We start from the raw sequence: 54,062 nt of genomic DNA on the forward strand, positions 1-54,062 counted from the left end.
CCCCCCGCCCCCACCCCCCTACCGGGTCGGGGTCGTGATGCGGTGCACGGACTCGACCACCGCTGCGCGGTGCGCGGCGAGGCGGGGTGCGGGCCAGGCGGGGCCGGCTGCGCCGGCCGCCGGGCCGCCCACTGCGGCGAACCAAGCCTGCGACAGTGCGATGACCAGCGTCAGGACGTCCTCGGGGGTGAAGTCCGCGGCGATGCGGCCGGCCTCCTGCGCCCGCCGCACCGACGCGATCTTGCTCTCGTAGGACTCGGCCTCCGTGCTCGTGGACCCGGGGCGCTCCAACTGCTTCCAGAGCACCAGCCGCATCAGCTCGGGCCGCTCCACGAGGTGGTCGAAGACGGCGCCGGCGTAGCCGGGCAGGTCGTCGGCGTCGAAGGGGACGGATTCCGAGCCGGTCTCCAGGGCCCGCTGGAGGACGGCGTCGAAGAGCTGCTCCTTGTTGCCGTAGTAGACGTAGATCAGCCGCTTGTTCGCCTGGGCGGCCTCCGCGATGCGGTCGACGCGCGCGCCGGCGATGCCGTACGTCGCGAACTCGGAGAAGGCCGCGTCGAGCAGGCGGGCCTTGGTCGCGTGGGAATCCCGTGCCATGACCGGCAGCCTAGCAAGTAACTATCCAGTTATTGACAAACTGCCCGGACGCGCCGCAAGCTCTATCTATCCGGTTAGTTACTTGACGAGGAGCACACCATGGAGAAGCGCGCACTGGGCCGCCAGGGGCTGGAGGTCGGGGTCGAGGGCCTCGGGCTGATGGGCATGAGCGCCCACTACGGCGCCACCGACGACACCGAATCCCTCGCCACGATCGACCGCGCCCTGGAGCTCGGCGTCACGCTGCTCGACACCGCCGAGGGTTACGGGCCGTTCCGCAACGAGCAGCTGCTCGGCAGGGCCCTGGCCGGCCGCCGCGAGGCGGCCGTGGTGGCCACGAAGACCGGGATCGAGTTCACCGACGAGGGAGCCTTGCTGGGGCACAACGGATCCCCGGAGTACATCCGCCGGTCCGCCGACCGCTCCCTGCGCCACCTGGGCACCGACCACATCGACCTCTACTACCTGCACCGGGTCGACCCGGCCGTGCCGATCGAGGAGAGTGTGGGCGCGCTGGCCGAGCTGGTCGAGGCCGGCAAGGTCCGCCACATCGGCCTGTGCGAGGTCTCCCCCGCCACGATTGCGCGCGCCCACGCGGTGCACCCGCTGGCCGCCGTACAGACCGAGTACAGCCTGTTCGAGCGCGGCATCGAGCACGACGGCGTGCTGGACACGCTCCGCGAGCTGGGGATCGGGCTGGTCGCCTACTCCCCGCTCGGCCGCGGCTTCCTCTCCGGCGCCATCACCAGCCCCGACGACTTCGCCGCGGACGACTTCCGCCGCACCGACCCCCGGTTCCAGGGCGAGAACTTCCGCCGGAATCTGGCCGTGGTGGACCAGGTGCGCCGGCTGGCCGCCGAGAAGGGCGTGACCCCCTCGCAGCTCGCCCTGGCATGGACCCTGCAGCAGGGTGCGGTGCCCATCCCCGGCACCAAGCGCCGCCGCTACCTGGAGGAGAACGTGGCCGCCACCTCCGTGGCGATCACTCCTGCCGAACTGGCGGCGATCGACGCAGTGGCCCCGCACGGCGTGGCCTCGGGCGACCGCTACGCACCGGAGCTGATGGCCTCCCTGAACGGCTGACGGCGGGGCTCACAGCGTGACGTGTTCGACCCGGGTTCGGTCGAGGAGTCCGGCCAGGGACAGGTCGCTGCCGTAGCGGGAGTGCTCGGCCCGCCGTGGGGCGTCTCGGAGACGGTGGTGCCGTGCGTGTGCACCCGGAGGATGCCGGTGTGCCTGCGACATCAGGCGCTGAGCACCCTCGTGCCGGCCCTGTGCAAGGGTCTGGGCATCCGGAGGATGTTGGACGATCCCCGCGTGGACCTTTGCGGCGGCCCGCTCTCCTTCTGGCGGACCGTCGCCCCCACCCCGGGTGTCGAGCCGGCGTTCCCGGACGTGTGACCGGCCGCGCCGCCGCGCGGAGAGTCACCGGTGTCGGGGGAGCGGTGCGGCGGGGTCGGCGGGGTCGGGGGTGAGGGCCGCGGCGGCCGCGAACAGGCGGGCGCAGCGCTGCGTCATGGCCTCCGGGGACTGTTCGGGGTGCTTGACCCACCAGCGGACGAGCGTCGCGACCAGGTCACGCCAGACGTACTTGAGCGCGTCGGCGTCGAGCGGGTCGGCGGATCCGGTCGCGCGCAGCAGTTCGGCAGTGCCGTCGGCGGCGAGGGCGTCGATGGCGGACCAGTACTCCGCCGCCCGGCGGGCGGCCGCGCCGTCGGCGGGCAGGGAGCTGTCGTACAGCACGAACCACGTCTCCCGCCGGCCCTCCAGCGCGGCGAAGATGCTCCCGAGCACCCGCAGGGGGGTGCGGGCGGTGGTGCCGTCCTCGCCGATCGCCGTGCGGACGGTGTCCAGCAGGCGGTCCCCGACGGGGATCAGGCAGGCGAGGTACAGGTCCTCCTTGGTACCGAAGTACTGGTGGAGCAGGGTCTTCGTGACGCCGACGCGTTCGGCGATGGCGGGGAGGGAGGCCGCCGCGTAGCCGCGGGTGCCGAACTCCTCCGTGGCGGCGGCCAGGATCTGCTGCCGGCGGTGGTGCCGCGGGACGCCCTTGGTGCCGGCTTTCGAGCGGGGGGTTGCCATGGCCGGATATTATCAGTAAGTAATTTACCGCAAGGTAAGTTTGTGTTCCGCGATCTCTGGAGCGCCCCCATGCCCAGCACGACGCCGCAGCCGTCCCCCGCCCCGCGCGCCCGTTCGTGGTGGGGGTGGGGGTGGGAGGACGCGCATCCCGACGACGCGGAGTGCGCCGCGATGGGCGCCCTGGTACCCGGTACCCTCGCCCACCCCCTCCCCGTGCCGCGCGTCCGCGACCTGGGCATCGGGCGGCCGGCGGTGGAGCCTCCGGCGAGCCTGGCGCACCTGGTCTGCGCCGGGCCGGAGGATCGCGCCGCCCACGCCATGGGCAAGGCGTACCGGGACGTCGTCCGCGCACTGCGGGGGCGACCGGGCCGCATCCCCGACCTGGTGGCCCGTCCGACCGGCGAGCGGGAGGTGGCCGATCTGCTGGACTGGGCCGGTGAGCGGCAGGTCGCCGTCGTCCCGTACGGCGGCGGTTCCTCGGTCACGGGCGGCGTGGAGTACCGGGGGGACGCGCATCGTGCCGTGCTGTCCCTGGACCTGACCTCCATGGGCCGGGTCCTGGAGGTCGACACCGTCGGCCGGGCGGCGCGCATCCAGGCCGGCGCCCTCGGCCCGGGCCTGGAGGACCAGCTGCGGCCGCACGGGCTGACCCTGCGGCACTTCCCGCAGAGCTTCGAGTTCTCCACGCTGGGCGGCTGGCTCGCCACCCGGGCCGGCGGCCACTACGCCACCGGCCGCACGCACATCGACGACTTCGTCCAGTCCCTGCGCGTGGTCGCGCCGGTCGGGACCAGCGCTTCCTGGCGGCTGCCCGCGTCCGGCGCCGGACCCTCGCCCGACCGGCTGTTCCTCGGGTCCGAAGGGGCACTCGGGGTGATCACCGAGGCGTGGGTGCGGCTGCAGGAGCGTCCCCGCCACAAGGCGTCCGCCTCGCTCGCCTTCACCGGTTTCCACGACGCGCTGGAGGCAGTGCGTGCCCTCGCGCAGTCGGACCTCTTCCCCGCCAACTGCCGGCTTCTGGACGCCGGTGAGGCCGCGCTGGCGGGCGCCTCGCACGACGGCTCCGCCGTGCTCGTCCTCGGATTCGAGTCCGCGGACGGGCCGGTCACCGGCCGGCTCGGCCGGGCCGTGGAGCTGGCCCGCTCCCACGGCGGCCGGTACGACGGCGTGGACGGCCGCGGCGGTGCGGACGGCGGGGGCGCCGACGCGGCCGTCGGCGCCTGGCGCTCGGCCTTCCTGCGGATGCCCTACCTGCGCGACGGCCTGGTCCGGATGGGAGCCGTCGCCGAGACCTTCGAGACGGCGGCCACGTGGGACCGGATCCCCGGCCTGGTCGAAGCGGTCCGCGAGGAGGTCGGGGAGGCCGCCCGCAAGGGCTCCGGCCACCCGGCGACCGTCAACTGCCGCCTCACCCACGTCTATCCGGACGGGGCGGCGCCCTACTTCACCGTCCTCGCCGCCGGCCGGCCCGGGGACGAGGTGGCCTTCTGGGACGACCTCAAGGCCGTGGCGGGCGATGTCCTCCACCGTTACGGGGCGACGATCACCCACCACCACGCCGTCGGCCGCGACCACCGACCGGGCTACGACCGCCAGCGCCCCGACCCCTTCGCCCTCGCGCTGCGTGCCGCGAAGGACGCGCTGGACCCGCACGGCATCCTCAACCCGGGCGTGCTCGTCGACTGAGCGGCGGCGGCCTGCGCGGGCCGGGAAGTGACCGGGGCGGGCGGCGTACGGTACGAAGGCTTCTGTGAAGGAACAGATCCAGCCCTCGACCGTGCGCGTGTTCATAGCGCTCGCCCCGCCCGACGAGGCCAAGGAGGAGCTTGCGCGGGCGCTGCGGCCGGCCTACGCGGCGTACCCGGGCCTGCGGTGGAACCGCATCGAGGACTGGCACATCACCCTGGCGTTCCTCGGCGAGCTTCCGGTCGGCACCGTCCCGCTCCTGCGGCCGCCGCTCGCGGACCTGGCCGCGACCCGCCGGCCTCTGGAACTCGCCCTGCGCGGCGGCGGACACTTCGACGAGCGGGTGCTGTGGAGCGGCGTCGACGGCGATCTCGCAGGCCTGCACCTGCTGGCCTGCGAGGTGCGGGCCGTCGTCAAGGAGTGCGGTGTCCCCTTCGAGGACCGTCCGCTGCGCCCGCACCTCACGCTGGCCCGGACCCGCCGCAGCGACCCCGCATGTGTGGTGGAGGCGGCGGCCGGGCTCGCGGACTTCTCCGGCCGCCGCTGGTCGACCGCCCGCCTGCACCTGGTGGGCAGCAACATCGGCCGCGGCCCGGGCCCGATCCACTACCGCGACATCGAGGCCTGGAGCTTCCGCCCGGGGCCGTCCGCCGCTCACGATCGACCGTGACCTCCTTCTCGTCACCGAACCGGTCCCCGACTAGCCGTGGTCATGAGCCGCCGTTGCGGGGCCGGCGCCGCTGCTGCCGTACCGACCCGGGCCTTCGGCGCCGGCCCCCGTCGCACACCACCCGCGGCGGCACCATCCCCTGCGAGGGTGACCTGACCCTGTTCGGGCAGGTTTCGGCACCGTGGACCCCGTCCACGACGGCCGACCCCCGCGGTGCGCACATCCGTTCAGCGTCTGCCCCCGCACGGGCCGTGACGGGAACGGTCCGGAGCCGTTCTTGGAGCCGGCCCTCCCCGCCGAGTTGTGAGGTGTACGTGCCACCCACCCGCTCCCCCGTCCGCGATGCCCTCGCCGCCTACCTCGAACGCCACCCCGCCGAACGCGACGCGCTCGACGCCCTCCTGGCCGCCCTCGACACGGGCGCCGATCCCGCAGGCCCTGCACCCCTGCCCGGGCCTATCACGTGCAGCGCGGTCGTGGTGGACCGGCACCGCCGCGTCCTGCACGTCCGCCCGGAGGAGGGCGGCGGGGCCCGCGTCCCGGGCGCACGCGTCGCGGCGGCAGACCCCACGCTCCTGGCCGCCGCACTGCGCGGGCTCCACCAGGAGACGGGGATCCCGCCTGCCGCGCTCTGCCACACCGCCGAGTACCTGGACGTCCCCGTCGACATCGGCGTCCACGCCGTCGGGGCGGACCCGGCCGCGGGCGAACCCGCCCTCCTGGGCTACGACTTCCGCATGGTCCTCCACCTGGCCGACGACGCCTCCGCAGCGGCCGCGCGCCCCGGCGACGTCCCCGGTACCGCCTGGCTCCCCTTCGAGGAGCTCGCCTCCCCAGCCCTCCGGGCCAAACTCACGGCGTCCGCCCTCGACGGCCGCGCCCGGCCGGTGAACGCCTCGGCGTTGATCCACGACGGGGACGGCCGCTACCTGCTCCACCTCAGGGACGATCTGCCGGACATCTGGGAACCGGGGGCCTGGGCGCTGCTCGGGGGCGGCCGTGAGCCGCAGGACGCCTCGCTGGAGGACACCGTCCGCCGGGAACTCCGGGAGGAGGCAGGGCTCGAACCGGTCGTCCTTGAACCGTATGCCGTGGAGCACGTCATCGGGACGGACGGCACCACCGTGCCGGTCCAGGTCTTCACCACCCGCTGGGAAGGCGATCCCGCCGCCCTCGTCCTGACGGAGGGAGTCATGGTGGCCTGGCACGCGCCCCGGACCGTCTCCCGCCTGCGCATGAGTCCGTCGCCCCGGGCACTGATCCTCAGGCATGCGAAGGAGTACGCGCCGGTGGCAGGGGGCCGGGGTGGCAGGGGGGCCGTGCCGCATGTGGTCGGCGTGCACCTGTACCTGGAGCGCGGGGGGAGGGTTCTGCTCGGGCTGCGCCATCCGGACTGCGCCTACGCCGGAGCCGCCCACCACTTCCTCGCCGGGCACTGCGAGCAGGAGTCCGCCGTGGACTGCCTGGTCAGGGAGGCGCGGGAGGAGGCCGGGCTCGTCATCGAGCCTGCCGACGTCGAGCTCGTCCACCTCGTGCACGTCGTGGACCGGCCCGGCGGGCAGCCGCGCATGCAGCTGGTCTTCCGGGCCCGGAGATGGGTCGGCGAACCGCGGCTGCTGGAGCCCGACCGCTGTGTGGCGTGGGACTGGTGGCCGCTCGACGCCCTGCCGGAGCCGATCGTCCCCTACACCCGTGCCGCCATCGAGGGCATCGGTGCCGGACGCCTCTACACCGAACTGGGCTGGAGCCGGCCCGGGAGCGCCGGGTGAGCGCCCAGCGGCGGCACACGGTGCCGGTCGACGTCCACCTCCTGCTGCGCCGTGACGGCGCCCGCGGCCCCGAGGTACTGCTGTCGCGGCGGGCCGGCCCGGTGTACGCGAGCGGCATGTGGCACCTGCCGTCCGGTCACCCGGAGGCGGACGAGGACTTCGTCCGGGCCGTGATCCGGGAGGCCCGCGAGGAGACCGGGATCATCATCGATGCCGCGGACGTCCGGGCGGTGGTCACCGTGCACCACCGCCCCCCGACGGGCTCGTCTTCGCGGCTGGGCGTCTTCTTCGAGGTGCGCGGGTGGTCCGGCCGGCCGGGCGGCCAGGACAACCTGAGGCGGACGGTGCGGCGGTTGGACGCCGGCTACCACGTGGTGGTCGAGGACATCCTGAAACTGTCCGGAACGAACAGCCAATATCTGTGAGGAAACAGGCATAAGGCCGCCGAACCGTGGTAGACGCTGCTACAGACCGGTTCGCCCGAACCAGGAGGTAGTCATGATCGTTCTGGGCGTCATCCTGCTGATCATCGGCTTTGTCACAGGGATCTCGATCCTGTGGACCATAGGCGTGATCCTCGTCGTCATCGGCCTGGTGCTGTGGCTGCTGGGAGCGGTCGGGCACGCCGTGGGCGGCCGCAAGCACTACTACTGACGCCGGACCTTCTGGCGCCCCCGGCGGCCCCCGGTCGCGCGTCCCTCCTGATCAGGGGCGGAAGCGCAGCGGATGGTCCGCCGGGACCTCCACGACGGCGATCCGTACGCCGTCCGGGTCCGCGACCCACATCTCGATCAGCCCCCACGGTTCGCGCTCCGGAGGCCGCAGTACCTCGGCGCCGCGGCTGTGCAGCTCCTCGTACGCCGCGTGCACGTCGGCGACTTGGAGCCACAGCCGCATACCCGGCGCGGGCGGTGCGTCGGCCCGTCCCGACACCTCCAGGAAGCCGCCGCCCAGGAAGTACACCGTGCCGCGCTCGGGGCCCGTTCCGAACTCGCGGTACACCGCGAGGCCGAGGATCCCGCCGTAGAAGGCGCGTGAGCGCTCGGGGTCCGTGGGTCGCAGCAGGATCCTGCTGCCCAGTACGTGCACCATGCCCCCACCCTCTCGCACGGGGCGCCACCGTGCACGCACATGCTTGCCACTGCGCGCCTCCGGTCCTTGCCGGGCCCGACGCCGTGCGCCCGGCGCCGGCCTCATTCCTGCTGCTCGGAGCGTCCGCGCCACCGGGTCCACACCCGCAGGCGGCCGGTGTGCCGCGTACGGGTGTGCTTGTCCAGCTCCTCCAGCAGGCGCTGGGAACGCTTCTCCACGCCCAGCTCGTCGAGGACCCTGTCGATCTCGCTCAGCAGCGCGCCGCGCAACTGCCAGTGCTCGGGGTCCTCCTGGGCGGCGGCCAGCAACAGGTCCGCGAGCCGGTCGCGGTGACCGCGGGCGACGGCCAGCTCTCCGGTCAGGCGGGCCTCGGCCTCCTCCGCGTTGGCACTCACCTGTGCCGTGATCAGCTGGGCGAAGCTCTCCACGGCGATCGCGGTGTGGCGCAGGACCTCGCGCAGCGCGGCCGCGGTCTCGGGTTCGAAGAGCGGGCCGTCACGCCGGGCCTTGGCCAGGTCCGTCAACGTCCGGCAGGCCACCCGGAGCACCACGGCGCAGATCTCCAAGGTGTCCAGGCCCGTCCGCAGCACCAGCCGGAACAGCAGCCCCTCCTTGACGCGGGGATTGAGCCGGATGCTGTCCTCGGCCTGCCGCAGGGCGGTGTCGACCTGCGCGATGTCGTTGTCGAGGCGGCGTGCCTCGTGCAGCCGGGCGGCGGCCTGCTCCACCCGGCCGGGGCCGAGGGACTCCTCGCCGAGGTGGTCGAGCAGGCGGCTCATGCGCTGGGCGAGATCGGTGATCGCGGCGCCCGCCGGGCCGATCCACAAGGGCGGCGCCAGCAGGAGGTTGACCAGCAGCCCGACCACCGCGCCGATGACGGTCTCCAGCACCCGGTCCCAGGCGGTGTTCGCCACCTGGGTGACGCCGAGGACCAGCATGGCGCTGATCGCGACCTCGGGCACGAACTCGTCGACGCGCACCAGATGGCCCACCACCAGGGAGGCAAGGATCAGCAGTCCCAGGCTCCACCAGGTCAGGCCCACCAAGGCGCTGAAGCCGATGGCGATGAGGACGCCGACGACCACCGAGTTGACCCGGCGGATACTGGTGGTCAACGTGGAGTAGAGCGTGACCTGGACGACGAGCAGCGCCGTGAGTGGCGCGGTCAGCGGGTTCGGCTCGCTGCTCAGGCGCAGCGCGACGACGTAGCTGATCACGGCCGCGGCGGTGGAGCGGAGCGCCTGGACGGCGACCGGCTCGCGGCGGCGCCGTACGACACGGGTGGCGAAGCTGCTGATCGTTTCCGACATGACTGGGCATCTTCCCAGCCTGTGCGGGATGACGCGTACCGGAACACACGGGTCCGCTCGTGTCGCGTGGGGCCCGCGGGGTAGACGGTGGAAGTCCGAAAGTCGAAGTGCGAAGTCCGCGTCGATCGGATCTACGAGGGAGCAACAGCCATGAAGGGTACGGAGGACAGGCGTCAGGAGCCGGTCGGCGGCCGCGAGGAGCACGCGCAGGAGCACCCCGGTCCCGACCCGGTGCACCCCGAGGCCAGCAAGCCGGTCGCCGGCAAGACTCCGGAGGAGCTGCGCAGGCGGCAGGAGCAGAAGATGTCCCACCCGCAGGACCGGGACGCCGACTGACGGCGCCGACCGGCGGCCGGCCGCACCGTTCAGGGGCCTTCGTCGTAGGTGCCGGCCTCGACCTCCAGGGCCAGTTCCTGGAGGACCTCGATCGAGGAGATGTCCGACCGTCCGCTGTCGTGGGCGATGGCCAGGCTGGTGAAGGCCAGGCTGAAACCGGACACCATCGTGTGCAGGGCCGGGCCGAGCGCCTCGGCCACCAGGGTCGCCACCTGCTGCGGCGACGCGTCGGCGGGCACGCTGATCGACGGCAGCATCTCGTTCAGGAGCTGCGTGGCCACTCCGGCCGTACCGGCCGGGGTGTCCGCGTCCTCACCCGCCTCGGCGGCCCGGCGGATGTCCTGGGCCTCGGTGAGGATGCCGATCACTCGCCTGAGTACGTCTGCGCGTTCCATCCTGCGGAGCCTAGTCCGCCCCCGGCGGGTGCGGACGGGTGCGGGTGCGCGCGCCGCGGACCGCCCGCACCATGACCGTGAGTGCCGCGACCGTGTGCGCGGCGAGCGGGAACCAGCCTCAAGGGAGACCGCCATGTCCTCGGACCACCCAGCGCCCGACCCGACCGGGTGCCGCCTGCTGCTGGTACGCCACGCAAAGGCGGTACCGAAGGGGGACCCGGCCGACGACTTCGAGCGCGCCCTGGGCGAGCGCGGCAAGGCCGACGCGCCCCGGACGGGACGCTGGCTGGCGGAGCAGGGCCACGCGCCTGAGCTGACGGTGTGCTCGCCCTCGCGCAGGACCCGGCAGACCTGGCAGCTGATGGTGCCCGCCCTGCCGGATCCGCCCGACGCGGTCTACGACGAACGGCTCTACAACGCGGCGCCGAGCGCACTGGTCACCGTACTGGCGGAGCGCGCAGCGGGCCTCGGCTGCGTGGCGCTGGTCGGCCACAACAGCGGCATCCACGAGCTGGCCACGGCCCTGTGCGGAGCGGGGCCCGCGGAACTCCTGGAGCAGCTGCGGGACGGTTTCCCCACGTCGGGGGTCGTGGTGGTGGACCTGCCGGGCGGCTGGGCGGACCTGGCCCCCGGAAGGGGGCGCCTGGTCGCCATGTGGTCACCGCCGCACTGACGCCCGAGCCGATCGGCCGCGGCGGTCGGCGCGGGGCGGCTGTCATGCGTCGGGGTCCTCGGCGGGCGGCAGCTCGTCGACGACGTGGACCGCGGCCTCCTCGGCCGAGGCCGCGCCCCCGTCGATGCCGACGTCACGGGCCAATATCGACAGGTGGCGCTGCGCGGCCGAGTCGTCCACCGCGGCCAGCCGGCCCGCCCGGTCCGGGCCGCCGAGCAGGGCGTCGCCGGCCTCGTCCGATCCCTCGTCCTCCTCCGACACCTCCGGCTGTTCGCGGGCGAGACGCTGTTCGAGCGTCTCGCCGCTGTGCGCCTCCGCGGCGGTGGTGCCCCGGTCGTCGACCGCCAGCGGGCGGTCGACGGGCACGTACGCGGTGTCGAGGGTGTCGTCGAGGCCCGGCTCGTCCAGGGTGTTCTCCAGGTCCGGTTGCGCCTCGGCGGACTCGTCGGTCTCCTGCGGCTGGTAGACGTCGTCGCCATAAGAATCGTCGGCGCTGCTCATCGGGGGTCTCCGTTCGGTGGGGGTCGGCGGTCGGCACGGCGCCGACCGGGCGCTGCTCTCCTTGGTGCGCTCAGCCGGGCACGGAGGCGTCCAGGGGGAAGGAGCGGCTGGAGTCGGTCGTGTCGAGCAGCCGCAGCAGCTGGTGGCTGGGCGCCGCCAGGCGCAGGACGTGGCCCGTCAGGGCGGCCGTCCGCCGGGCGTCCAGAAGGATGTTGAGACCCGTGGAGTCGCAGAAGGAGGAGTTCCGCAGGTCGACGACGACCTCGGCACCCCTCGCGGCCCACGACAGGGCGGCGGCCAGCGTCTCGCGCAGTGCGCCCGCGTGGTCCAGGTCCATGTCGCCCCGCACCGGCACCACGTACGGGTCGGGGTGCTCGAGACCGGTGGCGGCCTCCGGTACGGGCGCGTGCTCGGCAACCATGACGTACCTCCTCGTACGAGGAGCACCTGCCCGGCGCGGCACCTCATAACCGTCCTCCCGGCCGGGGGACCGCGCTGCGGCACCGGGCGCATACTGGGCGCATGGCGAGCCCGACCACGGCCGTCCGCAGGATCAGGCGGCAAGCCGGCGAAGCGGTGTTCCTGCGCGTCGCCGGGCCCGACGGCGCCCGCAACCGGGAGCGGATCCACCTGGCCCCCGGGCCCCGGTGGTTCGCCCCGGACCGGCCGGTCAGACGGGTGCACGGCGACGCCTCCATGTTCGTCGGGGGCCTTGCCGCACTGCTGCTGCAGTCCTTGCACCCCGTGGCGATGGCCGCCGTCGCGGCGCACTCCGGGTACCGCGGCGACCCCTGGGGGCGCCTGCAGCGCACCAGCACCTTCCTGGCGGTCACCACCTTCGGCGCGAGCGCCGACGCCGACGCGGCGGTGGCGCGCGTCCGCGCGGTGCACGCCCGCATCCGGGGCCGGACGGGCGACGGCGTCCCCTACCGGGCCGACGATCCGGAGCTGCTGTCCTGGGTGCACCTCGCCGAGGCGTACTGCTTCCTGCGCGCCCACCAGCGGTACGGAAGGCATCCGCTGGATCCGGCGGGCTGTGATGCGTACCTGGCCGACACGGCGCGGGTGGCCCGGGCCCTGGGCGTGGAGCGGCCGCCGGAGAACGTGCGGGAACTGGCGGCGGGGATGGCCCGGTACAGGCCCTGCCTGCGGGTGACGGACGCGTCGAGGGACACGGCCCGTTTCCTGCTGACCGATCCGCCGCTGCCCGGGCCCGCGCGCCTGCCGTACGCGCTGCTGGCGGCGGCGGCCGTCGACCTGTTGCCGCCGTGGGCACGGGCGGCCGTCACCACGGGGTCGGGATGCGCGGCCGGGCGGCTACCGGCTCCGGCCGCCCGCGCGGGAGGCCGGGCGGTGACCTGGGCGATCCGCTGGGCCCTGCCCCCGGCTCCGCCGGCGGCGACCGCAAGATCGGCGCCGGCCGGCGGGGTGGGACACTGAGGGCATCCGCCCGCGCCCCGAGCCCGAGCCCGACCCCGACCCCGACCCCGACCCCGACCCCGACCGGAGAAGTGAACGACCGATGACGCACCGGTTCCAGGAAGGCCAGCGGGTCCGTCTGGCGGCAGACCTCCGGCTGGCCGGACGGGTCGTCCCGGCCGAGGGCTCCGGGTCGGAAGAGGACGCCGCCGTCGGCACGCTGTCGCTCGCATCGGACACTCCGGGCACCGTCGAGCGGGTGGACGCGCCCCGGGAGCGCGAGCAGAGTCCCGCGGTGCGCGAGTACGTACGGCTGAAGGGGCTGTTGGACGACTTCGGCCACCAGATGCCCCCGGCGAGCAGGCAGCAGCTCGTGGAGCAGATCGCCTCCCTGGAACCGGAGTGGACCGCCCACCGCGCACACGGGCCGCGGGTGACGGTCCGGGTCCGCCTCGACAACGGGTTCGTCCTCGACGACGCTCGCGCGGACCTCTTCCGCCACGCCTGAGGCGGCGAAGGGCGGCCCGCCCGGATTGCCCGGGCCCGCATCCCCGTGCGGGACCCGCTCGGGTTGCACGGCAGTTGGCTGCCTACGCAGGGGTGAACGCGGCCGTACCACCGCTCCCAGTGACGTTTCTGTGGTGAACCGGCTACGCCGTCGGGGTGAGTAAAGCCTTCATCCGCGAAAGTTCTGCACTTCGCCAAGGAAGGATCTGCTTCAGGTAAAGAGCCCTGGTGGCGCGGCTCTTTGCCCTCCCTGTGCCGATGCGCTCCTCGGAGGAACCGAACCATGACTTACGGGAACAAGCTGCGGGAACAGATCGCCAAGCCGGGCACCACGCCGCTCATCGGGGTGTACGACATGTACTCGGCCTCGGTGGCGGCCGGGCACTACGACGGGATGTTCGTGTCCGGCTTCGGGTTCGCCGCCTCCTACTACGGACTGCCCGACATCGGATTCATCGCCTGGCCCGACATGGTGGCCTTCGTCCAGCGACTGCGCGGCGCCTTCCCCCGCCACCACCTGCTCGTCGACATCGACGACGGGTACGTGGACCCCGAAGTGGCCTGCCACGTCGTGGAGGGGCTGGAGCGGATGGGCGCCTCCGGCGTCATCCTGGAGGACCAGAAGCGCCCCCGGCGGTGCGGGCACGCCGACGGCAAGCAGGTGCTCCCGCTGCAGGAGTACCTGGAGAAGCTGGAGATGGTCCTGGCGACCCGCAAGGACCTGGTGGTCGTCGCACGGACCGACGCCACGGAGGAGGACGACATCATCCGCCGGGCGCAGGCCCTGGCGGCGACGGACGCGGACGTCGTACTCGTCGACGGGGTGCGCAGCGTGGAGTGGATCCGGCGGATCCGGGAGGCCGTGGGCGGCAAGCCGCTGCTGTTCAACCAGATCGCCGGCGGCAAGTCGCCGCGGCTCTCGCTGACCGAGCTGACCGACCTCGGCGTCGATCTGGCCATCTACAGCACCCCCTGCCTGTTCGCCGCGCACAAGGCGATGGACACCGCCCTCGCCGAACTGCGGCTGGCCGACGGGCGGCTGCCCGCGGCCGACGGGGGCGAGGAGGTCGGGGTCGGCGAGTCCACGCGGCTGCTGACGAAGAACATCTCGCGCCACCACCCCGTACCGGTGGCCCGAGAGAGCGTGACGGTGTGACGGGCGCACGCTTGCGGGCCGCGGCCGCGCTCGCGGTGGCCCTCGTCGGCGGGGGCGCGACGCCGGCCGCCGCAGGGGGCAGCCTGATCACCGTGATCGACAACTCGCACTCCGACTCGGTGGTCGAGATCGACCGGGCGGCCAACCTCCAGAGCGGCAGCGGAACGGCGGGCAGCGACCACGACGGCGGCGCCGTCGAGGTGCTGGCCATGCTCCTCGGGGCGGCGCGGGCGGGCGACGAGGACGACTGAGGAGCCGACGGGCCCGTGACGCCGAACGGCCGGTCCCGCCGAGGCGGGGCCGGCCGTTTGCGCGGTCGCGGTGCGCGCCCGGCCGCGCTCGCACGCCGGTGCGCGTGCCGTGGGTGCCGTGGCTGCCGTGGCTGCCGTGGCTGCCGTGGGAGATCCGTCCGTACCGGTGGTGCCCGGCCGCCCTCAGTCCTCGCCGGGCAGGTCCAGCTCCGCGACCACGTCGCCGAGATCGTCGGTCAGGTCGTCCGAGAGCTCGTCGACGGGGCCGTCGGCGGGTGCGGACGCCGCGGCGGGTGCGGCGGCCGCACCGACGGCGGCCGCGGCGGCATGGGCGGTGGCGGCGGCCGAGAGGGCGCAGCCCGCGAGGGCGAGGACAAGGGCGGCGGTTCGTACGTTCAGTCGCATGCCCTGGGAACGGTCCTGGCCGGCGGGGGGTCACCCGGTATGACCCGGGTGGATGCGGCCGGCGGTGGCATGCACCGCGGAACGGGCCGTGCCACGCTGGTCACAGCACTCGGGGACGGCAGCCGCGACGAACGGAGCGCGCTGTGAACCGTCGGCACTCCACCGCCCCACTGCGCCGCGGCCTCACCGCCGCCTGCGCCGCACTCCTGTTCGCCGCACTGGCCCCGGGTACCGCGACCGGTGCGGACCCGGCGCCGCCCCCGTCCCCCTCCCCCTCGGCGTCCGGCACCGGTGGCGCCGACGGCCTCGACCCGCGCATCGCGGAGATCATGCGCAAGCCCGAGTACCGCAACGCCCAGTGGGGCCTGCTGCAGACCGGGCCGGACGGCGGCCCCGCGGAGCACAGCATGTTCCCCGACCAGTTCTTCGTCCCGGGGTCGACCGCCAAACTGGTCAGCGTCTCCGGCCCGTGGCACACCCTCGGCTCCGAACACCGCTTCGTGACCCCGGTGTACGCGGTCGGCGAGCGCAGTGGCTCGACCCTGACGGGCGACCTCGACCTCGTCGCCCAGGGCGACCTCACCATGGGCGGCAGGACGCGGCCCGACGGCACGGTGGCGTACACGGACCTCGACCACACCTACGCCGACGTCTTCACCGGAGCCACCCTCACCCCGGAGAACCCCCTCGCCGGGATCGACGAACTCGCCCGGCAGGTACGCGCCTCCGGCATCACCCGTGTCGAGGGGGACGTCATCGTCGACAGCCGGCTGTTCGCCCCCGACCCGGGACTCGACCCGACGCCGACCCCGATGATCATCAATGACAACCTGATCGATCTCGTGACCAGCCCCGGGGATAGGGCGGGCGCCGCCGCCCGGCTCGACTGGCGGCCCCGGGTCGCCCCGTACCAGGTCAGCTCCACGGTGAAGACCGTCGCGGCCGGGGAGCCGACCGCCGTCACCGTGACGGCCACCGACGGCGGCACCCGCATCCGGCTCTCGGGCACCATCGCGGCGGACGCCCCGCCGCTGCTGCGCACCGCCCCGATCGCGGACCCGGCGGCGTTCGGGCGGGCCGCGCTGATGCAGGCCCTCGACCGCGCCGGGGTGGAGGTCACCGCGGATCCGGCCGGACCCAATCCGGTCGCCCGACTGCCCCGCGACTACGACGGCCGGCCCCGGGTCGCGGCGTACACGTCCCCACCCTACGCCCAGTACGCCAAGCTGATCCTCAAGGTCAGCCACAACCTCGGCGCCAACCTGGGCATCTGCCTGATGGCCGTCTCGACCGGCAGCCGCCAGTGCGCGGACGGCTTCCCCGTGCTCGCGGACTTCCTGGACGAGGCGGGCGTGGACCGCGGACAACTGCAGCTGGCGGACGGCCGGGGCGGCAACCCGGCCGACCGGGCCACGCCCGCGGCTCTGGTGCAGATGCTGGCGTACTGGCAGAAGACCCCCGACGCCCGGCTCTTCCGCGAGGCGCTGCCCATCCTCGGCGTCGACGGGCTGCTGGCCGAGAACTGCCGCGACTGCCCGGCGCGCGGAAAGGTGTTCGCCAAGACCGGAGCGGCGGTCGGCCCGGACGACCTCAACGACCGCCTGGCCGTCGGGGCCATCACCATCGCGGGATACCTGGACCGCGGCGGCGGCCGATTCGACCCCTTCTACGCAGGTGTCAACGGCGCCTCCACCCCCGGTCCGGACACGCAGGACGTGGTGTCCATCGCCAACGACCTCGCCATGATCGCCGCCTATCTCCAAGAGGCACCGCCCCCGTCCTGAGGGGGCCCGTGCGGGGTCGCACGCAGGGCATCTCCTGCCCGTGGGGCGGGGCGGCTACGGGCGGGCGGCCGTGACCAGGTGGTAGTCCAGGATCCGCTGCTCCCAGGCGGTCATGAAGTTGCGCGGCCAGGTGCCCGGGGCCCACTGGCGGGCGAGCCAGCGGTCCCATCCCGGCCACACCTGCGGGCCGATCGAGTCGGCGCGCACGTCGTCGAAGCCGGCTCCGGCGAAGGCCTGCGTGAGCCGGGAGACCGGCCGGGCGATGTCGAGTCCGCTCGCGAACGTCTCCAGGAGCCCCGCGAGCCGCTCCTGCGGCGCGGGCACCCCGTCGACGCTGAAGAAGCCGGCCACGGCGACCCGCCCGCCGGGGCGCAGCACCCGGGCGGCCTCCCGGGCGAAGGCCTGCAGGTCCGGAAAGTGCTGGACCGCCTCGACGCTGTAGAGGCAGTCGAACCCGGCGTCGCCGAGCGGCAGGTCCTCGGCCGCTCCGAGGACGAAGCGCAGCCGGGGCGGCCGTGCGGCGAGGAGCGGGGCGTTCGCTGCGCGGGCCCGCCTCAGCTGGTGGGGGTGGATGTCGACGCCGGTGACCGAGGCGGGCCCGTACTCGTCCAGGGCGAGGGCGCACCCGAGCCCGAGGCCGCAGCCGATCTCGACGGCGCGGCCGCCGCCGGGGGCGACCGCGTCGAGCACGCGGCGGTAGAGGTCCTGCTCGCTCCGGATCCGGTCGTCCTGAGTCAGCGGCCGTTCGAGGTCGACGCACGCCCAGTAGCCGAAGTTGATGAACCCTCCGGCGAACACGGGTACGGCGCTGAGATCGGCCGGCCCGTACGTCTCCCACACCTCGGGCCGCACGGCGGGAGCGGGAAGCACGGCCGGAGCGGGCCGCTCCGCAGGGTCCTGCGCCACCACGCCACCGCCTCCTCGCACCGGGGCGCCGCGCCCCGTCGGCCACCAGTGTGGCCCGTGAAACCCCGTCAGGACAGAGGGCGCCTCCGGCCGTAGGCTGACGGCATGGATCATGCCGCAGCCGCTGCCGGGGCCGCCGCTTCGCCCGCCGACGCCGCGGCGGGGGCCGCCGCCCGGCTGAAGGAGCGGCTGTACGCGACGATCACCATGATCTCCGTGGTGATCGGCCTGGCCGCTTCCGAGTACGCCGACGCGGCCGGGACGGCGGCCACGGTGGTGACGGCCGCCGTCGGACTGTGGCTGGCGACGCTCGTCGCGGACCAGCAGGCCCACCGCGTCGTCCACGGCCGGCTCGCCACCGGGGCGGAGCTGCGGCACATGCTGTGGGTCGGCAGCCCCCTGCTGCTGTCCGCCGTCGGCCCGCTGATCCTGATCGCCTCCTCCGCCCTGGGGGTGATGGACCTGCGGACCGCCCTGTACGCCTCGGCCGGGGTGAGCGTGGCCGGCCTGTTCTGCTGGGGCTGGTACGGGGGCGTCCGCATGGGCAGCGGAGCGGCCGTCGCCGTGCTGGCCGGCGCCCTCGACGCGGTGATCGGCCTGGCCGTGGCGCTGGTGAAGGCCGCTGCAGGGCACTGAACCGGCGCCGGGACGGACGGTTCGCCATCCACCGAAGTTTTCGGGCATCCTGGACGGATGAACGACGTGCTTCCCGGGCCGCCCGCGGACGCCCCGGCCCCCGCGGCCCGGCTGGCGGCCTTCGCCGCCGCCCTGGCCGACGAGACACGGGCCTCGATCTGCATGACCCTGCTGGAGGGGCGCGCCTGGACCGCCGGCGAGCTGGCCCGGATCACGGGGGTGGCGCCCTCCACCGTCTCCGGGCACCTGGCCCGGCTGCTCGACGCAGGCATCTGTGCGACGGAACGGCAGGGCCGTCACAGCTACGTGCGCGTCGCCGACGCCGCGACGGCCCGCCTGTTGGACGAACTCGCCTCGTACGCGGTCCCGGACCGGGACGCCGCGCACGCCGTCCCGGTGGTCGCCGCACCGGATCCGCTGGCACGTGCCCGGACCTGCTACGACCACTTCGCCGGCCGGCTGGGCATGGCGGTGACCGACGCGATGGACCGGCGCGGCCTGCTGCGCACGGACGGCGTCTTCGAACTGACGGAAGCCGGCCGCCTCTGGTGCGCCGAGGCCGGCATCCCCCTTGCCGGCGAGGGCCGCAGGCGGGCGGCGAGTTCCTGCCTGGACTGGACGGAGCGGCGCCGACACCTGGGCGGCCTGGCGGGAGCGCGGCTGTGCGCACGGTCGCTGGCGCAGGGCTGGGTGGTGCGACCGCCGGGCGGCGGGCGCGCGCTGGAGGTCACCGCAGCCGGCGAACGCGCGCTCGGCGACCTGTTGGGGGTGACGCGCGCGGACTGGGCGTAGGGCGTGTCTTTCGGATCGATGCCGGGCTCGCGGGCCGCCCGTGATCCGACAGCGCGTACTGGCACCGATGATATTTCGGTCGACGCCGAAATGTTGGAGTCGTAGAGTGGCGGCATGACGTTCCGCTCCCGTCCGATCCCTCCCGGCGTCCTCACCGTCGCCGCCGTCACCTTCACGGTGTGCGCCTGGGCCTCCGCCTTCGTCTCCATCCGCAGCGCGGGCGCCGCCTACTCCCCCGGCGCTCTGGCCCTCGGCCGGTTGCTGGCCGCCTCGCTGGTGCTCGGCGTCCTGCTCCTCGTCCGCCGCCAGGGGCTGCCGCCCCGCGGGGCGTGGGGCGGGATCCTGGTCTCGGGCGTGGTGTGGTTCTGCGGCTACACGGTCGCATTGAACTGGGGTGAGCGGCTGGTCGACGCCGGCACGGCGTCCCTGCTCGTGAACACCGGGCCCATCCTCATGGCCCTGCTCGCGGCCCGCCTGCTCGGGGAGGCGTTGCCGCCGCGCCTGCTCGCCGGCATGGCGGTCTCCTTCGCCGGGGCGGTGGTCGTGGGCCTGTCGATGTCGTCGGGCGACGGCGGCTCCGCCTCGCTCCTCGGAGTCCTCCTGTGCCTGCTCGCGGCGGTGGCGTACGCGACCGGCGTCATCGCGCAGAAGCCCGCCCTGTCCTACGGGACGCCCCTGCAGATCACCGCGTACAGCTGCATGACGGGCGCCGCGGTCTGTCTGCCCTTCACGGGCCGGCTGCTCGACGAACTGCCCCGGGCACCCCTCTCCGCGACCTTGAACATGGTCTACCTGGGCGTGGTCCCCACCGCCCTCGCCTTCACCACCTGGACCTACGCTCTGGCCCGCATGGCCGCCGGCCGGCTGGGCGCCACGACGTATGCCGTCCCGGCCGTCGTCGTCCTGCTGAGCTGGGCGCTGCTGGGCGAGGTACCGGCCTGGCTGACACTGCTCGGTGGGGCGCTGTGTCTCGCCGGTGTGGCGGTCTCCCGGTACGCGCCGCGCGGCCCCCGGCCGCCGCGCTCCCTCCGCGCTCCCGCCGACGGCACCCCGCTCGCTCCCACGAAGGGCACCCGCGCATGAGGATCCTCACGGTCGGCGCCGGCGCCGTCGGCGGCTTCTTCGGTGCCCGCCTCGCCGAGGCGGGCCAGGACGTCTCCTTCCTGGTGCGGCCGGCCCGCGCCGAGGCCCTGCGGGCCCGCGGCCTGCGGGTGGACGGCCAGGGGGAGCGCCTGCGCCTCACGCCGCGGCTGGTCACCGCCGGCGCGCCGGGCGGCCCCTACGACCTGGTCCTGCTCTCCGTGAAGGCGACCGCCCTGCAGTCGGCACTGGCCGACATCGGGCCGGCCGTCGGCCCGGGCACCGCCGTCGTACCGCTGCTGAACGGCATGGCACAGCTCGACGCGCTCGTCGCGCGCCTCGGGGCCGGGGCGGTCCTCGGCGGGGTGGCGAAAGTGGTCACCACGCTGAACGAGGAGGGCGACATCCTCCGCATGGCCCCGCCGGCGGTCATCCTGACCGGCGAGATCGACGGCCGTCCCTCGGCCCGGGTGGACGCGATCCGCACCGTCCTGACCGGGGCGGGCATCGACTCGCCGGAGACCGGGGACATCGTCGCCGCCATGTGGCACAAGTGGGTCTTCATCTCCACGCTGGTCGCCTTCACCTGCCTGATGCGCGGCACCGTCGGGGAGGTGAACGCGGTGACGGGCGGGCCTGCCCTCGCAGCCCGCCTGCTCGCCGAGGCGGCGGCGGTGTCCGGGGCGGCCGGGCACCCGGTGCCCGAGGCCGAACGGGCCTTCACCACGGCGACGCTCACGGCCCCCGGGTCACCCCTGACGCCGTCCCTGTACCGCGACCTGGTGGCCGGAGTGCCGACGGAGGCCGACCACGTGCTGACCGACCTCACCGTCCGCGCCCGCGCGCTGGGGGTGGCCACTCCCCTGCTGGACCTGGCGGCCCTCCATCTGCGCGTGCACGAGCACCGCCTGGCGGCGGGCCGTCCCTGACGCCGGCCGGTACGACTGGCGGGCCTCCTCACCCGGATGCCCCCGAGCGGTGGGCGTCCGGGCCGCCGGGCCGTTGACTGGGAGGCCCGAGGACTCTGTGGAGGCGTGGTGGCGACGGTCGCGTGGATGCGTGGTGCGGCAGGCGTGGTACTGGCGGCGGTGGCGCTCGGCACCGCGGGCTGTTCGGGCGGCGACGGCGACCCGTCCGGCGCCGTCTCCAGTGCCGCGTCCGCGGTGAAGTCGGCCGGCGAGGCCGTTTCGTCGGCCGCTTCGGAGGCGGCGAAGTCCGCCGAGTCCGCGGCCGCCGTCGCCAAGGACAAGCTCGCGGACGTCAAGAACGGGGTGGACGCCAAGGGCCAGGTGACACTGGGCGCCGTGGCCGCCGACGCGGACGGGTACACGACGGTCCCGGTGAAAGTGGCGAACACCGACGAAGCCGCGAAGTCCTTCGCGGTGCAGGTGGAGTTCAAGGACGAGAGCGGCAACGTCGTCGACACGGTGGTCGTGACGGTCTCCGACGTCCCGGGCAAGGGCACCGGGCAGGGCACGGCCCGCAGCACCCACAAGCTGTCCGGCACGGTGTCGGCGCAGACCGCCACGGCCCTGCGCTACTGAGCCCCGCGGGCACCCCGCTCCGGCGGGGCCCGCCCGCGGCGGCCGCGCACCCGCAGCCGCACGCCGGTCGCGGCCGGCGCCGCCGGCGCCGAGCGGCGTCCATCGGGAGGTATAACGGCGCACCGCGCGCTAACCTCCCGGGCATGATTGACATGGACATGCTGCGATTGCCGTTCCGCGGCCGCCCGGGCGGTGCGCTCCGGAAGGGCCGCGCCCGTCGCACCGTCGTGGGCCTCCTCCTGCTGGCGCTCCTGAGTACGGCCTTCACCACCGCGACGGCCACCGGCCCGGCTGCCGCGGCCGCCACGAGCACTGCCGCCCCGGCCGCGGCTGCCGCGGCGTCCGCCCGCTGGGGCGACCGCCGCCTCGACGACGTCTCCTTCCTCACCACCCACAACGCTTTCACCAACTACGAGGACTCCCGGTGGAGTTCCGTCAACCAGTCGGAATCGGTGCGCTCCCAGCTCGACGGCGGTGTCCGCGGCCTGAGCCTGGACACGCACTGGTACGAGCGCAGCACCTGGCTGTGCGTGATCAGCTTCGGCAGCGACTGCTACCCCAGCGACGTGTACCTGTGCCACGGCGACTGCAAGGCCTTCGCCGGCGCCACGTACGCCCTGCCCCGCCAGTCCTTGCACGGCACCCTGCAGACCGTGGTGGACTTCCTCGCCGCCCACCCCCAGGAGGTCGTGACCGTCTTCCTGGAGGACTATGTGAGCGCCGACCGGCTGAGCCGGTCCCTGGACCGGGTCGGGGGGCTGCGGGAGATGCTGATCCGGCCCGACGAGTGGGGCGTGCGGCAGAACGGCTGGCCGAAGGTGGCCGACCTCGTCACCTCCGGCAAGCGGCTGCTGATCTTCTCCGACCGGTCCGACCGGGAGCACCTGGGCGTCATGTACGACAGGTCCTGGACGGTGAGCAACTACTGGAGCCTCGGGGACCTCGGCAACGACACGGCGTGCGTGAGCCGTTGGCCCGACGTGCCCCTGGACCGCCAGGAGCCCGGCTTCCGCCGCCTGTTCACGATGAGCCACCACCGCAACGTGCCGACCGTCCTGACGGCGGCCCTGGACAACGGCGCCAAGCTGCGCAACCGCATCGCCGAGCAGTGCAGGCCCGCGGCCGGGGGCCGCGACCCGAACTTCGTCTCGGTCGACTTCCACCGCCTGTCGGACAGCAGCGGACACACCCCGGCCTCGGTCGTCGCCGAGCTCGACGCGAGCCCGTAGGGACGCCCCGCGGGCCCGCCGGGGATGCGCCCTACCACGGCGGGCTGCCATGCGGGGGCCGGCAGTGTGCACCGCCCGCCGGAGGCGGTGCACGTCACGGGATGAAGGGACCCGGCCCGGCAACCCCGCGGGGGCGCGCCGCGTCCTTGAGTACAGGACCCGCCGGCAGCAACGCCGTGCGCACCGCTGAGAGGACATGTGATGAGCGAGAAGGCCCGGCGGTTGTTCGACGCCCTCGACCTCGACCAGGACGGCACCCTGACGCGTGCCGAGGTCATCGGCGCCCTGCGCTCCAAAGGGCCGACGCTCGCGGCGCAGGGGGCGATCCCGTTCTGGGGCGTCGGCGACACCGAGGACTCCTCGGCACTGTTCGACGCCGCCGACCAGAACGGCGACCGCGTGCTCAGCTTCGAGGAGTTCGCGGCCGTGGTCGACCGCCGCTTCGGCTGGTAGCCGTCCCACCGTGCGGCAGCAGGCGGGCGGCGCGAGAATGGCAGGGGCGGCGGGGCGCCCGCGCGGACGGCTACGGCCCCGGCCGGCCCGCGGCACGGCCCACCCGGACGGGGCGGACGAGTCAGGTGATCGCACATGTGCCGGTGGCTGGCGTATTCGGGAACCCCCGTGCTGCTCGACACCATCCTGTACAAACCCGCCCACTCGCTGATCGACCAGAGCCTGCACTCGAAGCTGGGTGTGGAGACGACCAACGGCGACGGTTTCGGCATCGGCTGGTATCCCGACGGCGGCAGCGGGGACGGGACGCCCGCCCTCATGCGGGACGTCGGTCCCGCGTGGAACAATCGCAACCTGCGGGAGCTCTCGGACCACGTCACCTCCGGCGTGTTCTTCGCCCACATCCGGGCGTCGACGGGCACGGCGGTGCAGCAGACGAACTGTCACCCCTTCCGCCACGGGCGGTGGATGTGGATGCACAACGGTGCGATCGCCGGTTTCCACGCGATGCGCCGCGACCTCGCCCTGCTCGTCGATCCCGCCCTGTACGGGGAGATCGAGGGCACCACGGACTCCGAGGTGATGTTCTACCTGGCGCTCACCTTCGGCCTGGAGGAGGACCCGCCGAGCGCCGTCGCGAGGATGGTGGGGGTGGTGGAGCGCGTCGGCCGCGAGCACGGCGTGGAGTACCCGATGCAGATGACGGTGGCCGTCACCGACGGGGCGAGCGTGTGGGCCTTCCGGTACTCCAGCGCGGGTGCTTCCCGGTCGCTCTTCTACAGCAGCCGGGTGGACACGCTGCGCAGGCTCCACCCCGACATCCGCTTCCTGAAGGACGTGTCGGACGAGACCCGCCTGGTGGTGTCGGAGCCCCTCGGCGATCTGCCCGGCGCGTGGAACGAGGTGCCGGAGAGCAGCTACGGCATCGTGCAGCCCGGTGCGGACGGCCTGTACCCCTTCACCCCGCTTGCGGCCTGACGTCGGTACGGACCTCCGCGCGGGGCGACGGCACGGCGCTGGAGGTGGCCACGCGGGGCAGGGCGTACGGGTGCTTCTCGGCGAGCCAGCCGACGAGCTGCTCGCGGACCTCGCAGCGGGCGGTCCACAGCCGGTCGGGGTCCTGGGCGGTGACGATGGCCCGGACCACGATGGTGGTCGGGGTGGTGTCGGTGACGGACAGGTCCCAGCCGCGCCCGTCCCACGCCTCGCAGGCGTCCAGGATCTCCTTCAGCTTCTCGCGCATGAGGGAGACCGGGGCGGTGTGGTCGCAGTGGAGGAAGACCGTGCCGGTCATCTGGATGCCGCCGCGCGACCAGTTCTCGAAGGGCCGCGAGGTGAAGTAGGAGACGGGCATGGTGATCCGGCGCTCGTCCCACGTCCGCACGGCGATCAGAGTGAGCGTGACCTCCTCGACCACGCCCCACTCCCCGTCGACGACGACCGTGTCGCCGATGCGCACCATGTCGCCGAAGGCGATCTGGAAACCGGCGAAGACGTTGCCGAGGGTGGACTGGGCGGCGACACCGGCGACGATGCCGATGATGCCGGCCGAGGCCAGTACGGAGGTGCCGACGGCCCGGAAGGCGGGGAAGGTCAGCAGCATCGCGGCGGCCGCGACCACGGCGACGACGGCGGTGACGATCCTGCGGATGAGCGTCACCTGGGTGCGGACCCGGCGCACGCGCGAGGGGTCGCGGGTGCCGTGGGCGTAGCGGGCGTAGGAGGATTCCACGATGGCGGAGGCGACGCCGACGACGCACCATGCACCCGCGCCGATGAGCACGAGCGTCAGGGTCCGGCCCACGGCGGCCTCGTGGTCGCGCAGCGGCTGCCAGGCGATCTCCTGGTACGCGCCGCGCAGCATGGCGGTGAAGAGCAGCACGCGCACCGACGGCCCGCAGCGGCGCAGCATGTTCCACAGTGGTGTCTCGGGGTGGCGGGCGTCGGCCCGCCGCAGCAGCAGATCGGTGAGGCGGCCCACCACGAGGGTGAGCACGACGGAGCCGCCCAGGACGGCGAGCAGTCGGATGAAGCTGTTCATGACTCCCCGGTGTCAGGTCTCGGGAACGGGTCGGGCGGCCGGGCGCTGACGGGCGCCCGGCCCCCTGAGGTCCTCGGACCGCGGTCAGTCGTGCAGCATCTCCTCGCGCAGGGTCTCCAGCGTGCGGTTGAGCAGGCGCGAGACGTGCATCTGGGAGAGACCGACCTCCTCGCCGATCTGCGCCTGGGTCATCTCCTGCCCGAAGCGCAGCTGCAGGATGCGGGTGCTGCGTTCGTCGAGGCGTGCGAGCAGGGGCGCCAGGGCGTGCCGGTCCTCGACGGCTTCCAGGGCGGGGTCGAGGCCGCCCACGGTCTCGGCCAGGGAGCGCGTGGCCTGGCCGCCCGCGGCGGCGCCGCTGCCGCCGGTCTCGGACTGGGGGGCGTCGAGGGACTGGGTGGAGTACGCGTTGGAGGCGACCAGGCCCTCGCGGACCTCGTCCTCGGTGAGGCCCAGGTGGGCGGCGAGTTCCGCGGGGGTGGGCGCGTGGTCGGTCTCGGAGGTCAGCTCCTCCGTGGCCTTCGCGAGGAGCAGGCGCTGCTCCTGCAGTCGGCGCGGGACCCGCACGGCCCACGTGGTGTCGCGGAAGTGACGCTTGATCTCACCGGTGATGTAGGGCACGGCGAGGGTGGTGAACTGGGTGTTGCGGTCGGGGTCGTAGCGGTCGATGGCCTTGATCAGCCCGATGATGCCGACCTGGACGATGTCCTCGTTCTCGGGGCCGCCGGGACGGTCGCGGAACGGGCGGGCCACGAAGTTCACCAGTGAGATGTTCATCTCGATGAGCGTGCTGCGCACGTACTGGTACTCACGGGTGCCCTCTTCGAGGCTCCGCAGCCGCTCGAAGAACACCCGGGTCAGCTCCCGGGCGTCGCAGGTCGACAGCTCCCGCGGGCAGGGCACCTCGGGCAGCCCGCCGAGTGCGGGGGCCGCCGCGGCACCACCGGCGGGGGTGGCGGCCGCCGTGGGGGGCGTCGTCGAGGTAGGGGCCTCGGTCGTGGCCGTGATGGTCATCGTCTTCGCTCCTTGGGCACAGGTGCTTGCGGCGCGGTGCGCGATTGCTCGTGCGCTCGGTTGCTCGGTCGCTGCGGAAGTCCCCTTCCGCACCCCTGCACCCTGCCGGGGCCTCGGGACACACGTCAAGTTATACCGGAAAGACTTTTCTGGATTTGCTTTTCGCGAGTAGCCGCTCAAGAATGTCGGGGTGGAGAACGAGCAGAGGGGTTCCCGCCGGAACCATTGGACCTTCCTGACGAACCACGCCCGGGTCCTGATCGCCATCGCGCGCGACCCGGGAGCCAGGCTGCGGGACATCGCGGCGGGCTGCGACCTCACCGAGCGCACCGTGCAGGCCATCGTCACGGACCTGGAGACGGACGGGTACCTCACCCGGACCCGGGACGGCCGGCGCAACCGCTACGCGATCGCCCCCGGCGCGCGCTTCCGCCATCCCGCCGAGGCCGGCCGTGAGATCGCGGGCCTCCTCGTCTACCTCGCGGGCACGCCGACGGCACCGCCCGTTCCCGAGTCCGCGGCGGGCCTGGCCGACGACAGGGCCGACCACCGGGTCGACGACAGGGCCCTTCCCCTGGGGTGACCTGCCCGGCTGCAGTGACCCTTGTCACTGCGGTGCACGGGGCAGCGGGATCCGCCACGGGGCCGCCCTCCGGCCGCCGTCGCGGGCGCTCGCCACACCGCCGTGCCGCACGGCCTCACGGTCGGGCGCCGACGCCGTCGCGCACCGGTCAGCGGTCGGCGAGCAGGCCCTCGAAGAACGCCCAGTCCAGGCGCTCCGCCTCGGCGCCGGCGGGGACCGCCGCCCAGGTCCGCTCCAGCCACGACGCGAGCGCCGCCCGATCCAGGGCGAACAGGGCGTACGGAGGCACCGCCCCCAGCCGCAGGAGCACCTGTCCCTCACGGCCCGGCCCGGCGGACGGCCTGACGCGCACCTCGCCGGTCCCGGCCAGGGTGCGCAGGCCCCGGTCGAGGAGGTCGCGGCCGATCACCCACGTCACGTCGCGACCCCCTGGGGGGTGGAAGGTCACCTCGACGCACAGCGGGTCGCGGGACGACCAGCGGAACGTGGCCCGGAGGGGGAACCGCAGCCGGCTGCGGACCTGGTGGATCTCCGCCGTCCAGGTCAGGTCCTGATCGGGCACGTGGGGCCGGTGGTCCATGATGACTCGTCTCTGGAGGAGGGCGGCGGACGGCCGGGGGCCATGGCCCGCGTCTGCTCACTCGTCCGCGTCCGAAACAGCCGGATCCGGACGTACGCCCGAACGGACGCGGCGGCCGTGCGCATGGGCCGTCCGGGGGAACGGCGGACGTGTCGGCCCGTCTGTCACCGGCGCCGCGCGGATAGTCGTCACGGGCACCCCGACCGTCCATGGACCGCCGCGGCATGCCCGGCCGAAGTCGTGGAGAAGAGGGCCGAAGATGAAGAAGACCGTTGTGACGTGCGCACTGGCCGCGATCCTGGCGCTGGGTCCGCTGGGCGGCGCCGGGTGGGCCGCGCCCCGGCAGGGAGCCGCACCGGCCGCCACCGCCGCGCCCCGCGCCGCGTACCCGGTGGGCGAAGTGGTCTCGGACGCGCCCCTGCACGTCCGCGAGCGGGCGACGGTGTACTCCGCCGTCCTCAAGTCGCTCCGCCCGGGTCAGCGCGTGCTGCTCAACTGCCAGGCCCGCGGCGGATGGGTGGACGGCAACCCCGTCTGGTACCGCCTCCAGGGCTCCAGGGGCTGGGTCTCCGCCCGCTTCGTCCACAACCACCAGCCGGTCCGCGCCTGCTGAGACGACGAGGGGCCGCCACCGAGCGGGCCCACCGGCGCCGCGGTCTCGGAACGGTCGTCATGGGCGCGCTGAGCGGCGCGGCCGTGGCGAGCGGGGCGGACACCGGCGTCCTGGGCGCGACCGTTCAGGGCCGGGCCCTGTACGAGACGCTCGGCGGGACCCTCGCCCCGTCGACCGGCTTCGTCCACCGGCCGGCCGGCGGCTGAGACGGCGACGGGCGGGCCCGGGGGTCACTGCGGCAGCGCGGACCCCTCGCCGAACGCGGCGAGCAGGTGCAGCGGGAACTCCGGATCTGCCTGGCCGACGGCCAGGGCGATCCAGCGGTCGGAAGCGGGGGGTCGCCATACCTGCATGCTGCCGGCCAGGCCGCACAGGAGGTTCATCGGCTCGGGCGCTCGAAAGTGCGGATCCGGGTGGCCGGAACGGGGCCAGAGGTCGACCTCGCGGGGGGCACCCCAGCGTTCCGTGAGAAGGGCAGCCAGACCGACGCGATCCGCTTCGATGCCCTCCTCGGCCTCCTCCACCACCTCGGAGCTCCGGTCCTCCCAGAAGTCGCGGCTCTCCGCGAGTACCGCCACGTGGTACCCAGGACCACTCCACCGATCGGCGGTCTTCTCCTCGTGCTGGGGGAACGGCATCACGTGAAGGCTCTCGACGACGTGCAGCAGCTCCTCGGCGGAGCGCGTCAGGTGCTGGGGCGGCATGCACGCAGCCTAGTTGGCCACTCGGACCGACCGACCGGCCCCCGGCCCGTCACCCGCCGCGGCTGTCTTCCGCTTCGGAGCGTGGGCGGACCGCGAAGGAGTCAGATCCAGTTGCCCCAGCCGAACGTGGCGATGTAGCTGCGTCGGACTGCGTCCCAGCCGCGGCCGCTGCCGATGTGAATGACCGTCAGCGCAAGAAGGAACCAAGCCGTTACGACGCCGGCAACGATCAGGGTCCATCGAGGCCCGGAGAAGCCGGCGACCACGATCAGGGCCAGGATGGTCACGCTCAGGCCCAGGTGGGCAGCGGGCAGATCTGAGCGCAGCGCCTCGCGCACTGGGTGGCGTTCTTCGTGGATGTCCAGGGTGTCACGCGGACGGGCTGCGCTTTCGCCGTTCTGCTGCTCAGAGTTGTGCCTCACGAGTAGCCCCCTGTAGATCTCCGACTGATGCTGCGAAGGCACCGGCCCGGCCTGTTGAGGGCCATCATCGGTCGTTCGCCCGCGCTTCGTCTCCTCCTCGTACGACCCCTGCGGGGTGCGAGAGGTCAAGGACGCACCGGCCGGTGTGCGAGCGGGGTGACTCCCCCGGGCGGGGGAGGCGAGCGGGACCTGCGGAGGATGTCCGCGGGGCCGGCGGGCGGGGACGATCACGGCACATGCCGTCATCCATCCCCAACTGGAGCCCCACCGTGCTGAAGTGGACCCTGCGCGCCGCCGCCGTCCTCGCCGTCGCCGCCGCGATCGCCGCCCCCGTCGCCGTGCCCGCGCCTGAAGCGGCGCCGCCCGCCCCGGCCGCCGCGGCGGCCACCACCGTCCCCGGGGGCGAAGTCCCGGGGGTCGGTGGGCTGCCGGTCCGGGCGGACCGTGTCCCCGGGGAGGCACCGGTCCCCCGTTGATCGCTGCGTCCCTCAGCCGTCGGCTGCGATGCCCCCGCTCATAGCGGGCGCAGCCCGGCCGGGTCTGGCGCGGTCCGTCGCCGCGGGGGACGCGGGGGCGCGCCGACACCGCAGCGGCCGCTCGCCGCGGCAATTCGGAACGCCCGCGAGAGGCTCTGCTTCCCTACGGCGGCCGCTGGGGACTGTGGCGGGCATCAGGAGCCGCGGGTGCGGCCGGCCTCGGCCGCCGCGTCGGAACCGGGGAGGTCGAGGACCTCCGGCGCAGGCGGCCGGTTCCCCGCGGATCACTGACGCACTGCCCGGTCCTGAGGATGCCCGGTGCCGGTGCCCGTCGGCGGGTGTGCCTCGGTCGTATCGGCCGCTGCGGGATGCGCATGCCGTGTCCCGCAGCGGAGTGCCACCGTCCGGGAACCGGCGGGAACCGGGCCGGGACGGCAGCCGACCACCTGCGCGGAACCGACGGGGCGGTGCCCCGTGCACGATCCTCCGATCAGGGAATGTCGATGGCCGATGCACAGCAGTCCGCAGTCCGGGCACCCGCGTCAACGGCCCGGTGGGGCCCTCCCCCGGCGCTGACCGGCTTCGTGGTGCTGCTCCTGGCACTGTTCACCCTGGCGTACGGGGTCGGCTCGGCCGCCGGCCCCGTGGCCCCGGGGCTGCGCAGCACCGTCGGCGACGCCGGTTCCTCCGGGCCGGGCGGTCGCGGAGGCATGGGCGTCCACCCCGGAGCCGGCCGGTGACGGCGGAGGGGAGCACGGTCGCCGGCGTGACCACCGATCTGGTCGTCCGGGGCATGACCTGCGCAGCGTGCGTGCACCGCGTGGAGAAGCGGCTGGCCCGGCTCGGCGGGGTGACGGCATCGGTCAACCTGGCCACGGGCCGGGCCCGTGTCCACCACCCGGCCGACGTCCGGCCCGGGGACCTCGTGGCGGCCGTCGAACGGGCCGGCTACGAGGCGGAGTCGGTGTCCCCACCCGCCGCGGGGGCCGCGACCGGTCCGGACGGCCCGGCCCGGCCGGACGGTCTCGCGCGCCCCGACGACGGCGCGCACCCGGACGACCCCGACGATCCCGACGACCCCGGCGGCCCGACCCGGGCGCAGGCCCGCAGGGACCGCGACCGCCTGCTGATCACCGCGCTGCTCAGCCTGCCGGTCCTCGTCCTGTCGATGACACCGGCCCTGCAGTTCCGCAACTGGCAGTGGCTGTGCCTCGTCCTGGCCGCCCCCGTGGCGGTCTGGAGCGCCCTGCCGTTCCACCTGAGGGCGGCGCGCGGGCTGCGGCACTCGGCGGCCACCATGGACACCCTCGTCTCGCTCGGCGTCCTCGCCTCCTTCGCCTGGTCGCTGTACGCGCTGTTCCTCGGCGGCGCGGGCGACCCCGGCATGCGCATGCCGTTCAGCCTCCTCCCCGCGGCCGGAACGCAGACCGCGCACGTCTACCTGGAGGCCGCGGTCGCCGTCCCCCTCTTCGTGCTGACCGGCCGCCATCTGGAGGCGCGTGCCCGGCGCGGCACCGGCGCGGCCCTACGCGCCCTGGCCGGCCTGGCCGCCAAGGACGTGACCGTGAGCGAGGACGGCCGGGAACGCCGGATGCCCATAGCGGATCTCGTACCGGGACAGGGCTTCGTGGTCCGGCCCGGGGAACGGGTCGCCACCGACGGCGTCGTGGTCTCCGGCAGCTCGGCCCTGGACCTGTCCCTGATCACCGGGGAGAGCGACCCCGTCGAGGTGGGTCCCGGCCGGGCCGTGGTGGGCGGCGCCGTCAACATGGGCGGCCTGCTCCTCGTGCGTGCCACGGCGGTCGGAGCCGACACCCGCCTGGCCCGGATCACACACCTCGTCACCGAGGCCCAGACGGGCAAGGCGCGGGCCCAGCGGCTGGCCGACCGGGTGGCGGGGGCCTTCGTACCGGCCGTACTCTCCCTCGCCGTCACCGTCCTCGGATTCTGGCTCGGCGCCGGAGCCGACCCGCAGGCCGCGGTCACCGCGGCCGTCGCGATCCTCGTCGTGGCCTGCCCGTGCGCCCTCGGCCTGGCCACCCCCACGGCCCTCATGGCCGCCACCGGCCGCGGCGCCCGTCTGGGCATCCTGGTCAGGGGGCCGCAGGCACTGGAGGCCCTGCGGCACGTCGACGTCATCGTCCTGGACAAGACCGGCACGCTCACCACCGGACACATGTCCGTCGTACGGGTCACCGGGGCCGCCGGCGGCATCGGCCGGGACACGGCCCTGCGGCTGGCCGCTGCGGTGGAGCAGGGCTCCGAGCACCCGCTCGGCCGGGCGGTCGTCTCGTACGCGCAGCGCGCCGCGCCGGGGAGCCCGCTGCCCGCGGTCACCGGTTTCCTGGCCGTGCCCGGCAGCGGCGTCACGGGCCTCGTGGAGGGCCGCCGGGTCGAGGTGCGCACGCCCGGCGAGGGCCTGCCCGCTTCGCTGGCCGAGGCTCTGGCCGAGGCGGAGGCGGCCGCCCTCACCCCGGTCCTGGTCCGGGTGGACGGCTTCGACGAGGCCCTCATCGCGCTGGGCGACGTCCTGCGGCCCGGCAGCCACCGGGCGGTCGACGGGCTGCGGCGGCTCGGCGTCGAGCCGGTCCTGGCCACCGGCGACCGGGAGGCCGCCGCATGGGCCGTCGCCCGCCGGCTCGGCATCGCGCGGGTCCACTCCCCCTGCACGCCGGAGGACAAGGCGGCCCTGGTCCGTGAGCTGCGCGCCGAGGGCCGGCGGGTGGCCGTGATCGGGGACGGTGTCAACGATGCGGCCGCCCTCGCCGAGGCGGACCTCGGCATCGCGATGGGCAGCGGCACGGACGTCGCCATCGGGGCCGCCGACGTGACCCTCGTACGGGGTGACATCGAGGCCGTCGCCGACGCGGTGCGCCTGGCCCGCCACACCCTGGCGACGATCAGGCTGAACCTGGTCTGGGCCTTCGGCTACAACGCCGTGACCGTTCCGCTGGCGGCCGTGGGACTGCTGGGCCCGATGCTCGCCGCCGCCGCCATGTCCGCGAGCTCGCTCCTCGTGGTGGCCAACAGCCTGCGCCTGCGCACCTGGCAGCCCGCGTCGGGACGCCTCGGCGCCCCCGCCGGGAGGTCGGGCCGATGACGGACCTTCTGCGGAGCGCGGTGCGGACGGCCGGCCGGACGGTCGACCTGATGGTGACCTCGGTCGCCGACGGCCGCGGACCCGGCCGCCGGAGGCTGCGCGAGGGACTGCTCGCCGCCCTGGTCCCCGTGACGGCCTGCCTGGCGATGCTGGTGGGCCTGACGGCGTGGACCAGGGTGGGAGCCGCGGGCACCCCGGCACGGATCGACGTCGGTGTGGGCCGGGTCCTCCTGCCCCGGGCGGGCGGGGACCGTACGGCTGCCTTCTTCCGGATCGCCAACACCGGCGGATCGGAGGACCAGTTGGTGGCCGTGACCTCGCCCGTCGCGGACGGCATCACGCTCAACCGGTACGAGCGGGCCGACGAGGACGGCGGGGGCCGCGGGGGCGGACCGAGCGGCGGGGGCGGCGGATACGCGGCGCGCACGGTCCCCTCCGCGACCATCCCCGCAGGGGACTTCCTGGTCATGACGCCGGACACGCTGGACCTGGGGATCCGGGTGAAGAGCCGTCCGCAGGTGGGCGACGCGATCCCGTTCGTGCTGCACTTCCGCCGCAGCGGACGGGTGGACGCGGTCGCGTTCGTGGTGCGGCCGCGCGGCTGATCGACCCCCGCCGTCACCCGTTCGGACCACTGGCGCCGGTCGGGGGCAGCCGCGGCGGCCGGTGAGGACAGAGCGGCCGACCGGGCTTAGCGTGGCAGGTGGGAAGTCGGCCCACCGCCGGCGAACGGCTCACGTCACGGCAGGAGGGTCGGCCATGAGTACGGTGCAACCTGGGGGCGCCCGGTCTCCGGAAGGCGACGCGGAGGTCTACGAGGTGGTCTTCGCGTCCGCCGACGGGGTCGGCGAGGACGTCGTCCGGATGAGCCGTACGAGTGCGGCGGGACCGGGCGGACACCCGGTCTACGAGGACGCCACCGGCATCGTCCGGGCGGAGATCAGCAGCGGCGGCGAGGTACGCGTACTGGCGACGAGCGGAGGCCAGCAGCCGGCTCGCGTCCTGCGGGCCCGGGCGGTGTCCTGACCTCGGTCCCCAGCCGACTCACCGGGTGCCGTTCGGTGCGAGGCGGACCTCCAGCAGGCAGCCGGCACTCGTATGGCGCAGCCATGGGTGACGAGCGCGGGGGCACCCGTCCGGAATCGGTCCGCGTACCCACACGTCCGGTCGCTCAGGCGGCCTCCGTTTCGGCGGTCCGCGCCGACAGCGGCGTGGCGATGTCCTCCAGCGAACGGCCTTCGGCGGCGACCGCGTAGAAGACCGCGACGACCCCGGCGGCCACCATCAGCCCGGCACCGATGCAGAAGGCCAGGACCGCGTCGGAGACGACCCCGCTGGAGGTGAGCCCGGCGAAGATCAGCGGTCCGGAGATGCCGCCGGCCGCCGTGCCGATGGCGTAGAAGAAGGCGATCGACATCGCGCGGGTCTCCATCGGGAAGATCTCGCTGACGGTGAGGTAGGCCGAGCTGGCGCCCGCGGAGGCGAAGAACAGCACGACGCACCAGCAGGCGGTCATGGTCACGGCGGTGAGCCGCCCCGCGCCGAACAGCCAGGCGGTCGCGAACAGCAGCATGCCGGACAGGACGTACGTGCCGGCGATCATCGGCCGCCGGCCGAGCGTGTCGAACAGCCGGCCCAGGAACAGCGGGCCGAGGAAGTTCCCGAAGGCCACGACGGCGAAGTAGTAGCCGGTCACCGAGCTGGAGACGTCGAAGAAGGTGATCAGGACGGATCCGAAGCCGAAGGTGATCGCGTTGTAGAGGAAGGCCTGCCCGACGAAGAGCGAGAGGCCCAGCACCGCCCGGCGCGGGTAGGTGCGCACCACCGTCCTCGCGATCTCCCCGAAGCCGATGCTGCGCCGCACGGTGATGGTGATGGCCCGGTCCGGCTCGGGCAGCCGCTGTCCGGTCTCCGCCTCCACCCGGCGTTCGACGTCCGCGACCAGGTCCTCGGCCTCCTGGGTCCGGCCGTGGATGAACATCCAGCGCGGACTCTCGGGGACGTGGCGCCGCACGAGCAGGATGACCAGCCCGAGGACGACCCCGAGGGCGAACGTCAGCCGCCAGCCCACCGACGGCGCGAAGAGATCGGTGTCCAGGGCGACCACCGACAGCAGGGCGCCGGCGACGGCGCCGAGCCAGAAGCTGCCGTTGATGATCAGGTCGACGCGGCCGCGGTACTTGCTCGGGATCAACTCGTCGATCGCCGAGTTGATGGCCGCGTACTCGCCTCCGATGCCGAAGCCGGTGAGGAAGCGGAAGAGGAGGAACCACCAGACGGAGAAGGACAGGGCGGTCAGGGCCGTCGCCCCGAGATAGACGGCCAGCGTGATGAGGAAGAGCTTCTTGCGGCCGAAGAGGTCGGTGAGCCGCCCGAAGAACAGCGCCCCCGAGCACGCGCCGGCCACGTAGAGCGCGGCCGCGAGGCCCGTGACCTGGGCGTCGGTGATGGGCAGTCCGCTGCCTTCCTCGGAGAGGCGGCCGGCGATGCTGCCGACGACGGTGACTTCCAGCCCGTCCAGGATCCATACGGTGCCGAGCCCGATCACGATCATCCAGTGCCAGCGCGACCAGGGCAGCCGGTCCAATCGGGCGGGCACCTTGGTGGTGACGGTGGGTGTGGTCGTCGACACTCCTGCCTGGGACATGCCGGGCGTCTGCCCTCGCCGATCAGCAGCAAACGGGTTCAGGAAGCGGGCGTTTCGGGGCGCGCACCGCGTGTCACGTCGACCACCCTGACGTCCTCGTTCTCCGGAGAGCCGAACGCTTCGACGACGACCCCGCTGCCGGATGCGGTGACTTCGAGGGCCACGTGGCCGCCCATCGTGCGCAGATCGACCCGGACCCGGGGCGCGCCGGCGCGGTCCGGCATCCGGTGGATGCGGGGGGCGGGGTAGTCGAGCTGCGTCAACTGCTGCCGCAGCGCCTCGTGGTCGGCCGGCTTCGCAGCCCCGAGGGCACCGCTGACCCGCTTGACGTGCTCGGCGCCGACGCACTCCTCCACTCCCGTCAGCGGCACCTCGGGGGCCGGCCCGGATCCGGCGGGGGTCGAGGCGGATACGGCGGGGGGCGCCGGGTCGTCCAGCGGAACGGGGATGTCCCCGTCGGCGTTGGGAACTCCCGGCGGGGTCCGGCCCGGTCCGTACCTCGGCGTGGGCACGGCCTCCGCGCCCGGCAGGTCCTCCGGCCGGGGAACGCCCCCGTCCGTGCCGTTCGGCGAGCCCGGTGCGCAGCCCTGCGCGGTACGGGTCATCAGGGCGAGGAAGCGCATCTCCCCTTCGCTGCCGGGAGCATGCGGTGCTGCGCCCGCCGTGCTGCCCGCCGGGGCCTGGTCGGGGGTGTCCTGCGCGGCTCCGCAACCGGAGAGGACCAGGCAGCCGAGCGCGGCCGCCCATACGGGCTTCAGGAGAGTCGTCGATCGCATGCCGGAATCATGCGCGACGCCGAGCATCCCGTGCATGAGTAGCCGTACTCATCGTGTTCGGGACTCAACCATCAACAAAACTCGGCGTTTTGATCGGCGCGGCAGTGCTTTGCGGACAACAAAAGCCCTCCCTACGGTCCTGCTTGTCGATCACCGCCGGTCGACCCGATCGAGAGGGAAGAACACCCATGCGCAGAACTGCGCTCCCTGTCGTGGCAGCCGTGTCCCTGGCTCTGCTGCTCCCGCAGCAGGCGGCCTCGGCCACCGAGCTCCCCGCGCAGCCCCTCGCCCAGGGCGAGATCCAGAACATCGGCCCGGGCATGTACGTGTCCGAGAGCAACAGCTACCAGATCGCCGAGAACGACGTGCCCGCCGGCCTCATGGGCCGCTCGCACACGATCGTCGGCCAGGCGCAGGGCGTCTCGCAGGCCCAGGACGCCCCCGCGACGCGCTCCGACCTCGGCGTGTTCGGTCCGAGCTGGGAGGCCGAGTTCCTCGGCGGGCAGCTCAACCGGAAGCTGGCCACGGGCAACGGGGCCATCACCACGACGTACCTGGACACCAACGAGGCCACCCGCTACGACCTGACGGAGTCGGTGGCCGGGCCCAACGGCGGCAGCGTCAACACCTACAAGGCGTCGGACGGCTCGACCGTGGTCGAGAGCATCACGTGGGACGACCTCGCGGGCACGCTGAAGTCGACGGTCGTGGAGACCTTGAACGTCAACCTGACCACGGTCGAGTCCGGTGACCAGGCCCCGGTCGACCCGTCGGGCAACCCGATCGCCGCGACCGACCTCAAGACCTCCTTCACGTGGAAGCAGGTCGGCGGCGGGGGCGACAACTGGCGCGTCACCGCGGTGGGCAGCAAGGCGTTCAAGCAGTCCACGGTCTCCTACGATGCCGCCGGCCGCGTCTCCACCGTCAAGGAGCCCGCCCGCGGCGAGACCCCGGCGCAGTCCCTCAAGGTCAACTACGCCACGGCCACCACCGCCTCCGCCGGCGCCCTCGGTGATGTGAACGGCCAGGTGAGGGACATCACCCTGACCGTCGACCAGACCGTTCAGACGCTGGCGCGCTACTCCTACGACACCTCCGGCCTGCTGCGGAAGGTCACCAACCCGGCCGAGGGGAGCGAGCTCAACGCCTACACGTACGACGGCAGCGACCGGGTCGCCACCGCCACCTCCGACAACGGCGCCCGCTGGGAGCTGACCTTCTCCGGTGATGCCGTGGCACCGCAGGCGCAGGAGACCACCGGTACCGTTCCGGTCGCCGGCAGCGCCATGACCGGTGCGCCGAGCATCGCCCAGGGCGACGGCATCACCCCGGCCGCGTCGGACTTCCGCGGTTCGGAGATCACCGACCCGCAGGCGTACCCGCGGTACTGCTCCACCGCCGTGTCGTGGATGTGGTACCAGTACAGCGGTTGCGCCACGAAGGTCGCCCACTACGGCTGGAAGAACCCGTACTGGAAGCAGACGCCCACCAAGGCCTGGGTGATCGGCATCAACGGCGACCACTGCACCAGTGCCGCGGACAAGCCGGGCGGCTGGGACTTCCGCGCCGCGTGCGACTCGCACGACTACGGCTACGGAACCATCGGCAACAGCTACAAGGGCTACAGCTACTACCTGGACCGCAACAAGGGCATTTCCGTCGATGTCGCGTTCTACAACATCCTCTACAACAACACCTGCCCCGCCTACTTCTGGAAGGGTGCCTGCCGGTCGACCGCCTACACGTACTACACGGCCGTCTTCTACTTCGGACGCCCCAAGAACGGTGCTGACGCCACCTGATCCGCCCACTGCCCCGACCCCGTTGAACGCGAGGGGGCCGGGCAACGAGAACACCTCGGTGCCCGGCCCCCTTTTGCGTGCCCGAACACCCCTTTACGAGCTGGAGCAGTAAGTGAAAAGACCCGTATGGGCGTTGGTGACCGCCACCGCGGCCGCCCTGGTGCTCACCGCGGCACCGGCCCCCGCCAACCCGTGGTTCGGCACCGCCCCGGCCGCCGCCGCGCCGACCGGGCCCGTCGACCCGCCGCTCCTCGACGAGACGGCGAACGGCGGCACGGTCCGCGTCAATGTCGTCACCGACCAGCGCACGGACCTGGCCTCGGCGGCCGAGGCGGGCCAGACCCTGGTGTCGTACGACACCCTGCCGATGGTCACCCTCCGGGTGGACCGTGCGGGTCTTGACGCACTGAACTCCAAGCCGGGCGTCATCAGCGTCACCGAGGACGTCCCGGTCCCGCCGACGCTGAACGAATCCACCGTCAAGGTCGGCAGCGACAAGGCCGCGGCCGCCGGGAAGACGGGCGCCGGCACGGCCGTCGCGGTCCTGGACACCGGTGTCGCCACCAGGCACCCGTTCCTGTCGGGCCGCGTCAGGACGGAGGCCTGCTTCTCCGTGAACGACGAGAGCTACGGCGCCACCAGCCTGTGCCCGAACGGCAGCGCCGAGCAGACGGGCCCCGGCAGCGCCGACGCCGAGGCAGGCGCCTGCGCCACCCTGGGCACCGCGTGCTCCCACGGCACCCACGTCGCCGGCATAGCCGCCGGCAACGGCGCCGGCATCAGCGGGGCGCCCACCCGGGGTGTCGCTCCCGGCGCCGACATCGTCGCCGTCCAGGTGTTCTCCAAGTTCGAATCCGACGAGTACTGCGGAGCCGGAGCCAGCCCGTGCGTGCTCAGCTTCACCAGCTCCCAGATCAAGGGCCTGGAGAAGGTCCACGCGCTGAAGAAGGCCGGCAGCAACATCGTCGCCGCCAACATGAGCCTGCGCGGCGGACGCTGGACCAGCGCCTGTGCGAGCGACCCCCGCAAGCCGATCGTCGACAGCCTCCTCACGGAGAACGTGGCCACCGTCGTGGCGGCCGGCAACAACGGCTACACCGACGCCGTCAGCGCCCCGGGCTGCGTGTCCTCCGCCGTCACGGTGGGCTCCACCACCGACGACGACCAGGTCTCCACCTTCAGCAACCGCGGCCCGCTGCTCGACCTGTTCGCCCCGGGCACCTCGATCGTCTCCTCCGTGCCCGGCAACACCTACGCGAGCAAGAACGGCACCTCGATGGCCGCCCCGCACGTGGCCGGCGCCCTCGCCGTGCTGAAGCAGACCTACCCCACCGAGGGCATCGACAGCCTCGTGTCGCTGCTGGCCACCAGCGCCGCCCCGGTCACCTACACCGGGACGACCACGCCCCGCATCGACCTCGGCAAGGCCGTCACCGCGATCGAGCCGAAGCCCGAGGCGGACAAGAAGCCCCGCTCCTTCCAGGTCGACAACGACCTCGATGTGAACATCCCCGACGCCCCCGCCGGGGCGGGCACTCCCGGCACCCCGGCCGTCTCGCCCGTGACCGTCACCGAGTACCCGGGCAACGCGCCGAAGAACCTGACCGCGTCGGTCAACATCACCCACGCCTACCGGGGCGACATCAAGCTGGAACTCCTCTCACCCACCGGCAAGGCGTACCTGCTCAAGAGCCAGAGCGCGTCCGACGGCGCCGACAACATCATCGCGCAGTTCGCCGTGGACGCCTCCGACTCGCCCGCCAACGGCGAGTGGAGGCTGCGGATGACGGACACCGACGACGGCGACGCCGGCAAGCTGACGACCTGGTCCCTGATCTTCCCGACGCCGTTCGAGCAGACCGCCGCCCAGGCCATCCCCGACACCGGCACCCTCTCCTCCACCATCAACGTCTCGGAGATCCCCGGCAACGCCTCCGGTCCGCTCCAGGTGCACACGAACCTCACCCACACCCGCATCGGTGACCTGCGGCTGGTCCTCACGAGCCCCGACAACCAGTCCTTCACCCTCAAGCCGTACGGCTCCGAGGCCGGCGGCACCCTCCAGACCACCTACGGCGTGGACGCCACCGACGCCACCGCCAACGGCACGTGGACGCTGAAGGTCACCGACGCGGCGGGCGGCTCCACCGGCCAGCTGGGGAGCTGGTCGCTCGGCTTCCCGTCGTACGAGAACCAGACCGTGAAGGCGATCCCGGACAAGAACTACACCGAGATCTGGACCAAGGCCGACGGCCTGTCCGGCGTCGGGTCCGACAAGCTCCAGGTGTACGTGCACGTCGAGCACCAGGCCCTGTCGAACCTCAAGCTCGACCTGATCGCCCCCGACGGCTCCTTCCACGCCCTGAAGGCGGCCGGTACGAGCGGCACGTCCACCGGGTCCGGCGTCTTCAGGAAGACCTACACGGTCAACGCGACCGACCTGCCCGTCAACGGCTGGTGGAAGCTCCGTGTCGACGACGTCATCACCGGCAGCACCGGCACGGTCAACAACTTCGTCGTCAGGTTCTGAGCCGGTCCCCGGCACCCACGACGACCGACGGCGAACGGCGCGCCCCCCGCACCCGCGGGGTGCGGGGCGCGCCGCCCCCGCCACCCCGGACACGAAAGGCTCCCCCGCTCATGAAGAAGTCCTCCCGCGCCCGGCTCGGCACCGCTCTCGCCACGGTGGCGGCCGCCACGGCCCTGGTCGCGGCCACCGCGACCGGCGCGCACGCTGCAGAGCACAAGGTCACCTCGAACTGCGACGTGACCTGGATCAACTGCGCCAACGAACCCCTGCTGATGCTCTTCTACAACTCCAAGGAACTGGCAGTCAAGGACGGTTACTACACCTCCAGTTGGGCCCAGTTCTACGGCAACGTGAACGACTACCAGGGCACGAGCCAGTACCAGGGCTCCACGCTCACCACCTTCCGGTACGCCTTCAACGGCAGCGGCACCGGGGCGTGGCAGTACGTGAAGAACAACGCCGCCTCGGTGCAGAACTGCTCGGGCACCGACGCCTACCGCGTGTACTACAACTCCGGTTACGGCGGCACCTCCCAGTACTTCCAGAAGCGCGAGCCCTACGGCAACTGCCCCTGGTCGAACCTGATCTCCGCCCTGAAGAACGAGAACGCCTCCCAGCACTTCGCCTGATCCGCCCGCCCCTCCACGCAGCACCCCTCCACCCCCGCTCCAGAAGGAAGCCGAGACCGTGAAGTTCAACCAGCGTGCATCCGCCGCCGCGATCGCGGTGGTCGCGGCCACCAGCCTGCTGTCCGCCTGCGCCGGCGGCACGCCGTCCGCCACCTCGGCGGAGCCGGTGGCCGGGGACCGGCCCCTGGTCGACCGGGCGAAGTGGCCGAAGGCCACCCCGGAGCGCGGCCTGGCCCGGGGGTTGACGCTCCCGCTCGAGAGCTACATGCAGACCTTCGAGGAGACCGTCGTCCTCGACGGTGCCGTACGCCGGCTCCAGGAGCAGTGCATGGCCGACTACGGTCTGCCCGTCCAGCTGCCTGTGGAGGGAACGAACCCGCCGCCCAGCGACAACGACGCGAACATGGAGCGGCGTTACGGGCTCACCGACCGGGATGCGGCGGCCGTCCACGGGTACGGTCTGCCCGACGAGGCCGCGGAGCCCGTACGGCAGAAGGTCCCGCAGCTGGAGCCCGCGGAGTTCGAGGTGCTGACCGGCCGGAAGCTGCCCGCCGCCGCCGCGAACGGCGCACCGCAGCAGAGCCCCGAGCGCGCCCGGGACGCGTACAACGGCAAGAAGCTCCACGAGGGCGGCTGCACGAACTGGGCGGCCCGGCAGATCGCGAAGCCCTCCCAGGACGACCTGACCTTCGTCTCCGAGCTGAACGGCACCTCGTTCACCGAGTCGATGAAGCTGCCCGCGGTCACGAAGGCCCTGGGCGCCTGGGCGCAGTGCATGGACGCCAAGGGCCACAAGGGCCTCACGACCCCCTTCGACGCGGCCGACCGCGTCCCGCACGTGCAGGGCCGGCCCTCGCCCGAGGAGATCGCCATCGCTGTCGCCGAGGTCGACTGCAAGTCGCAGACCGGTCTGGTCGACGTGTGGTTCAAGGAGGAGTCCAGGCTGCAGACCGCGCTCATCGCCCAGCACCTCGGCACGCTCGACCCGATCCGGTCCCGCAACGGCGCGGCGCTGAACGCGGCCGGCGGCAAGGCCGGCCGCTGAGCGCCCCCGCCCGTCCGGCCGCCCCCGCCCCCCGCGGAGGGCGAGGTACGGCCCGCCGTCCGGTGTCGGCCCGCGCGCTCCCGCGCCGGGCCGACACCGGACGGCGGCGTTAGGCGCGCGGGGAGGCCGGGTAAGCGCGCAAGCCGGCCGGCAGTCCGCGCCGGCCGCCGCTCTCGACGGAAACGGAGTCGCGCCATGGCACACACTGCCGACGTCATCACCGAACTGACCGCGCACCACCGGGAGATGGACGAGACCTTCGACATCATCGAGCGGGCCGTCCCCGCGGCGGAACGGCAGACGGCGGCGGAACGGCTGACGGTCGAGCTGGTCCGCCACACGGTCGCCGCGGAGGAGCACCTCTTCCCGACCGTCCGGGAGGTCCTCCCGGACGGCGATCTCATCGCGGACCGGGAGATCGCCGACCACGCCCGGATGGAGAAGATCCTCAGGGACCTCGACGGACTCGACGCCGACGGCCCCGACTTCGACCGGCTGGTGGCCGCCCTCCGCGCGGAGGTCACCGCGCACGTCTGGGACGAGGAGGAGAACCTCTTCCCCCGCCTGCGCGAAAGCCTCCCCCAGGAGGCCCTGACCCGTCTGGGCGAAGACGTCCGCCGCACCAAGACCCCGCCCGGCACCCCCCGGACCGGCCCGGGGTCCGGCGACCGCCCCCGCCCTCCCTACCCCCACCATCACTGGGCCTGACGGGCGCTCCGCCGCACCGCCGGTGGCGGCCTGCCGTGCCCCGGCTCAGGCGCCGGGGCCGGCCGCCGCCTGCTCCAGCTGCCGCTCCGCCGTGTCGAGCAGCATGTCCAGGGCGACGGGGTAGGCGCTGTGCGGCATGCGCGCGGCCAGCAGGCCGGCGGTGGCCGCGATGTTCGGGTACGTGTCGGCCGGCAGGCGGGCATACGTGGACTCCCACCGCTGCTCGTCCGACGCACGGGCCTCGGCCGAGAGGGCCAGCGGGCCCGCGTCCAGCGCCGCGAAGGCCAGACTCTGGTCGATGTACGCATGGTAGATCCGCACGGCGTCCCCGTCGCCGAACCCGGCTCGGCGCAGGATGCCCAGGACGACCTCGTCGGCGGCGATCTCGCGCGGCCGGCCGGTCACCCGGCTCGCGGTCAGCAGGGCGGCCTGCGGGTGGGCGAGGTAGGCACCGTGGATGCGCAGGCCGAGGTCGCGCAGGTCGTCGCGCCACCGGCCGGTCGGTGCCCAGCCGTCGAGGGCCCGGCCGATGAGTTCCTCGCCGATGGCGAGGGTCAGGCCGTCCATGCCCTCGAAGTACCGGTAGAGCGTGCTCGGGTCCGCGCCGAGGGCGGCGCCCAGCCGCCGGGCGGACAGGCCCGCGCTGCCGTGCTCGCGGACCATGCGCAGCGCCGTCTCGACGATCAGCTTCTCGGAGAGCACCGTCCCCCGGCGCGTCGGTCGCCGCCGCCTGCGGGCCTCCTCGGGGACCACGGCCTTCGCCACGCCGCCCACCTCCGTACCGTCCCACCCTTATGCCAACACCATTGACCTTAACCCGGGGCGCCGGGTTCCATCAGCCCCCGAGGCGGACGCCTCACCGAGAAAGGACCGGGACATGCGTGTTCTGCTTGTGGGTGCAGGCGGTGTCGGCAGCGCGATCACCAAGATCGCCGCCCGCCGTGACTTCTTCGACCAGTTCGTCGTCGCCGACTACGACCTCTCCCGCGCCCGGGCCGCCGTAGCGGCCCTGGGCGGCGACGAGCGGCGCTTCACCGCCTGCCGGGTCGATGCCTCCGACAGGGCGGCGGTGACCGCACTGCTCACCGAGCACGGCTGCGACGTCCTGATGAACGCCACCGATCCGCGCTTCGTGATGCCCCTGTTCGACGCCGCGCTCGCGGCGGGCAGCCACTACGTCGACATGGCCATGTCGCTCTCCCGTCCGCACCCCGAGCACCCGCACGCCGAGTGCGGGGTGAAGCTCGGCGACGAGCAGTTCGCACGGGCCGCGGAGTGGGAGGAGTCGGGCCGCCTCGCGCTCGTCGGCATGGGGGTCGAGCCCGGCCTGTCGGACGTCTTCGCACGCTACGCGGCCGACGAACTCTTCGACGACATCGAGGAGATCGGTATCCGCGACGGCGCCGACCTCACCGTGGAGGGCTACGACTTCGCCCCGTCCTTCAACATCTGGACCACGATCGAGGAGTGCCTGAACCCTCCCGTGGTGTACGAGCGCGGGCGCGGGTGGTTCACCACCGAACCGTTCAGCGAGCCGGAGGTCTTCGACTTCCCCGAGGGCATCGGGCCGGTCGAATGCGTCAACGTCGAGCACGAGGAGGTCCTCCTGGTCCCGCGCTGGGTCGGCGCCCGCCGGGTGACCTTCAAGTACGGCCTCGGCGACGACTTCATCGGAAAGCTGAAGGCCCTGCACGCGCTGGGCCTGGACTCCACCGTCCGCGTCCCCGTCCGCGGCGAGGACGGCCGTGAGGTACGGGTCTCGCCGCGGGACGTCGTCGCGGCCTGCCTGCCCGACCCGGCGACGCTCGGCGACCGGATGACGGGCAGAACCTGCGCCGGCACCTGGGTCAAGGGCACGAAGGACGGCCGGCCCCGCGAGGTGTACCTCTACCACGTGGTCGACAACCAGTGGTCGATGCGCGAGTACGGCTCCCAGGCCGTCGTCTGGCAGACCGCCGTCAACCCGGTGGTGGCCCTGGAACTGATCGCGACCGGCGGGTGGTCGGGGTCCGGGGTCCTCGGCCCGGAGGCCCTCGCGCCGCTGCCCTTCCTCGACCTGCTCACGGCGTACGGCTCGCCCTGGGCCCTCCGCGAGCAGGAGCCCGCATCCGCTCCGAGCCACTGAGCCCGCCCGGGCGACGACGGCCGCGCACCCGCTGCTGCGCGAGACGGGCCCCCGGCGATCAGCCGCTCCCGCCGGGGCCACGGCCGTCCGCTCACTCCAGCACGGTGGCGGCCACCGAAAGGTCCGCCACCAGTCCCGCGAAGGCCGCGTCGCGGTCGTCGGCCCGCAGCACCGCGGAGGGATGGACGGTCGCCAGCAGCTGCCCGGACACCGCCCCCGACGCCCCGCCGTCGAAGGCCGGCATCGGCAGCAGGACGCCGCGCTGCTCACCCACCCGGAAGGAGGACCCCAGCAGCGCCCTGCCCGCCGTCGCGCCGAGCACCACCAGCACCTCGGGCCCGACCAGGCGCAGCTCCTGCACGAGCCACGGTCGGCATGCGGCCGCCTCGCGCAGGCTGGGAGCCTTGTGGATGCGTCGTTTGCCCCGCGGGGCGGGGGTGAACTTGAAGTGCTTGACGGCATTGGTGAAGTACGCGTCCTCCTCGTCCAGGCCGGCCTGCGCCAGTGCCCGGCGCAGCAGCCGTCCGGCCGGTCCGACGAAGGGCTCCCCCCGAACGTCCTCCTGGTCCCCCGGCTGCTCCCCCACCAGCATCAGGCGCGCCCCTGCGGGCCCGAGGCCGAAGACCGTCTGCGTCGCGTCCCGGAACAGCGGGCACCCGCGGCATCCGGCCGCGGCCCGGCGCAGACCGGGCAGCCCGCCGCGGGAGGGCAGGTACGGGGTCGCGTCGTAGCCCTGGCCGGCATCGGCATCGTGGCTCCGGCCGGCATCGCGGCCCCGGCCGGCGCCGGGATCGGCACCGGCGGCCCGAGCAGCCCCGGCACTCGCGTCCATCGGCAACCACCGCCTCCGAACCCCCGGTGCTGTCGTCCTGGTCCGCCCCGCAGTCGGGACCGCGGGACGGCAGTCACCTTCTGCCCGGCGTCCCCCGCCCCAAACCGGCGCCGAGGTGTGCCGGGGGCCACGGCGGGCAGGCGGAGGGCATGACCGTGTACGTCGGGACGTCCGGGTGGCAGTACCGCGACTGGTCGGGCGTCCTCTACCCGCCGGACCGGCCGCAGCGCCTCTGGCTGGAGGAGTACACCGGTCACTTCCGCACGGTGGAGAGCAACAACGCCTTCTACCGGCTGCCGTCACCGGAAACGTTCGCCCAGTGGCGCGCCCGCACGCCGCCCGGATTCGTCATGGCCGTCAAGGCGAGCCGCTTCCTGACGCACATCAAACGCCTGCGCGAGCCCGCCGAGCCGGTGAGCCGCCTGATGTCGCACGCCGCCTCCCTGGGCGACCGCCTCGGGCCGGTCCTGCTCCAGCTGCCACCCACCCTGCGGGCCGACCCGGCCGCCCTCGACGCCTGCCTGGCCTGCTTCCCGGCGGGTACGCGCATCGCGGTCGAGCCGCGGCACGAGTCCTGGTGGACGGACGACGTGCGCTCGGTCCTGACCGAGCGGGGTGCCGCCCTGTGCTGGGCCGACCGCGGATCGCGGCCGGTCACGCCGCTGTGGCGCACGGCGGACTGGGGGTACGTACGGTTCCACGAGGGCCGCGCGCAGCCCTCTCCCCGCTACGGCCGGGCGGCCCTGCACACGTGGGCGGCGCGGATCGCGGACACCTGGCCCGCCGGCGCCGACGTCTTCGCGTACTTCAACAACGACCCGGGTGGAGCGGCCGTCGCCGACGCCCGCGCGTTCGTCCGGCTGGTGCCGCCCCCGGCGCGGGAGTCGTCCCCGGAGCGCGCGCCGGCGTGAGCGCCCTGCTGGTCGCCGGCGCACCGGCGGCCCGCCCCGTCACCGTCAACCAGCCCTCATGGCAGGGATCTTGACGGTACCGTGCTGCTCCAGCGGGCTGACGCGGTGCCTCCGAAGTGCCACGATGGTCCGTGCTTCAACAGTGTGCCCCCGGGACGCCACGAGAGCGGCGCCGGCATGCCCCGGAGGGCGGCCCTACCCCACGAAAGGGCGGACACCCCATGCGCGTTACCCCCTTCGAACGGTCTTTAGGCGGCGGCCGAGCCTCGGCCGCGGACGACCCGGTCCGGCTCTACTACAGCCGCAAGACACAGGAGATCCTGCAGAAGTACGGTCCGGGCCCACGCGTCCACTTCCACGTGGGCCTGTATCCGGACGGCCCACCCGACACCACAGTCCCGCAGAGCACGCTGCAACGCGCCCTGTTCGACGCCCAGGAGCTCATAGTCGACCACGCGGCCCGCTCCTGGGGTGCGTACGAGGCGCCTCCCCGGAGGCTGCTCGACATCGGCTGCGGCCTGGGCGGCACCTCCCTCTACTGGGCGCAGGAGCACGGCGCGTCGGTCACCGGCCTCACCGTCGCACCGGAACACGTGCCGATCGTGCGGCACTTCGCCCGGCGCAGCGGGGTCGCGGAGCACGTGCGGCCCGTCCTGGCCGACGTGCACGACCTGGACGAGACCCGCGCGTACGACGCCGCCTACGCCAACGAGAGCAGCGGCTACACCGACCGGACCAGACTGTTCGCGGTCGTCGCGAACGCGCTCGAACCCGGCGGCTGGTTCGGGATCCAGGAACACTTCGTGGGCGCCTGCCGGTGGCGGGAGTTCATGGACGACTACTACAGAACCCGGCTGGGCCGGCGTGCCGAATACCTGGCCGCGGCCGAGGCGGCCGGGTTCGAACTGGTCCAGGACGAGGACGTGACGGACTCGGTCGCGGAGTTCTGGGTGCAGTCCATGGCGTGGAACACCGCCGAACTCGACCGGATCCGGGCGGGCGACGGCGCCGCACCGGGCGCCTGGACCCCCGAGCGCCTCGAACAGTCCACGATCGCCCACAGCAAGTTCTTCCGGCTGTGGCGCGACCACGCGGTGGAGACGCGCCTGCTGCGCTTCCGGTTGGGAGGTGGTCGATGACCGCACCGCCACGGCCCTCCCGCCTCGGCGCGGGCCTGCCGCCCTTCTACTGCCCCCTGCCGCGCGACCTCGTCCATCCCGACGCCAAGGAGGTGGAGTCCCGGGCGGTCGAGTGGCTGGACGCCTTCGGCCTGTACCCGGACCCGGTCGAGCGGGCATGGGGGCTCGCCACCCACAGCGCCGACTTCTCCTGCCGGATCATTCCCGACGGGGACGTGGAGACGGTCCTGCTGTTCACGGAGTGGAACTACTGGGCCAACGCCGTCGACGACTGGCAGGACTCCGGTTCCGCCGAGGTGGGCACGGCGGCCGTCGTCGACCACGGGACGCGGCTGCTGCGGACCATCGAGGACCCCGGGGCGTCGCTGCTGCCCGAGGGGCCGATGACCCGCGCGCTGCTGGACCTGGTCGGCCGCACCCACGCCCTGCTCACCCCCTACGAGCTGCGCCGGTTCGTCGAGGGGACGCGGGACTGGCTGCTCGGGGCGGCCTGGCGGGCCGCGCGGGCGGAGGAGGGGTCCATGCCGGGGCTGAACGACTTCGTCGCCATGGGACCGCTGGCCAACGGCACCCGGTTCTCGCTGACCTGGTCGGACGTCGCCCGCCGCGACCGCATGCCGGCGGAGGTCCTGTGCTCCCCCGCGCTGACGGCCGCGACGGACGCGGCCGGTTTCGTCGTGAGCGCGGACAACGACCTGTTCTCCTACGACAAGGACGACCACCTGCAGCCGCCGGAGGTCAACCTGGTCAACGTCCTCGCCCACCAGGAGGGCTGCTCGCCGGCCGAGGCGGTTCCCCTCGCCGTGGCCCTGCGCGACCGCGTGATGGGCCTCTTCCTCGGGCTGCGGGCACAGCTGGAGCACGGCGCGGACCCGACCCTGCGACGCCATCTCGCGGCCCTGGGCCACTACGTGGCCGGCTGCATCGCGTGGCAGACCCGTGCACCGCGCTACGCCAGTCCGCGCAACCGCTACGAACTGCCCGTCGCCGACGCGGCGTTCACGGTCCGGTTCGCCGACGGACCCGGTGCCGCCGTGTCCGGACCGCCGGACCTGCCGGCCCTGGCGGCCTGGTGGCGGCAGCTGCACCGCTGAGGGGCGTACCGGGGGCTCCGGTCGATGCGGCCGGGGCCCCTGGCACGGACGGCGGGCTCAGCGGCGGCCGAGCAGTCGGCGCCACCAGCCGACACCCCGGCGCCTGCGCCCACCGGTGGCGGCGGCCGCGGGCGGCGCCGTCGGCTGCGGCGGGATCAGCGGATGGACGGGGTGCCCGGCCGGCTGCTCCACCGGCAGCTGCGGGGCCGGAGCCGGCGCCGGCGCCGAGCGCGGAGCGAACCGTACCGGCAGCGTCAGCAGATGGCGTGACATCAGGGTGCCGCGCCACTGCAGCTCGCTCGCGTCGACGGCCAGTTGGAGGTCGGGCAGCCGGTCCAGGAGCACCTCGATGCCGGTGTCCGCGATCGCCCGCCCGATGTCCTGGCCCGGGCACTCGTGCGGGCCGCTGCTGAAGGCCAGGTGGGAGCGGTTGCCGTGGACCGACACGGAGGGGTCGGGACGGATCTGCGGATCGGCGTTGCCCGCGGCGAGGCCGAGCAGGATCATGTCCCCGGCCTTGATCTGCCGGCCGCCCAGCACGGTGTCCCCGGTGGCCCACCGCCCGATGATCGTGTTGATCGGCGGGTCGTCCCACAGGACCTGCTCCAGGGCGTCGGGCAGGGTCATGTGGCCTCCGGAGAGGCTCGCCCGGAAGCGCGGGTCGGTCAGCACGGTGCGCAGCGTGTTGGCGATCAGGTTCGCGGTGGTCTCGTAGGCCGCGATCAGCACCACGCGCAGGTGCATGAGCACTTCGGTGTCGGTGAGGTCCGCGGGGTGTTCGATCAGCCAGGAGGCGAGGTCGCGGGCCGGCTTGGCCTTGCGTTCCGTGACCAGGTTCTCCAGCGTGGTGGTCACGTAGCGGTCGCTCTGCAGGGCGGTCTCCGTCCCCTGGAGCATGTCGCGCGCCGCGTTGACCAGGAGCGGCCCGTGCTCGTCGGGGGCCCCGATGAGCTGGGTCATCACCAGCATGGGGAGCTGGTCGGAGAAGGCGGGCACCAGGTCGGCGTACCCCTCGGCGGCGATCTGGTCGACGAGCTGGTTGGCGAAGCGCGTCACATAGCGCCGGATGCCGCGCTTGTCGAAGCGTTCCAGGGACTCGACCACGGCGGCGCGCAGCCGTTCGTGGACGGGGCCGTCGGTGAAGTTGCACACCGGTACCCAGGAGACCATGGGGCCGAGCGGGGTGTCTGCCGGCACCCGGCCCTCCCTGAGGTCGCGCCAGCCCCGCGGGTCGCGGGCGAAGCGCGACGACGTGCGGGCGACGTCCAGGTTCTCCCGGTGGCCGAGGACCAGCCACGCCGGGAGGTCCCCGCTGACGAGCACCGGGGCGACGGGGCCGTGCTCGGCCCTCAGCTTCTCGTACAGGGCGAAGGGGTCCGCCTGGGCCTCCGCTCCGTGCAGGCGGTACAGGCCGCCCGCGGTCGCCGCGGCGTGGGCGGGGCACTCGGGCGGCGGGGTGGGGGTGGTGCTCACATTGCCTCCTGGGTGGCTGCCTGGGAGTGCAGGTAGCGCATGAGGGTCAGCAGGACGTCGCGGGAGGAGTCCCGCTTTCTGGCGTCGCAGACGAGGATCGGGACGGCGGGCGGCAGGTCGAGGGCCTCGCGCAGCTCCTCCAGCGGGTGGTCCGGAGCGCCGGGGAAGGAGTTGACGGCCACGACGAAGGGGACGCCGCGTTCCTCCAGCCTCCCGATGACGTCGAAGCTGATCTCCAGCCGGCGGGTGTCGAGGAGGACGACGGCGCCCAGCGCACCTTCGAACAGCCCGCGCCACAGGAACCAGAAGCGCTCCTGCCCCGGTGTCCCGAAGAGGTAGAGCACGAGCTCGTCGTTGATGCTGATGCGGCCGAAGTCCATGGCCACGGTGGTGGTGATCTTGCGGGCGACGCCCCAGGTGTCGTCGACGCCGACGCCCGCCTTGGTCATCGTCTCCTCGGTGGTCAGCGGCTTGATCTCGCTGACCGCACCGACCATCGTCGTCTTGCCCACGCCGAAACCGCCGACGACGACGACCTTGACGGCCGCCGCGGCCGTGTGCGGCAGGACGTCCGCCTCGCGCGGCCCGGCGGGCGGGTCAGAGCTTCTGAAGTCCATCGATCACTGCCTCGATCAGAGCAAGGTCGGGTAGCTGCGCGGCGGGAATGGGCGGGCGGACGTGCACGCGCTGGGTGGCCATCAGGTCTCCGACCAGCACGGTGACGACGCTCACGGGCAGGCCGGCGTAGGCGGAGATCTCGGCCACCGACAGCGGTGACCGGCACATCCGCAGGATGGAGGCCTGCTCGGGCTGCATCTCCGGCTGGGGAGGCCCTTTGGCCACCACTAAGGTCACGAGGTCCAGCTGGACGGAGGTGGAAGGGCCACTGCGTCCGCCGGTGATGACGTAGAGCCGTTCGGGACTGCCGTCCTCCCAGCTTTCGGGCGGCTCTTTCACGCGGGCTGCCCGTCGTGCCGGGGCGGGCTGCTCAGGTGGTCCCCCATTCGCGTCACCAGGTTGCGCATCTGCGCGCCCATGAGCCCCGCGTCGACACCCTCGTCGGCGAGGACCGCGAGGTAGGAGCCGTCTCCGGCGGCCATCAGGTAGAAGAACCCGCCGTCCATCTCGATCACGACGAGCCGCATTCTCCCCTCGGAGCTGGGCAGTTCCGCGGCCACCGCCCCGGCGAGGCTCTGCAGGCCCGCGCAGGCGGCCGCCAGGCGGTCCGCCGTGTCCGTCTCGGCCCCGTACTGCGCCACGCAGAGCCCGTCCGCGGACAGTACGATCACGTGCCGCGTCTGCGGAACGCCGGCGGCCAGGTCCTTGAGCATCCAGTCCATACTGCTTCGCTGAGTCATCACTGCCTAAGCCCCTTTGGTCGCTGAACCCGACGCGTCCTGGGCGCCCGGTGCGTCGTGGCCGGACTCGCCGGACAGTCCGCTGTGGAACGCCTCCAACCACATTCCGGGGCCGTTGTCGTCGGCCGGCTGCGGCCGCGCGGCCGGCCGGACTTCGGAGGTGGCGACGCGGTCCTTCCGGCGCCGTTGCGGCAGACCGGTCGCGGTACGTTCGGTGGTCGGCCCGCCGGCGGCGGGCATCGGCCCGGGCGCCGGAGCGGGCGCCGGCCGGGGTACGGACACGCCGGCCGACGTCGCGTCGACGGGGTGCTCGCGCGGGGTGGCGGACACCGCCCGGGGCCCGGAGGAGGAGCCGATGCCGTGGGCGAGACCGGTGGCCGCGGTCGCCGTGGTGATCAGGTGCTGCGGCACGATGACCACGGCGCGGACACCGCCGTACGCGGAGGAGCGCAGGGACACCTGGAAGCCGTACGCCTGCGCCAGCCGGCCGACCACCGCCAGGCCCAGCCTCGGCGTCTCGCCCAGGTCGTTGAGGTCGATGCCGGACTGCGCCTGGGCGAGCATCTTCTCGGCCCGTGCGCGGGCCTCCTCGCTCATGCTGAGGCCGCCGTCCTCGATCTCCACGGCGATGCCCGACTGCACCTCCACGGCGGTGAGGTGGACCCGGGTGTGCGGCGGGGAGTAGCGGGTGGCGTTGTCCAGCAGTTCCGCGAGGGTGTGGATCAGCGGTTCGACGACGGGGCCGAGGACGGCGACCTCGGTCACCGAGTGCAGTTCCACGCGCTGGTAGTCGATGATCCGCGACATCGCGCCGCGCATCACGCTGTAGAGGGTGACGGCCCTGCTCCACTGCCGGCCGGGGCGCGCACCGCCGAGGACGGAGATGGAGTCGGCGAGCCGGCCGATGAGGGCGGTGCCGTGGTCCAGCCGCAGGAGGTCGCCGAAGACGTCCGGGTTGCGGCCGTGCCGGTCCTCCATCTCGCGCATCTCGTGGGCCTGCTGGTGCACGATCGCCTGCACGCGGCGGGCGACGTTCACGAAGGCGCGCTGCGCCGAGTCGCGCAGGCTCTCCTCGTTGTCGACGGTGTCGATGGCGTGGGCCAGTACGGCCTGGAGGGCGGCGCGGAAGCGCGGGGTGAGGGCCTCGTCGTTGCCCCAGCGGTTGCCGCGTCCGGCACGGCCGCCCAGGGAGGTGAGCACCTCCTCGGCCACCTCGCCGCGGCGCAGTCGTTCGATGGCCTCGGGGAGCACCACCGTGGCCAGGCGGGTCGCCTCGGTCTCCTGCCGGGCCAGGGTGTGCCGGAGTGCGGCGATCTCGGCGCTGCGGGCGGTGAGCGCGCGGCCGCGCCGCAAGGCCTCGACGAACACCGCGACGGTGCACAGGGCGCCCGCGGCGACCATGATCGTGCCGACCGGCCGCGAGGAGGAAACAAGCGCCCCGACCAGGCAGACGGCGGCCATGGCTGCGATCGCGGGCAAGGCCCGGCCCGCTCCCGCCTCCGGGCGGGATGTTTCGGGTGGAATGTCTCTTTGCTCCATCGGCGTCCTCGAATTATCGGAAAAGGGTGACCTTCTGACCGGTGGGCGGGAGCATAACTACGCCCAACTGCCCGCATGTGCGCTTTCGTTGGAGTTCATCGGACCGAAGGAACCGTTACGCGCCATTGATGGCGGCGGTTTCCGGCCTGCGCTCCCGGCCCCGTCGGTCGGCGGGCGGCGTAAGGGGAGGTCGGCGGGCCGTCGGCGGCCGTGCGGGGCGGCCCTGCACCCGTGGCATGCCTCCGGCGCCGGCCGCACCACCCGGTCCCGAGGTGGCGCCGGGGGCGGAAATGCGCTACGGGCACCGCGGCCGGAGGAGTCACCGCTTCGAGTGGTCGGGCGTCCGACGGCGCCGCGTCCCCGGCGGGCGGCGAGCCGACCCGGCGGTTCACGGCGGAGCAGGTGGCCACGGCGACCGGCCGGGCGCGGGAGCGGGAGCGGGACAGGGCGCCGGCCGGCGTCGTCGTCGGCCTCGGCCTCGGCCTCGCAACCGGCTCTCCGCGACCGCGGCGCCCGCCGGCTCGGCGCCGCGCCGAGGGCGGCGGGCCGCGCCCTCGTGGCCCGCCGGGCCGGCCCGGCGGGCCCCGGCGGGCCGGCTGCCGCACACTGGGGGGCGGGGATCCCGGCGTGCGGGACCCCGGAGTGCGGGAA

At 73.5% G+C, this 54,062-nt stretch carries 62 protein-coding genes; 39 read left to right on the plus strand and 23 right to left on the minus strand.

The features are described from left to right. Positions 1-18: 18 nt before the first annotated feature. Complete coding sequence (locus IF89_RS0121855; protein WP_030770664.1) at positions 19-597, minus strand: TetR family transcriptional regulator; 579 nt, start codon at positions 595-597, stop codon at positions 19-21. 99 nt (positions 598-696) lie between these two features. On the opposite strand from IF89_RS0121855, the gene IF89_RS0121860 reads away from it, so the two are divergent. Further along, a complete protein-coding gene (locus IF89_RS0121860; RefSeq protein ID WP_030770667.1) occupies positions 697-1,680 on the plus strand; it encodes an aldo/keto reductase in 984 nt (327 codons plus the stop codon). Positions 1,681-1,701: 21 nt separating this feature from the next. Then, positions 1,702-1,998 carry a hypothetical protein gene (locus tag IF89_RS46080; protein ID WP_030770671.1) on the plus strand — a complete coding sequence of 99 codons (297 nt, stop codon included), beginning with the start codon at positions 1,702-1,704 and terminating at the stop codon, positions 1,996-1,998. A 24-nt stretch (positions 1,999-2,022) separates the two neighbouring features. Here IF89_RS46080 and IF89_RS0121870 read toward each other — a convergent pair whose 3' ends face one another. Next, on the minus strand, positions 2,023-2,679 hold the full coding sequence (locus IF89_RS0121870) for a TetR/AcrR family transcriptional regulator (RefSeq protein WP_043194239.1): 657 nt from the start codon (positions 2,677-2,679) through the stop codon (positions 2,023-2,025). A 69-nt stretch (positions 2,680-2,748) separates the two neighbouring features. Between IF89_RS0121870 and IF89_RS0121875 the strand changes: the two genes are divergently transcribed. The 5 genes from IF89_RS0121875 to IF89_RS47045 all read left to right on the plus strand — a co-directional run bounded on the left by IF89_RS0121875 (position 2,749) and on the right by IF89_RS47045 (position 7,458). After that, positions 2,749-4,365 carry an FAD-binding oxidoreductase gene (locus tag IF89_RS0121875; RefSeq protein WP_030770680.1) on the plus strand — a complete coding sequence of 539 codons (1,617 nt, stop codon included), beginning with the start codon at positions 2,749-2,751 and terminating at the stop codon, positions 4,363-4,365. A gap of 64 nt (positions 4,366-4,429) precedes the next feature. Then, on the plus strand, positions 4,430-5,035 hold the full coding sequence (gene thpR / locus IF89_RS0121880; protein WP_051807384.1) for an RNA 2',3'-cyclic phosphodiesterase: 606 nt from the start codon (positions 4,430-4,432) through the stop codon (positions 5,033-5,035). A gap of 314 nt (positions 5,036-5,349) precedes the next feature. Then, positions 5,350-6,804, plus strand: a complete 1,455-nt coding sequence (locus tag IF89_RS0121885; RefSeq protein ID WP_030770683.1) for an NUDIX hydrolase — start codon at positions 5,350-5,352, stop codon at positions 6,802-6,804. Then, complete coding sequence (locus IF89_RS0121890; RefSeq protein WP_051807390.1) at positions 6,801-7,229, plus strand: NUDIX domain-containing protein; 429 nt, start codon at positions 6,801-6,803, stop codon at positions 7,227-7,229. Before IF89_RS0121885 ends, IF89_RS0121890 begins: the two co-directional genes overlap by 4 nt. A gap of 73 nt (positions 7,230-7,302) precedes the next feature. Next, positions 7,303-7,458 carry a DUF6131 family protein gene (locus IF89_RS47045; RefSeq protein ID WP_167389254.1) on the plus strand — a complete coding sequence of 52 codons (156 nt, stop codon included), beginning with the start codon at positions 7,303-7,305 and terminating at the stop codon, positions 7,456-7,458. A gap of 51 nt (positions 7,459-7,509) precedes the next feature. On the opposite strand, the gene IF89_RS0121900 is transcribed toward IF89_RS47045, so the two are convergent. Together IF89_RS0121900 and IF89_RS0121905 are read right to left on the minus strand one after the other, a co-directional pair. Then, positions 7,510-7,896, minus strand: coding sequence for a VOC family protein (locus IF89_RS0121900; RefSeq protein WP_030770687.1), 387 nt, complete (start codon positions 7,894-7,896; stop codon positions 7,510-7,512). A 101-nt stretch (positions 7,897-7,997) separates the two neighbouring features. Continuing rightward, positions 7,998-9,206 carry an FUSC family protein gene (locus IF89_RS0121905; protein ID WP_030770688.1) on the minus strand — a complete coding sequence of 403 codons (1,209 nt, stop codon included), beginning with the start codon at positions 9,204-9,206 and terminating at the stop codon, positions 7,998-8,000. Between the two features lie 150 nt (positions 9,207-9,356). On the opposite strand from IF89_RS0121905, the gene IF89_RS0121910 reads away from it, so the two are divergent. Then, positions 9,357-9,542, plus strand: a complete 186-nt coding sequence (locus IF89_RS0121910) for a hypothetical protein (protein ID WP_051807392.1) — start codon at positions 9,357-9,359, stop codon at positions 9,540-9,542. Positions 9,543-9,571: 29 nt separating this feature from the next. On the opposite strand, the gene IF89_RS0121915 is transcribed toward IF89_RS0121910, so the two are convergent. Then, positions 9,572-9,937, minus strand: coding sequence for a hypothetical protein (locus tag IF89_RS0121915; RefSeq protein WP_030770690.1), 366 nt, complete (start codon positions 9,935-9,937; stop codon positions 9,572-9,574). A gap of 133 nt (positions 9,938-10,070) precedes the next feature. On the opposite strand from IF89_RS0121915, the gene IF89_RS0121920 reads away from it, so the two are divergent. Next, a complete protein-coding gene (locus IF89_RS0121920) occupies positions 10,071-10,610 on the plus strand; it encodes a SixA phosphatase family protein (protein ID WP_030770694.1) in 540 nt (179 codons plus the stop codon). A 42-nt stretch (positions 10,611-10,652) separates the two neighbouring features. Here the strand turns inward: IF89_RS0121920 and IF89_RS0121925 are convergent, their stop codons facing one another. Both IF89_RS0121925 and IF89_RS38160 read right to left on the minus strand, forming a co-directional pair. Beyond that, positions 10,653-11,111, minus strand: coding sequence for a DUF5709 domain-containing protein (locus IF89_RS0121925; RefSeq protein WP_030770698.1), 459 nt, complete (start codon positions 11,109-11,111; stop codon positions 10,653-10,655). A gap of 70 nt (positions 11,112-11,181) precedes the next feature. Then, positions 11,182-11,532 carry an STAS domain-containing protein gene (locus IF89_RS38160; RefSeq protein ID WP_051807394.1) on the minus strand — a complete coding sequence of 117 codons (351 nt, stop codon included), beginning with the start codon at positions 11,530-11,532 and terminating at the stop codon, positions 11,182-11,184. Positions 11,533-11,633: 101 nt separating this feature from the next. Here IF89_RS38160 and IF89_RS0121940 point away from each other — a divergent pair, with 101 nt between their 5' ends. The 4 genes from IF89_RS0121940 to IF89_RS0121955 all read left to right on the plus strand — a co-directional run bounded on the left by IF89_RS0121940 (position 11,634) and on the right by IF89_RS0121955 (position 14,444). Continuing rightward, positions 11,634-12,551 (plus strand): oxygenase MpaB family protein, encoded by a 918-nt coding sequence (locus IF89_RS0121940; RefSeq protein WP_043194240.1) that lies wholly within the window; start codon positions 11,634-11,636, stop codon positions 12,549-12,551. Between the two features lie 82 nt (positions 12,552-12,633). Then, positions 12,634-13,038 (plus strand): hypothetical protein, encoded by a 405-nt coding sequence (locus tag IF89_RS0121945; protein WP_030770707.1) that lies wholly within the window; start codon positions 12,634-12,636, stop codon positions 13,036-13,038. Between the two features lie 282 nt (positions 13,039-13,320). Then, positions 13,321-14,193, plus strand: coding sequence for an isocitrate lyase/PEP mutase family protein (locus IF89_RS0121950; protein WP_030770709.1), 873 nt, complete (start codon positions 13,321-13,323; stop codon positions 14,191-14,193). Continuing rightward, positions 14,190-14,444 (plus strand): hypothetical protein, encoded by a 255-nt coding sequence (locus IF89_RS0121955; RefSeq protein ID WP_030770712.1) that lies wholly within the window; start codon positions 14,190-14,192, stop codon positions 14,442-14,444. The genes IF89_RS0121950 and IF89_RS0121955 overlap by 4 nt, the downstream gene beginning before the upstream one ends. Before the next feature lie 183 nt (positions 14,445-14,627). On the opposite strand, the gene IF89_RS46085 is transcribed toward IF89_RS0121955, so the two are convergent. Then, positions 14,628-14,849, minus strand: coding sequence for a hypothetical protein (locus tag IF89_RS46085; protein ID WP_030770715.1), 222 nt, complete (start codon positions 14,847-14,849; stop codon positions 14,628-14,630). Between the two features lie 143 nt (positions 14,850-14,992). Here IF89_RS46085 and dacB point away from each other — a divergent pair, with 143 nt between their 5' ends. After that, positions 14,993-16,633 (plus strand): D-alanyl-D-alanine carboxypeptidase/D-alanyl-D-alanine-endopeptidase, encoded by a 1,641-nt coding sequence (gene dacB / locus IF89_RS0121965; RefSeq protein ID WP_234327837.1) that lies wholly within the window; start codon positions 14,993-14,995, stop codon positions 16,631-16,633. A 54-nt stretch (positions 16,634-16,687) separates the two neighbouring features. Here dacB and IF89_RS0121970 read toward each other — a convergent pair whose 3' ends face one another. Beyond that, the gene (locus IF89_RS0121970) at positions 16,688-17,542 is read right to left on the minus strand and encodes a class I SAM-dependent methyltransferase (RefSeq protein ID WP_234327838.1); all 855 of its coding nucleotides are present in this window, start codon (positions 17,540-17,542) and stop codon (positions 16,688-16,690) included. A gap of 102 nt (positions 17,543-17,644) precedes the next feature. Between IF89_RS0121970 and IF89_RS0121975 the strand changes: the two genes are divergently transcribed. The 8 genes from IF89_RS0121975 (at position 17,645) to IF89_RS0122015 (ending at position 24,251) form a co-directional block, all read left to right on the plus strand. Beyond that, the gene (locus IF89_RS0121975; RefSeq protein ID WP_030770724.1) at positions 17,645-18,175 is read left to right on the plus strand and encodes a hypothetical protein; all 531 of its coding nucleotides are present in this window, start codon (positions 17,645-17,647) and stop codon (positions 18,173-18,175) included. A gap of 57 nt (positions 18,176-18,232) precedes the next feature. Then, entirely contained in the window at positions 18,233-18,967 is a 735-nt protein-coding gene (locus tag IF89_RS0121980) for an ArsR/SmtB family transcription factor (protein ID WP_030770727.1), read from the plus strand. 114 nt (positions 18,968-19,081) lie between these two features. After that, complete coding sequence (locus tag IF89_RS0121985; protein WP_043194242.1) at positions 19,082-20,050, plus strand: DMT family transporter; 969 nt, start codon at positions 19,082-19,084, stop codon at positions 20,048-20,050. Further along, positions 20,047-20,976 (plus strand): 2-dehydropantoate 2-reductase, encoded by a 930-nt coding sequence (locus tag IF89_RS0121990; protein ID WP_030770732.1) that lies wholly within the window; start codon positions 20,047-20,049, stop codon positions 20,974-20,976. Before IF89_RS0121985 ends, IF89_RS0121990 begins: the two co-directional genes overlap by 4 nt. 126 nt (positions 20,977-21,102) lie before the next feature. Beyond that, the gene (locus IF89_RS0121995) at positions 21,103-21,591 is read left to right on the plus strand and encodes a hypothetical protein (protein WP_030770735.1); all 489 of its coding nucleotides are present in this window, start codon (positions 21,103-21,105) and stop codon (positions 21,589-21,591) included. 143 nt (positions 21,592-21,734) lie between these two features. Beyond that, positions 21,735-22,820, plus strand: a complete 1,086-nt coding sequence (locus IF89_RS0122005) for a PI-PLC domain-containing protein (protein WP_158717904.1) — start codon at positions 21,735-21,737, stop codon at positions 22,818-22,820. 201 nt (positions 22,821-23,021) lie between these two features. Beyond that, positions 23,022-23,273: an EF-hand domain-containing protein gene (locus tag IF89_RS0122010; protein ID WP_030027310.1), complete on the plus strand. Its 252-nt coding sequence runs from the start codon at positions 23,022-23,024 to the stop codon at positions 23,271-23,273. Positions 23,274-23,408: 135 nt separating this feature from the next. Further along, positions 23,409-24,251 carry a class II glutamine amidotransferase gene (locus tag IF89_RS0122015; protein ID WP_030770738.1) on the plus strand — a complete coding sequence of 281 codons (843 nt, stop codon included), beginning with the start codon at positions 23,409-23,411 and terminating at the stop codon, positions 24,249-24,251. On the opposite strand, the gene IF89_RS0122020 is transcribed toward IF89_RS0122015, so the two are convergent. Continuing rightward, positions 24,232-25,314 carry a mechanosensitive ion channel family protein gene (locus IF89_RS0122020; RefSeq protein WP_030770741.1) on the minus strand — a complete coding sequence of 361 codons (1,083 nt, stop codon included), beginning with the start codon at positions 25,312-25,314 and terminating at the stop codon, positions 24,232-24,234. The two genes, IF89_RS0122015 and IF89_RS0122020, sit on opposite strands and share 20 nt — an antisense overlap. 84 nt (positions 25,315-25,398) lie before the next feature. Next, the gene (locus IF89_RS0122025) at positions 25,399-26,319 is read right to left on the minus strand and encodes a SigB/SigF/SigG family RNA polymerase sigma factor (RefSeq protein ID WP_420706954.1); all 921 of its coding nucleotides are present in this window, start codon (positions 26,317-26,319) and stop codon (positions 25,399-25,401) included. A gap of 196 nt (positions 26,320-26,515) precedes the next feature. Between IF89_RS0122025 and IF89_RS0122030 the strand changes: the two genes are divergently transcribed. Continuing rightward, positions 26,516-26,908, plus strand: a complete 393-nt coding sequence (locus tag IF89_RS0122030; RefSeq protein WP_051807397.1) for a helix-turn-helix transcriptional regulator — start codon at positions 26,516-26,518, stop codon at positions 26,906-26,908. A 148-nt stretch (positions 26,909-27,056) separates the two neighbouring features. On the opposite strand, the gene IF89_RS0122035 is transcribed toward IF89_RS0122030, so the two are convergent. Next, a complete protein-coding gene (locus IF89_RS0122035; RefSeq protein WP_043194254.1) occupies positions 27,057-27,470 on the minus strand; it encodes an SsgA family sporulation/cell division regulator in 414 nt (137 codons plus the stop codon). A 277-nt stretch (positions 27,471-27,747) separates the two neighbouring features. On the opposite strand from IF89_RS0122035, the gene IF89_RS38165 reads away from it, so the two are divergent. Continuing rightward, positions 27,748-28,101 (plus strand): SH3 domain-containing protein, encoded by a 354-nt coding sequence (locus IF89_RS38165; RefSeq protein ID WP_051807401.1) that lies wholly within the window; start codon positions 27,748-27,750, stop codon positions 28,099-28,101. 59 nt (positions 28,102-28,160) lie between these two features. After that, entirely contained in the window at positions 28,161-28,307 is a 147-nt protein-coding gene (locus IF89_RS42275) for a hypothetical protein (RefSeq protein ID WP_420706953.1), read from the plus strand. Positions 28,308-28,331: 24 nt separating this feature from the next. Here the strand turns inward: IF89_RS42275 and IF89_RS0122050 are convergent, their stop codons facing one another. Together IF89_RS0122050 and IF89_RS0122055 are read right to left on the minus strand one after the other, a co-directional pair. Continuing rightward, complete coding sequence (locus IF89_RS0122050) at positions 28,332-28,805, minus strand: hypothetical protein (protein WP_030770756.1); 474 nt, start codon at positions 28,803-28,805, stop codon at positions 28,332-28,334. Between the two features lie 101 nt (positions 28,806-28,906). Further along, on the minus strand, positions 28,907-29,227 hold the full coding sequence (locus tag IF89_RS0122055) for a hypothetical protein (protein ID WP_234327839.1): 321 nt from the start codon (positions 29,225-29,227) through the stop codon (positions 28,907-28,909). A gap of 236 nt (positions 29,228-29,463) precedes the next feature. Between IF89_RS0122055 and IF89_RS0122060 the strand changes: the two genes are divergently transcribed. The 5 genes from IF89_RS0122060 (at position 29,464) to IF89_RS0122080 (ending at position 33,829) form a co-directional block, all read left to right on the plus strand. Beyond that, positions 29,464-29,703: a hypothetical protein gene (locus tag IF89_RS0122060; protein WP_158717905.1), complete on the plus strand. Its 240-nt coding sequence runs from the start codon at positions 29,464-29,466 to the stop codon at positions 29,701-29,703. Positions 29,704-30,206: 503 nt separating this feature from the next. Continuing rightward, positions 30,207-30,443 (plus strand): hypothetical protein, encoded by a 237-nt coding sequence (locus IF89_RS0122065; protein WP_030770764.1) that lies wholly within the window; start codon positions 30,207-30,209, stop codon positions 30,441-30,443. Positions 30,444-30,496: 53 nt separating this feature from the next. Then, a complete protein-coding gene (locus IF89_RS0122070) occupies positions 30,497-32,803 on the plus strand; it encodes a heavy metal translocating P-type ATPase (RefSeq protein WP_051807433.1) in 2,307 nt (768 codons plus the stop codon). Continuing rightward, on the plus strand, positions 32,800-33,408 hold the full coding sequence (locus IF89_RS0122075; RefSeq protein WP_234327840.1) for a copper chaperone PCu(A)C: 609 nt from the start codon (positions 32,800-32,802) through the stop codon (positions 33,406-33,408). Before IF89_RS0122070 ends, IF89_RS0122075 begins: the two co-directional genes overlap by 4 nt. Before the next feature lie 154 nt (positions 33,409-33,562). Further along, positions 33,563-33,829 (plus strand): DUF6296 family protein, encoded by a 267-nt coding sequence (locus IF89_RS0122080; RefSeq protein WP_051807403.1) that lies wholly within the window; start codon positions 33,563-33,565, stop codon positions 33,827-33,829. A gap of 145 nt (positions 33,830-33,974) precedes the next feature. Here IF89_RS0122080 and IF89_RS0122085 read toward each other — a convergent pair whose 3' ends face one another. Together IF89_RS0122085 and IF89_RS40895 are read right to left on the minus strand one after the other, a co-directional pair. Then, positions 33,975-35,450, minus strand: coding sequence for an MFS transporter (locus tag IF89_RS0122085; protein ID WP_030770773.1), 1,476 nt, complete (start codon positions 35,448-35,450; stop codon positions 33,975-33,977). Positions 35,451-35,488: 38 nt separating this feature from the next. Further along, positions 35,489-36,226 (minus strand): hypothetical protein, encoded by a 738-nt coding sequence (locus tag IF89_RS40895; protein WP_158717906.1) that lies wholly within the window; start codon positions 36,224-36,226, stop codon positions 35,489-35,491. A 212-nt stretch (positions 36,227-36,438) separates the two neighbouring features. On the opposite strand from IF89_RS40895, the gene IF89_RS0122095 reads away from it, so the two are divergent. The 5 genes from IF89_RS0122095 (at position 36,439) to IF89_RS0122115 (ending at position 42,940) form a co-directional block, all read left to right on the plus strand. Beyond that, the gene (locus tag IF89_RS0122095) at positions 36,439-38,028 is read left to right on the plus strand and encodes a phospholipase A2 (RefSeq protein ID WP_030770779.1); all 1,590 of its coding nucleotides are present in this window, start codon (positions 36,439-36,441) and stop codon (positions 38,026-38,028) included. Between the two features lie 112 nt (positions 38,029-38,140). Further along, positions 38,141-40,558 carry a proprotein convertase P-domain-containing protein gene (locus tag IF89_RS0122100; protein ID WP_043194243.1) on the plus strand — a complete coding sequence of 806 codons (2,418 nt, stop codon included), beginning with the start codon at positions 38,141-38,143 and terminating at the stop codon, positions 40,556-40,558. Between the two features lie 110 nt (positions 40,559-40,668). Further along, complete coding sequence (locus IF89_RS40900) at positions 40,669-41,187, plus strand: hypothetical protein (RefSeq protein WP_051807407.1); 519 nt, start codon at positions 40,669-40,671, stop codon at positions 41,185-41,187. Between the two features lie 58 nt (positions 41,188-41,245). Continuing rightward, positions 41,246-42,232: a hypothetical protein gene (locus IF89_RS0122110; protein WP_030770791.1), complete on the plus strand. Its 987-nt coding sequence runs from the start codon at positions 41,246-41,248 to the stop codon at positions 42,230-42,232. A gap of 195 nt (positions 42,233-42,427) precedes the next feature. Continuing rightward, the gene (locus IF89_RS0122115) at positions 42,428-42,940 is read left to right on the plus strand and encodes a hemerythrin domain-containing protein (protein WP_051807409.1); all 513 of its coding nucleotides are present in this window, start codon (positions 42,428-42,430) and stop codon (positions 42,938-42,940) included. Between the two features lie 45 nt (positions 42,941-42,985). Here IF89_RS0122115 and IF89_RS0122120 read toward each other — a convergent pair whose 3' ends face one another. Further along, the gene (locus tag IF89_RS0122120) at positions 42,986-43,705 is read right to left on the minus strand and encodes a TetR/AcrR family transcriptional regulator (RefSeq protein WP_030770795.1); all 720 of its coding nucleotides are present in this window, start codon (positions 43,703-43,705) and stop codon (positions 42,986-42,988) included. 112 nt (positions 43,706-43,817) lie between these two features. On the opposite strand from IF89_RS0122120, the gene IF89_RS0122125 reads away from it, so the two are divergent. Then, on the plus strand, positions 43,818-45,065 hold the full coding sequence (locus IF89_RS0122125; protein ID WP_030770798.1) for a saccharopine dehydrogenase family protein: 1,248 nt from the start codon (positions 43,818-43,820) through the stop codon (positions 45,063-45,065). A 91-nt stretch (positions 45,066-45,156) separates the two neighbouring features. On the opposite strand, the gene IF89_RS0122130 is transcribed toward IF89_RS0122125, so the two are convergent. Continuing rightward, positions 45,157-45,897 carry a UdgX family uracil-DNA binding protein gene (locus IF89_RS0122130; protein WP_078628437.1) on the minus strand — a complete coding sequence of 247 codons (741 nt, stop codon included), beginning with the start codon at positions 45,895-45,897 and terminating at the stop codon, positions 45,157-45,159. A 149-nt stretch (positions 45,898-46,046) separates the two neighbouring features. Between IF89_RS0122130 and IF89_RS0122135 the strand changes: the two genes are divergently transcribed. The 3 genes from IF89_RS0122135 (at position 46,047) to IF89_RS0122145 (ending at position 49,041) form a co-directional block, all read left to right on the plus strand. Further along, entirely contained in the window at positions 46,047-46,808 is a 762-nt protein-coding gene (locus IF89_RS0122135; protein WP_030770805.1) for a DUF72 domain-containing protein, read from the plus strand. Positions 46,809-47,029: 221 nt separating this feature from the next. Continuing rightward, positions 47,030-47,947 carry an SAM-dependent methyltransferase gene (locus IF89_RS0122140; protein WP_043194244.1) on the plus strand — a complete coding sequence of 306 codons (918 nt, stop codon included), beginning with the start codon at positions 47,030-47,032 and terminating at the stop codon, positions 47,945-47,947. Continuing rightward, the gene (locus tag IF89_RS0122145; RefSeq protein ID WP_030770808.1) at positions 47,944-49,041 is read left to right on the plus strand and encodes a terpene synthase family protein; all 1,098 of its coding nucleotides are present in this window, start codon (positions 47,944-47,946) and stop codon (positions 49,039-49,041) included. The genes IF89_RS0122140 and IF89_RS0122145 overlap by 4 nt, the downstream gene beginning before the upstream one ends. 57 nt (positions 49,042-49,098) lie before the next feature. Here IF89_RS0122145 and IF89_RS0122150 read toward each other — a convergent pair whose 3' ends face one another. From IF89_RS0122150 to IF89_RS0122170, 5 genes are read right to left on the minus strand one after another with little or no spacing between them, the layout of a single operon-like run. Further along, the gene (locus IF89_RS0122150; RefSeq protein ID WP_030770809.1) at positions 49,099-50,514 is read right to left on the minus strand and encodes a cytochrome P450; all 1,416 of its coding nucleotides are present in this window, start codon (positions 50,512-50,514) and stop codon (positions 49,099-49,101) included. After that, positions 50,511-51,131 (minus strand): GTP-binding protein, encoded by a 621-nt coding sequence (locus tag IF89_RS0122155; protein ID WP_030770811.1) that lies wholly within the window; start codon positions 51,129-51,131, stop codon positions 50,511-50,513. Before IF89_RS0122155 ends, IF89_RS0122150 begins: the two co-directional genes overlap by 4 nt. Then, positions 51,112-51,471: a DUF742 domain-containing protein gene (locus tag IF89_RS0122160; RefSeq protein ID WP_030770814.1), complete on the minus strand. Its 360-nt coding sequence runs from the start codon at positions 51,469-51,471 to the stop codon at positions 51,112-51,114. Before IF89_RS0122160 ends, IF89_RS0122155 begins: the two co-directional genes overlap by 20 nt. Further along, complete coding sequence (locus IF89_RS0122165; protein ID WP_030031532.1) at positions 51,468-51,872, minus strand: roadblock/LC7 domain-containing protein; 405 nt, start codon at positions 51,870-51,872, stop codon at positions 51,468-51,470. Before IF89_RS0122165 ends, IF89_RS0122160 begins: the two co-directional genes overlap by 4 nt. A 6-nt stretch (positions 51,873-51,878) precedes the next feature. After that, positions 51,879-53,411, minus strand: a complete 1,533-nt coding sequence (locus IF89_RS0122170; protein WP_030770817.1) for a sensor histidine kinase — start codon at positions 53,409-53,411, stop codon at positions 51,879-51,881. Between the last annotated feature and the right edge of the window lie 651 nt (positions 53,412-54,062).

It is taken from the genome of Streptomyces sp. NRRL F-2664 (assembly GCF_000719345.1).
GTDB lineage: Bacteria > Actinomycetota > Actinomycetes > Streptomycetales > Streptomycetaceae > Streptomyces.

Coding starts and splice junctions, on each gene's coding strand:
- IF89_RS0122075 (WP_234327840.1), top strand. CDS start 32,800: ATGACGGACCTTCTGCGGAGCGCGGTGCGGACGGCCGGCCGGACGGTC.
- IF89_RS0122125 (WP_030770798.1), top strand. CDS start 43,818: ATGCGTGTTCTGCTTGTGGGTGCAGGCGGTGTCGGCAGCGCGATCACC.
- IF89_RS0122060 (WP_158717905.1), top strand. CDS start 29,464: ATGCCGTCATCCATCCCCAACTGGAGCCCCACCGTGCTGAAGTGGACC.
- IF89_RS0122155 (WP_030770811.1), bottom strand. CDS start 51,131: ATGGACTTCAGAAGCTCTGACCCGCCCGCCGGGCCGCGCGAGGCGGAC.
- IF89_RS47045 (WP_167389254.1), top strand. CDS start 7,303: ATGATCGTTCTGGGCGTCATCCTGCTGATCATCGGCTTTGTCACAGGG.
- IF89_RS0122005 (WP_158717904.1), top strand. CDS start 21,735: ATGATTGACATGGACATGCTGCGATTGCCGTTCCGCGGCCGCCCGGGC.
- IF89_RS0122020 (WP_030770741.1), bottom strand. CDS start 25,314: ATGAACAGCTTCATCCGACTGCTCGCCGTCCTGGGCGGCTCCGTCGTG.
- IF89_RS40900 (WP_051807407.1), top strand. CDS start 40,669: ATGAAGAAGTCCTCCCGCGCCCGGCTCGGCACCGCTCTCGCCACGGTG.
- IF89_RS0121980 (WP_030770727.1), top strand. CDS start 18,233: ATGAACGACGTGCTTCCCGGGCCGCCCGCGGACGCCCCGGCCCCCGCG.
- IF89_RS0121870 (WP_043194239.1), bottom strand. CDS start 2,679: ATGGCAACCCCCCGCTCGAAAGCCGGCACCAAGGGCGTCCCGCGGCAC.
- IF89_RS0121925 (WP_030770698.1), bottom strand. CDS start 11,111: ATGAGCAGCGCCGACGATTCTTATGGCGACGACGTCTACCAGCCGCAG.
- IF89_RS0121995 (WP_030770735.1), top strand. CDS start 21,103: ATGCGTGGTGCGGCAGGCGTGGTACTGGCGGCGGTGGCGCTCGGCACC.
- IF89_RS0121945 (WP_030770707.1), top strand. CDS start 12,634: ATGACGCACCGGTTCCAGGAAGGCCAGCGGGTCCGTCTGGCGGCAGAC.
- IF89_RS38165 (WP_051807401.1), top strand. CDS start 27,748: ATGAAGAAGACCGTTGTGACGTGCGCACTGGCCGCGATCCTGGCGCTG.
- IF89_RS0122140 (WP_043194244.1), top strand. CDS start 47,030: ATGCGCGTTACCCCCTTCGAACGGTCTTTAGGCGGCGGCCGAGCCTCG.
- IF89_RS0122050 (WP_030770756.1), bottom strand. CDS start 28,805: ATGCCGCCCCAGCACCTGACGCGCTCCGCCGAGGAGCTGCTGCACGTC.
- IF89_RS0121940 (WP_043194240.1), top strand. CDS start 11,634: ATGGCGAGCCCGACCACGGCCGTCCGCAGGATCAGGCGGCAAGCCGGC.
- IF89_RS0122165 (WP_030031532.1), bottom strand. CDS start 51,872: ATGACTCAGCGAAGCAGTATGGACTGGATGCTCAAGGACCTGGCCGCC.
- IF89_RS42275 (WP_420706953.1), top strand. CDS start 28,161: ATGGGCGCGCTGAGCGGCGCGGCCGTGGCGAGCGGGGCGGACACCGGC.
- IF89_RS0122070 (WP_051807433.1), top strand. CDS start 30,497: ATGACCTGCGCAGCGTGCGTGCACCGCGTGGAGAAGCGGCTGGCCCGG.
- IF89_RS0121920 (WP_030770694.1), top strand. CDS start 10,071: ATGTCCTCGGACCACCCAGCGCCCGACCCGACCGGGTGCCGCCTGCTG.
- IF89_RS0121950 (WP_030770709.1), top strand. CDS start 13,321: ATGACTTACGGGAACAAGCTGCGGGAACAGATCGCCAAGCCGGGCACC.
- IF89_RS38160 (WP_051807394.1), bottom strand. CDS start 11,532: ATGGTTGCCGAGCACGCGCCCGTACCGGAGGCCGCCACCGGTCTCGAG.
- IF89_RS0122135 (WP_030770805.1), top strand. CDS start 46,047: ATGACCGTGTACGTCGGGACGTCCGGGTGGCAGTACCGCGACTGGTCG.
- IF89_RS0121900 (WP_030770687.1), bottom strand. CDS start 7,896: ATGGTGCACGTACTGGGCAGCAGGATCCTGCTGCGACCCACGGACCCC.
- IF89_RS0121910 (WP_051807392.1), top strand. CDS start 9,357: ATGAAGGGTACGGAGGACAGGCGTCAGGAGCCGGTCGGCGGCCGCGAG.
- IF89_RS0122115 (WP_051807409.1), top strand. CDS start 42,428: ATGGCACACACTGCCGACGTCATCACCGAACTGACCGCGCACCACCGG.
- IF89_RS0122010 (WP_030027310.1), top strand. CDS start 23,022: ATGAGCGAGAAGGCCCGGCGGTTGTTCGACGCCCTCGACCTCGACCAG.
- IF89_RS0122130 (WP_078628437.1), bottom strand. CDS start 45,897: ATGGACGCGAGTGCCGGGGCTGCTCGGGCCGCCGGTGCCGATCCCGGC.
- IF89_RS0122170 (WP_030770817.1), bottom strand. CDS start 53,411: ATGGAGCAAAGAGACATTCCACCCGAAACATCCCGCCCGGAGGCGGGA.
- IF89_RS0121985 (WP_043194242.1), top strand. CDS start 19,082: ATGACGTTCCGCTCCCGTCCGATCCCTCCCGGCGTCCTCACCGTCGCC.
- IF89_RS0121990 (WP_030770732.1), top strand. CDS start 20,047: ATGAGGATCCTCACGGTCGGCGCCGGCGCCGTCGGCGGCTTCTTCGGT.
- IF89_RS0122080 (WP_051807403.1), top strand. CDS start 33,563: ATGAGTACGGTGCAACCTGGGGGCGCCCGGTCTCCGGAAGGCGACGCG.
- IF89_RS0122085 (WP_030770773.1), bottom strand. CDS start 35,450: ATGTCCCAGGCAGGAGTGTCGACGACCACACCCACCGTCACCACCAAG.
- IF89_RS0121860 (WP_030770667.1), top strand. CDS start 697: ATGGAGAAGCGCGCACTGGGCCGCCAGGGGCTGGAGGTCGGGGTCGAG.
- IF89_RS0121915 (WP_030770690.1), bottom strand. CDS start 9,937: ATGGAACGCGCAGACGTACTCAGGCGAGTGATCGGCATCCTCACCGAG.
- IF89_RS0121875 (WP_030770680.1), top strand. CDS start 2,749: ATGCCCAGCACGACGCCGCAGCCGTCCCCCGCCCCGCGCGCCCGTTCG.
- IF89_RS0121905 (WP_030770688.1), bottom strand. CDS start 9,206: ATGTCGGAAACGATCAGCAGCTTCGCCACCCGTGTCGTACGGCGCCGC.
- IF89_RS0122065 (WP_030770764.1), top strand. CDS start 30,207: ATGGCCGATGCACAGCAGTCCGCAGTCCGGGCACCCGCGTCAACGGCC.
- IF89_RS0122015 (WP_030770738.1), top strand. CDS start 23,409: ATGTGCCGGTGGCTGGCGTATTCGGGAACCCCCGTGCTGCTCGACACC.
- IF89_RS0121855 (WP_030770664.1), bottom strand. CDS start 597: ATGGCACGGGATTCCCACGCGACCAAGGCCCGCCTGCTCGACGCGGCC.
- IF89_RS40895 (WP_158717906.1), bottom strand. CDS start 36,226: ATGCGATCGACGACTCTCCTGAAGCCCGTATGGGCGGCCGCGCTCGGC.
- IF89_RS0122145 (WP_030770808.1), top strand. CDS start 47,944: ATGACCGCACCGCCACGGCCCTCCCGCCTCGGCGCGGGCCTGCCGCCC.
- IF89_RS0121975 (WP_030770724.1), top strand. CDS start 17,645: ATGGATCATGCCGCAGCCGCTGCCGGGGCCGCCGCTTCGCCCGCCGAC.
- IF89_RS46085 (WP_030770715.1), bottom strand. CDS start 14,849: ATGCGACTGAACGTACGAACCGCCGCCCTTGTCCTCGCCCTCGCGGGC.